A 56,109-nucleotide genomic window follows, 5' to 3' on the forward strand; every position below is an offset into this window, starting at 1 on the left:
GGGTTCGGTGGCGGCAACGGTGGTGGCGGCAACGGTGGTGGCGGCGGTGCCGGTTCCCGGGGTGGCTCGTCCGGTGGTTCCTCCGCCGGCGGTGACGACCCGTGGGGCTCGGCCCCGGCCAGCTCCGGCGGCGGCTCCTTCGGTGGTTCCGGTGGCTCCTCCGACGAGCCGCCGTTCTGAGCCTGGCCCCCAGCCCGGCTCGCACGCACGCAGGACCCCGACCGAGTGCCCCCGGGCACCGGTCGGGTCACAGATCAGGAGAAGTTCCATGGCCAAGGCGCCAGAGAAGCCGATCAAGAAGAAGGTCTGCGCCTTCTGCAAGGACAAGGTCGAGCTCATCGACTACAAGGACACGATGGTGCTGCGCAAGGCCATCAGCGACCGGGGCAAGATCCGGCCGCGCCGCGTCACCGGCAACTGCGTCCAGCACCAGAGCAAGGTCGCCCAGGCGGTCAAGAACTGCCGCGAGGTCGCCCTCATCCCGTACACCACCACCGGTCGCTGACCGAGGAAGGACTGCACACGACATGAAGCTCATCCTCACTGCTGACGTCGCCAACCTCGGTGAGCCCGGGGACAAGGTCGAGGTCAAGGACGGCTACGGCCGCAACTTCCTGCTGCCCCGCGGGCTGGCCATCCAGGCCACCCGCGGAGCCGAGAAGCAGGTCGAGTCCATCCGCCGCGCGCAGGAGACCCGGGCCATCCGCGGTCTCGAGCACGCCAACGAGGTGAAGACCGCGCTCGAGGGTCTCGCCGTGTCGCTGCCGGTCCGTGCGGCCGGCAAGTCGGGCAAGCTGTTCGGCTCGGTCACCCCGGGTGACGTCGCCGGCGCGGTCAAGACCGCGGGCGGTCCGGTCCTCGACCGGCGCACCATCGAGCTGCCGGCGGAGCACATCAAGTCCGCGGGCAAGCACGCGATCACGGTGCGCCTGCACCCCGAGGTCACCGCGCAGTTCACCCTCGAGGTCGTCGCCGCGAGCTGACCCTCGACCACGGCCCCGGCCGTGCCTCGAGACGCGGGTGCAGCCCGCTCCAGGACCCCCGTCGACCCCGGTCGACGGGGGTCCTCGGCGTCCGGGTCTCCGCCCACCAGGGCTGTGGACAGCTGCTGTGCACGACGCGCGGGCCGGTGAGCGGCATCACCGGGAGTTCACCGGACACGCCCGACGTGTCAACCCCAGCGACACGCCGCAACGGGTTTCCATCCCCAGGCCCTGAGCGCCAGAAATACCCTCTGATCTGCAGGGACGTGGATGACGACTCCCGTTGTCCCCAGGTTGTCCCCAGGTGGTGCACACAAGTTGGTCCCGACACGCCGAGTTGTCCCCACGTGCTCCACAGGTCTGCGCACACGGGCGGTTGGACAGCCCCCTCCGGCGCCCTACCGTCACCTGGTCCCGGACCCCGCGCGCACCGCGGGAACTGTCGGGGTTGGTGGGTAGACCGGGCGGGATCCGTTCGGTGAGGTGGAGGAGGTCGCTCGTGGCGCTGGTCGACGATCGTGGACGGTCGCTCGCACCGGCGCAGGGCGCCCCCAGGGCCGAGCCCCCCAGCGAGGACTTCGGCCGCCAGCCGCCGCAGGACATGGCCGCCGAGCAGTCGGTGCTCGGCGGCATGCTGCTGAGCAAGGACGCCATCGCGGACGTGCTCGAGGTGCTCGCCTCGGCCGACTTCTACCGTCCCGCCCACCAGTCCGTCTACGACTGCATCCTGGACCTCTACGGCCGGGGCGAGCCGGCGGACGCCATCACGATCTCCGCCGAGCTCGACCGTCGTGGCGAGCTCCGTCGCGTGGGCGGCGCGCCGTACCTGCACACCCTCATCGCCACCGTCCCCACGGCGGCCAACGCAGGCTTCTACGCCGAGATCGTGGCGGAGAAGGCGATCCTGCGCCGGCTCGTGCAGGCCGGCACGCGGATCGTGCAGTACGGCTACGCGGGGGCGGACGGCCAGGACGTGGCGGAGGTGGTGGACCGGGCGCAGGCCGAGGTCTACGAGGTGACCGAGCGGCGCACCAGCGAGGACTTCGTCGCCCTGGAGGAGCTGCTCCAGCCGACCATGGACGAGATCGACGCCATCGCCAGCCGTGGCGGCATGTCGCTGGGCGTCCCCACGGGCATCGACGACTTCGACGCGATCACCAACGGCCTGCACCCCGGCCAGATGATCATCGTCGCGGCGCGGCCCGGCGTGGGCAAGTCGACCCTGGGACTGGACTGGGTGCGCTCGTGCTCCATCAAGCACGGCATGCCGAGCGTGGTGTTCAGCCTGGAGATGAGCCGCACGGAGATCGTCATGCGGCTGCTCTCGGCCGAGGCGCAGATCCAGCTCGGGGCCATGCGCTCGGGGAAGATGACCGACGACGACTGGACCCGGCTGGCGCGGCGGATGAGCGAGATCAGCGAGGCGCCGCTGTTCATCGACGACTCACCGAACCTGACCATGATGGAGATCCGCGCGAAGGCCCGGCGCCTCAAGCAGCGCCACGGGCTCAAGCTCATCGTTGTGGACTACCTGCAGCTGATGAGCTCGGGCAAGAAGGTGGAGAGCCGCCAGCAGGAGGTCAGCGAGTTCTCCCGGCACCTCAAGCTGCTGGCCAAGGAGCTCGAGGTCCCGGTGGTCGCGATCAGCCAGCTCAACCGTGGCCCTGAGCAGCGCGCGGACAAGAAGCCGATGCTCTCGGACCTCCGTGAGTCGGGCTCGCTGGAGCAGGACGCGGACATGGTGATCCTGATCCACCGCCCCGACGCGAGCGACCGGGACGACCCGCGGGCCGGCGAGGCGGACCTCATCCTGGGCAAGCACCGCAACGGTCCCACGGACACCATCACCGTGGTGCCGCAGCTGCACTACTCACGCTTCGTGAACATGGCCCGCGGCTGAGCGGGGCGCGTCGGACCAGCGGGCACCCGGGGCGGGGGGTCGCAGCGCCCGGGGCACCTCGCACTCGGGACCGGGGGCCACGTCGGCGGTCGGGAGCACCGGACCCCGGGTGCGGTGCTGGCACACGCACCGACGCGCCACCCCGGTGCGTCCGGCGACCGCGTCCACGCACTGCACGGCGCTGTGCGGCTCCCGACAGGGTGTGCAGACGGCCATGGGTTCACCGTAGGCGCCGCTGCTGACCAGCGGGTCCTCCACCGTGCGGCACGGTCGTCCACGCTGGACGGGGGGCCCGGCACGCCCTGAGCCTCCCGCGGCTCCCCGCGGCGTCCCCCCTGCCACGGGCACGCCCGGGTGCGGCCGCCCGGTTTCTCGCTCCCGGGGCGTCGGCCCCGGTACGCTCGGCGCGTGACCGCGACGGAGGACTTCGTGCTCGACGAGCAGCTGTGCTTCGCCCTGAACACCGCCTCGCGAGCGATGACCGGCTGCTACCGCCCCCTGCTCGACGAGATCGGTCTGACGTACACGCAGTACGCGGTGATGCTCGTGCTCTGGGAGCAGGACAGCGTGACGCTGGGGTTGCTCGGTCACCGGCTCCAGCTCGACTCCGGCACGCTGTCCCCGCTGCTCAAGCGCCTCGAGGGGCTGGGCCTGCTGACGCGTCGGCGTCGGGTGGAGGACGAGCGGACGGTGCAGGTGACGGTCACCCCGGCCGGGCTGGCCCTGCGCGACCGGGCAGCGGCCGCCCAGCAGCAGGTGGTGGCCGCCACCGGCTTCGACCGCGAGGCGCTGGCCGAGATGCGTGACGCGCTGCAGGCGCTGACCGGCCGGCTCCGCACCGCCTCCGCGTCCTGACCCCTCAGTCCGCGTCGGTCCCCACCCGCTCGGGCAGGGCCCACCGCTGCTCGACCCCGCCGAGCTTCCAGAACGCGACGGCAGCGGCCCACACCACGACGAACAGCCCGACGACGATGAAGCCGACGTTCGTGAGGTCCACCCGGGCGATGGCGTTGGTGACCGGGTCGTCCAGCGCGAGCTTCGCGTGGAACACCCCCACCAGCTCGATGCCGCCGATGATGATGGCCACGGCCACCGACAGGCCCGTGATGGTGAGGTTGTAGTAGATCTTGCGGATCGGGTTCGCAAAGGCCCACCGGTAGGCGACGTTCATGAACGCGCCGTCCAGGGTGTCGAACAGCGTCATGCCGGCCGTGAACAGCAGCGGCAGCACCATCACCGCGTACCAGGGCAGCCCGCCCGCCGCCCCCGCGCCGGCGAGCACCAGCAGGGTGACCTCCGTGGCGGTGTCGAAGCCGAGGCCGAACAGCAGGCCGATCGGGTACATCTGCGCGGGGTGGCGGATGGATCGCATCAGCGGGCGCAGGAGCCGGGTGATGAACCCGCGGTCGTCGAGCGCGGCGTCGAGGGCGCTCGAGTCGTAGCCCTGCGTGCGGGCGCGGCGGTAGACGCGGACGATGCCGACCATCGCGACGAGGTTGAGCACTCCGATGAGCAGCAGGAAGGTGCCGGACACCGACGTGCCGATGATGCCCAGGGCCTGGTGGGCGGAGGAGTCGGCGTTGGTCAGGGTCCCGACGACCTTGGCCCCCACCGCGACGAGTCCCGCGAGGATGACGACAATCGTCGAGTGGCCCAGGGCGAACCAGAAGCCCACCGAGACCGGTTTCCTCCCGTCGGCGAGCAGCTTGCGGGTGGTGTTGTCGATGGCGGCGATGTGGTCGATGTCGAAGGCGTGCCGGACCCCGAGGGTGAACGCGGTGACCCCCAGGCCGACGCCGAACACCTGCGCCCCCAGCGTCAGGTTCTGGGGGACGACGGCTCCGAGGAGCACCGCCCAGGCCACGACGTTCATGACGAGGACGACGCCGAGCACACCGGCGACGCTGCGCCACTCGGGGCGGCTCAGCCGGGCGGAGGACACGGTGGGGACAGCGGTGAGCGACGAAGGGGTCAGCGACACAGGGAGTTCCTCTTCCAGCACCTCGTGGACGGGATCGAGCGTGCCCCGGCCGGTCTCCTGGCTCGCGGACGTCGGAGGTTCGCTCCGCTGCCCGGACCGCCTTCCCAGGTGCGTGGCACCCAGTGGCGAGATGGTCCGAGCTCGTCTGCTCACAGTGGCGAGGGCCGCTCCGGTGTCTCACCGGATTCCCGAGCACCGAGGCGCGGCGAGCGTAGCCCGGCGGGCGTGGTGCCGGCAAGCCTGAACACTTCTTCAGACGTGCGCAGGTAGGGGCTCACGGCTCCAGGGAGGCCGCGAGCTCGACCGCCAGCGTGCGCAGCTGCGCGACGAGCGCCGCCTGGCCCGGAGTGGTCAGGGCGGTCGCGTCGCAGATGGCGGCGGGGACGTGGGCGGCGCGGGCCTCCAGGCCACGGCCGGCCGCGGTCAGGCCGACGGTCACCGAGCGCTCGTCGCGGCTCGCCCGGGTGCGGGTGACCAGCCCCATCGCCTCGAGCCGCTTGAGCAGGGGGGAGAGCGTGCTGGACTCGAGGTCCAGCCGTGCACCGACCTGGCCCACGGAGGCGTCACCCTCCTCCCACAGCAGGACCATGACGAGGTACTGCGGGTAGGTCAGGCCCAGCTCGCCCAGCAGGGGCCGGTAGCGCGAGGTCATCGCGCGGGAGGCGGTGTAGAGCGCCAGGCAGAGGCGTTCGTCGAGGGTGACGGCGGCGGGCGTGGTCATCCCGCCACGATACGTCCGCGGGCGCGACTGTGTCGTGCGCGACCGGTGTAGGCGGGCGCCCCCCGGGCCGGCCGGACCTGCAGGTCAGCGACGGAAGCATGCGTGGTCGACGACTTTTCGGCCTCCCCCGTAGTGGTTATCGTCGTCAACAAGACCTGTTCCGTCGACCACGCCAGGAGCTCCCACGATGCGCCGCGCCACCCTCGCACTGCCCGCCCTCGCTGCCACCGCGGCCCTCGTCCTCGCCGGCTGCAGCACGGCCTCCTCCAGCCCGGCGGCAGCCGGCGACGGGCCTCTGCGGGTCGTCGCCGCGGAGAACTTCTGGGGCAGCATCGCCGCCCAGCTGGGGGGCGACAAGGTCGACGTCACCAGCATCATCAGCTCGCCGGACGCAGACCCCCACGACTACGAGGCCACCGCCTCCGACGGCCGAACGGTGGCCACGGCGGACATGACCATCGTCAACGGTGTCGGCTACGACGTCTGGGCCGGCGACCTCGCCGCCGCCAACCCCTCCGGCACGCGCACCGACCTCTCCGTGGGGGACCTGGTGGGCGCGAAGGAGGGCGACAACCCGCACCGCTGGTACAACCCGGCCGACGTCAGCAAGGTCGTCGACGCCATCACCGCCGACTACCAGGCCAAGGACCCGGCCAACAGCGGGTACTACGACCAGCAGAAGGCCGCCTTCACCGGCACCGCGCTGAAGGACTACGACGCCGTGATCGCCGACATCAGGGCGAAGTACAGCGGCACCCCGATCGGGGCGTCGGAGAGCATCGTGTCGATGTTCGCGCCGGCGCTGGGCCTGGACGTGCTCACCCCGCCGGACTTCCTCACCGCGATCAGCGAGGGCACCGAGCCCACCGCCGCGGACAAGTCCACCATCGACACCCAGATCAGCACCGGCGCGATCAAGGTCTACGTCTACAACTCCCAGAACGCGACCCCCGACGTGCAGGCCCAGGTCGACGCGGCGAAGGCCAGGGGCATCCCCGTCAGCACCATCACCGAGACGATGACCCCGGCCACCGCGAGCTGGGAGGACTGGCAGACCGCTCAGCTCACCGCGCTGGAGGCGGCACTGGCCCAGGCCGCGGCGTGACACCGGCCGCCCCCACCCACGGGGCGCCGGTGCGGGAGACTGCACCGGTGACCGCCACCGCCCTCCCCGTCCCGGTGGTGGAGCTGTCGGGGGCGGCGGTGAGCGTGGGGGGTCGGACGCTGTGGAGCGGGGTCGACCTCACCGTCGGCGCCGGGGAGTTCGTGGCGGTGCTCGGGCCCAACGGGGTCGGCAAGTCCACCATGGTCAAGGCGCTGCTGGGGCTGCTGCCGCTGGCCCAGGGCGAGGCCCGGGTGCTGGGCCGGCCCGTGGGCACCGGCAACCCCGAGGTGGGCTACCTGCCCCAGCGGCGCAGCTTCGACGCCCAGCTGCGGGTGCGCGGGGTCGACGTGGTCCGCCTGGGCCTGGACGGCACGCGCTGGGGGGTGCCGCTGCCGCTGGCCGGCCGGTTCAGCGCCCGGGCCCGGGCGGCGCAGGCCCGGGTGCGCGAGGTGGTCGAGCTCGTCGGTGCCACCGCGTACGCGCACCGTCCCATCGGGGAGCTCTCCGGCGGCGAGCAGCAGCGCCTGCTCATCGCCCAGGCCCTGGCGTCGCGGCCCCGGCTGCTGCTGCTCGACGAGCCGCTGGACAGCCTGGACCTGCCCAACCAGGCCGCCGTGGCCGCGCTGATCTCCCGGATCTGCGCCACCGACGGCGTGACCGTGCTGATGGTCGCCCACGACGTGAACCCGATCCTCGGCTACCTCGACACGGTGGTGTACCTGGCCCAGGGCGGGGCGGCGACGGGCACCCCGCGCGAGGTGATCACCTCCGAGACGCTCACCCGGCTCTACGGCACCCCGGTGGAGGTGCTGACCACCTCCGACGGCCGGCTCGTGGTGGTCGGTCAGCCGGAGGCGCCGCACACGCACTCCGAGCGCCACCCGTGAGCCCGTTGCTCGCCCAGGCCGCGGACCCGCGGCTCAGCTGGAACGTGGTCGAGCTGGTGCGCCAGGCGCTGCAGTTCCCGTTCATGGTCAACGCGTTCCGCGCCGGGGCCGTGGTCGCCGTGCTCGCCGGGTGCGTCGGGTGGTTCATGGTGCTGCGCCGGCAGAGCTTCGCCGGGCACACCCTGGCGGTGGTCAGCTTCCCCGGCGCCGCGGGTGCCGTGCTGGTGGGCGCGAGCGCGGTGTCCGGGGTGTTCGTGTTCGCGGTGGTCGCGGCCCTGGTCATCGGGCTCGCCCCGGTCGCCTCGGGCCGTGGCTACAGCGAGGAGGCCGCGGTCACCGGGACCGTGCAGGCGCTGGCCCTGGCCGCGGGCTTCCTCTTCGTCACCCTCTACGGCCGCAACGTCAACGGGGTGACGGCGCTGCTGTTCGGCTCCTTCCTCGGCATCACCACCGACGAGGTGCTGACCCTGGTGGTCGCGGCCGTGGCGGTGCTCGCGGTGCTCGCGGTGCTCGCCCGCCCGCTGCTGTTCGCCTCCGTGGACCCGGCCGTGGCCGCCGCCCGGGGCGTGCCCGTGCGCGCGCTGTCGACGGGGTTCCTGGTGCTGCTGGGGGTGGCCGCCGCGGCCGCGAGCCAGATCACCGGCAGCCTGCTCGTCTTCGCCCTGCTCGTGGTGCCGGCCGCCACCGCGCAGGTGCTCACCGCCCGGCCCGCGCTCTCGGTGGCGCTGACCGTGCTGCTGGGGGTGGGGCTGACCTGGGCGTCGCTGCTGGTGGCCTACTACGTGGACTACCCCATCGGCTTCTTCCTCACCTCGGCCGCGTTCGTCATCTACGTGGCGGCCGTGCTCGGCCGGCGTCTCGTGCGGGTGCTCGCGTGAGCGGCGGACCGCCCCTGGCCGACCTGCTGGACATGGCGTTCATGCGGCACGCGCTGCTGGCTGGCATCCCGGTGGCCGCGCTCTCGGGCTTCGTCGGCTGGTTCATGGTGCTGCGCAGCCAGGTGTTCACCGGGGACGCACTGAGCCACGTGGCGTTCACCGGGGCGCTGGGCTCGCTGGCGCTGGGCGTCAGCCCGCAGCTCGGCCTGCTCGTGTGCACCGTCGTGGTCGGGGTGGGGCTGGGGCTGCTGGGCGGCCGCGGCCGGGCCGACGACGTCGTCATCGGCACCGTGTTCGCCTGGGTGCTGGGCCTCGGGGTGCTCGCGCTCTCGGTGTACACGGCGAGCGCGGCCGGCACCACGGCGGGCTCGGCCGGGATCAGCGTGCTGTTCGGCTCGATCTTCGGGCTCAGCGCGAGCGCGGCGTGGACGGCGGCCGGGGTGTCGGCGGGGCTGGTCCTGCTGCTCGCCGTGCTGGCCCGGCCGCTGCTGTTCGCGAGCCTGGACGAGGCCGTGGCCGCCGCGCGCGGGGTGCCGGTGCGCGCGCTGGGGCTGGTCTTCCTGGCTGTGGTCGGGGCGACGGCGGCGCAGGCGACGCAGGCCGTGGGGGCGCTGCTGCTGCTGGGGCTGCTGGCCGCGCCGGCGGGGGCCGCCCGAAGGCTGACCGACCGGCCGTACGTCGGGATGGTCCTGGCCACGGGGATCAGCGTGGCGTCGATGGTGCTCGGGCTGCTGGCCAGCTACGTGCTGCCCCAGGTGCCGCCGAGCTTCGGGATCCTGGCCGTGGCCGCGCTGGCGTACGGGCTCTCCCCGCTGGCCGGGCGGGTGCGGCGTCGGGTGGGGCGCTCGCCGCAGGTGGTCCACGCGGGCAGCTGATGCCGGGCGGGTGATCGCCGGCCACCGGGGGCGGCCAGGTCCACGCCGTGCGGGCGCCGCGGCGCCGTTCAGCGGGCACGCCCTCCACCAGCTCGTCCACGGCGCCGGCACCGCGCTCACCCGCGACCTGCCGCCGCAGCTCCTCCGCGCGAACACGGGCTGACCGGTCGCGTCGGGGGGCTCTGGCAGGCTCGCGCCCGTGAGCGACGGGGTGGTGACGGTGCACGGGCTGTGGTCCCGTGGCACCGGCCTGCTGCTGTGGTTCGAGCGGGCCGGGGCCGGGGCCGGGGCCGGGGCCGGGGCAGCGGGTCTGCACCCGGACGCGGTGGCGGACCCGGCGACGCTGCCCGGGCCCCCGCGCCGCTGGGAGGGACGGCTGGAGAGCGCGCTGACCCCGTCGGCCCTGCGGCGGCGGCCCGAGCTGCTGCTGCCCAGCGCGGGAGGGGTGCCCGTCACCACCGGGGCCACCGAGCTCCGGTCCTGGCGCGTGCCGGCCACCGCGCTCGCCCCACCCGCGGCGGCCGAGCTGCTGCACGAGGTGGCGCACCTGCACAGCACCAGCGAGCAGGGGTGGGTGCTCTCGCCGGAGCTGCTGTTCCTCGGCGAGGTGGCCTCCGGCGTCGCCCGCTGGGTCTACTCGGGGCGCGTGGTGCCCTCCGTGCGCGGCATCGACGACGAGCACTGGGCCCGGTGGGTCCTGGTCGACGACGGGCCGGTGCGCACCTGGCGCACCCAGCTGGCCGCCGCCCTGCCGCCCGTGCTCCGCGCCGAGGTGGTGCAGGGCGGTGCGGTCCCCGCTGCCGAGATCGTGGACGACCTGCTCGACGAGCTCACCGACGCGGTGGTCCGCGGGACCCTCCGGCTCAGCGAGTCCCAGGCCCGCGGCGCCTTCCACCCGCTGGTGCGCTCGCTGGAGACGGGGGACCCGCTGGAGGCGTTCGGGGCCAGCACCACGAGGCTGCGCACGAGCCTGGCGGAGTGGGCGTCGAGCTCCTCGCTGGGCGCGCCGGAGGTGCTGTTCCGGCTGCTGGAGCCCGTCGAGGGCGACCCTGTCGCTGAGCCCGTCGAGGGCGACCCTGTCGCGGAGCCCGTGGCGCCCGACTCCACCTGGATCCTGGAGACCTGCCTGCGCACGGAGGACTCGGCCCCGGTGCCCGTGCGCTCGCTGCCCCGCTCCCCCGAGACGGCGGGTCTCGCCCTGACCGCGCTGGGACGGGCCATGACGGCGTGGCCGCGGCTGCGGCGGATCACCCCCGACGTCCGCGAGCACGTCGTCGCGCTGAGCACGGCCGACACGGTGGACCTCGTCACGCGGGGCGCGCAGCAGCTGCGGGCGGCGGGCATCGAGGTGCTGCTGCCGCGCGCCTGGACGCGGCTGGACCCGTCGGTGGCGCTGAAGGTTAGCTCGCCCGCGGCCGCGGCGGCGGTCACCTCGGGGTCGGTGGGCATGGCCCAGCTGGTGGACTACGAGTGGCGACTGGCCCTGGGCGAGGTGGTGCTGACCCCGAAGGAGCTCGCGGCGCTGGCGACGTCCAAGGCCGAGCTGGTGCGGCTGCGCGGGCAGTGGGTGCGCCTGGACGGGGCCGCGGTGGGCCGGGCCGCCCGGTACGTGGCCGGTCACAGCGCTCGCGGAGCCACCCTCGGTCAGGTGCTCAGCGAGCTGACCAGCACCGACGTCCCTCCCGTGCCCGTGCAGGAGGTGGAGGCCACCGGCTGGCTCGGTGACCTGCTCGCCGCCCAGCCCGGCTCCACCCTGACCACCGTGGGCTCCCCGCCCGGCCTGCGCGCGCTGCTGCGGCCCTACCAGCAGCGCGGGCTCGACTGGCTGGCGTTCATGAGCCGCCTGGGCCTCGGAGTGGTGCTGGCCGACGACATGGGTCTGGGCAAGACCGTCCAGCTGCTGGCCCTGCTGCTGCACGAGCGCCGTGACGCGGCCGCGCCGGGGCCGACCCTGCTGGTCTGCCCGATGAGCGTTGTGGGTAACTGGCAGCGCGAGGCTGCGCAGTTCGCCCCCGACCTGCGGGTGCTCGTCCACCACGGGGTGGGCCGGCTCGCGGGCGAGGCGCTCGCGGCTGCGGCGCCCGCGCACGACCTGGTGCTGACCACCTACCAGACCCTCGCGCGCGACAAGGACTCCCTGGCCCTGGTCGGCTGGGACCGGGTTGCCCTGGACGAGGCACAGCACGTGAAGAACGCCGCCACCACCCAGGCCCGGGCCGTCCGGGCGATGCGGGCGCGGCACCGGGTGGCGCTGACCGGCACCCCGGTGGAGAACCGGCTCGAGGAGCTTCGTGCCGTGCTCGACTTCGTCAACCCGGGGATGCTCGGGTCGGCGCAGAGCTTCCGGGCCCGGTTCGCGGTGCCCATCGAGCGTGAGCACGACGAGGGTGCCGTCACGCGGCTGCGCACCGCCACCCGTCCGTTCCTGCTGCGCCGGCTCAAGACCGACCCCACCGTCATCACCGACCTGCCCGCCAAGAACGAGATGACGGTGCTGGCCAACCTCACCGCCGAGCAGGCCGCGCTGTACAAGGCCGTCGTCGACGAGATGCTGGCCAAGATCGCCGAGGCCAGGGAGCAGGGACAGGAGATGGCCCGCCGAGCCCTGGTGCTCACCACGCTGACCCGGCTCAAGCAGGTGTGCAACCACCCCGCGCACTTCCTGGCCGACGGCTCGGCCGTGCTCCGCCGGGGTGCGCACCGCTCCGGCAAGCTCGACCTGGTGGAGGACGTGCTGACCTCCGTGCTCGCCGACGGGGAGAAGGCGCTGCTGTTCACCCAGTTCCGCCAGTTCGGTGACCTCGTCGGTCCGTGGTTCGCGGAGCGCTTCGGCGTGGAGGTGCCGTTCCTGCACGGGGGGGTGTCCAAGGGGCGGCGCGATGCGATGGTCGAGCGGTTCCAGGGCACCGGTTCGGCCGCCGGCGACGACGGGCCGCCGCTGATGCTGCTGTCCCTCAAGGCCGGCGGCACGGGGCTGAACCTGACGGCGGCCAACCACGTCGTCCACCTGGACCGCTGGTGGAACCCGGCCGTGGAGAACCAGGCGACCGACCGCGCGTTCCGGATCGGTCAGCGCAAGGACGTGGCCGTCCGCAAGCTGGTGTGCGTGGGCACGGTGGAGGAGCGCATCGACAACCTCATCAGCAGCAAGCGCGAGCTGGCCGACCTGGCGGTGGGCTCCGGCGAGGGCTGGGTGACCGAGCTCGGCACCGACGACCTGCGCGAGCTGTTGACGCTGGGCGCGGACGCGGTGGGCGAGTGAGCGCGGGGTGGGACGTGACCGGGTGGGTGGGGTGGGGGACGTGACCGGGTGGGTGGGGTGGGGGACGTGACGTGGTGGGGGCAGCGGCTGTCGGACGCCGTGGAGGAGCTCATCGACGAGGGGCGGCTGCAGCGGGGGCGGACCCTGGCGCGCACCGGCAGCGTGCTGAGCATGAGCGTCGAGCCCGGACGGGTCAGCGGGCAGGTGCAGGGCTCCGAGGTGCGGCCGTACTCGGCGTCGTTCCTGCTCGCACCGTTGCTCGACACCGATGCGGCGGCCGTGCTCGCGCTGCTCGAGCGCGAGCCGGAGCTGGTGGCGGCGATGGTGGCCGGGGAGCTGCCGTCCGTGCTGGGCGAGCCCGAGCACGGGCTGTTCCCGCGCTTCGCCGACGAGCTCGACTTCGAGTGCACCTGCCCGGACTGGGGGTGGCCGTGCAAGCACGCAGCGGCGCTGGTGCACGTGCTGGTGGAGGGCATCGACGCGCAGCCGCAGACGCTGCTGGCCCTGCGCGGCGTCGACGTGCAGCCGCTGCTCGGTCTCCGGTCGGCGGCTGAGCCGGAGGAGGCGCTGAGCGACCACCTCGCCGACTACTTCGCCCCGCGCGGTCCACTCGCTCAGCCGCGGGTGGAGCACCGGCCCGCGCTGGAGGACCTGGACGCCGAGCTGCTGCGCGCGGCTCTGCGGTCGGCCGGCGGGGGCAGCGGGTCGGCCGAGGACGCCGTGGCCTGGCTGCGGGAGGCCTACGGACGGTTGCGCTGAGCGTCCGCGCCGCGTGCGGTCGACGCGTGACGGCCGTTCAGGCGAGGGCGGACATCGACGTCCAGGTCGCCCAGGAGAGCGCCCAGTCGTAGATGTCACCGTCGGCCGCCGAGAGGTCGATGGTGGTGCCCGTGACCTCCACCGGGTCCCCGATCATCGCCGTGCCGAAGTACTGCTGGGCGTCGGAGCTCGACATGTTGACGCAGCCGTTGGAGACGTTCGAGGAACCCTGCACACCGACGGTGCTCGGGTTGGCGTGGATGAACTCGCCGTTGTTGCTGATCCGGACGGCCCAGTGCTCCTCGACGTTCTCGTACCCGCCGGGGATGTTGGTCATGAGCACCATCTCGTCCATGGCGTTGACGACGTGGATGCCCGAGCGCGTGACGTTGCGGGGCAGGTCGGCCTTGCCGTAGCTCACCGGGTAGCTGGACACCGGGGAGCCGTCCCGCTCGATGACGATCGTGTGGCTCGTGGTGTCGGCCTTGACCACCTGGTTGCGGCCGACGGTGAAGGTGGAGCTGACGTCGCTGGCGCCGTAGCGACCACCGCCCAGGTCGAGGCCGTAGAAGGCCCCCGTCACCGTCACGGTGGTGCCGGCCGCGAAGTAGCTCTTGGCGCGCCAGTGGGCCCGGGCGCCGCCGTTGCTGTCCGGGAGCCAGGCCCACGAGCCGACGGTCTCGGGGCTGGTGGTGACGGTGAGCGCCTTCTCCGCGGCGGCCTTGTCGGAGACCTTGCCGTCGAACTGCAGCATCACGGGCATCGCGATCCCGACGGTCGCACCCTCTTTCACCAGCGGGTTCAGGACCGCCCCGGTGGTGGACGGATCGAGCGTCGCGAACGACCCGCTGACGGGTGCGGTGAGGCCGTCGCTGCCGACGGCGGTCCCGCTCCACGTGTAGGTCTTGCCGTAGCCCAGCACCTCCGTCGTCGACCAGGACGCGCCCCCCGGGGCGAGGGCGCCAGCCACCGCCTTGCCGTCGGGATTCGTCAGGGTGAGCGCGGTGATGGTGCCGCGGGTGGTGGTCACGGTGACCGGTGCGACGGGCGAGACCCCGGTCGCGTCGGTGGTGGGGGCGTAGGCGACGGTGACCACCGGCTTGGGCGGGGGCGTCGTCGGTGGTGCCGTGGTCGCGGCGGGCCCCGTACCGCCGCTCAGTGCCGACGGGCCGGCCGTGCAGCCCGTGGCGACCGCGGCCAGCAGGCCGAGGGCCGCTCGTCGGGTGAGCACTGGCGGGGTGGTCGTCATCTCTGCTGGTCCTTCGCGCGTCGCGGGGCGGTGCAGCGGCCGGAGGGCCTGGCACCACGTCGTCCTGGTGGTGAGACGCACGGCGAGGGCGAGAGGTTGGATCGGACGTGCAGCAGGTCCCCCAACCGCGTGCCACGACCATTATGGTCGGCCGGCCGGCCGTGGCGCAGCCGTTCCCCGTCTCGCCGGCCGACGGCCGACCAGCCGGGGGGATAGCGTCGGACGGCGTGAGCTCCCTCGTCGAACGCCGCTGGGCGCGCCTCGCGGTGACCGCGGTGCTGGGCGCGCTGGTCATCACCGTCGTCGCTGCCGTGACTTCGCAGGCCTCCCCCGGCACCCTCGCGATCCTGGCCGGCGCCGCCGTGGCGGTGTTCGCCCTGCTCCTGGGCACGGCCGAGCTCGGCGCGCGCAAGACCCGCGCCCGCGTCACCGGGATCGACGACCCGACCACGGCGTGGCGGCTGACCCACGACGTGGAGCGCGGACGTGTCCCGGTCGACGACGCGTGGTGGCCCGCCGCCCGCCAGTGGGCCACCTACCGCACCCGTCGGCGCATCGACGACCTCCTCGCGCTGGGGGTGCTGGCGGTCCTCGCCGTCGTCCAGCTCGTGGGTGCCGTGGTGAGCGGGGACGTCCGGAACTACGTCATCCCCGTGCTCATCGCGGGGCTGGTGGCCCTGGCCTGGACGGCGCGCCGGCGCACCCAGCGCAACCTGCGGACCGTGCTGGAGGTGGTCGGCGCAGCAGAGGGAGCCCCGGCCGACGCGTGAGCACCGCCGACGTGTTCCTGCTGCTCGCGGCGGGGGTCGGTGCTGGGGCCATCGGCTCCACGGCGGGGCTGGCCTCGCTGGTGTCCTACCCCGCCCTGCTCGCCGTCGGGCTGCCCCCTGTCACGGCGAACGTGACGAACACCGTCGCCCTCGTGGCCAGCGGCGCCGGCTCCGCCCTGAGCTCGCGCACCGAGCTGCGCGGCCAGGCGTCGACGGTGCGCCGGCTCGCCGGGTTCGCCGTGGCCGGTGGGATCACGGGTGCGGCCCTGCTGCTGGTGACCCCGGCCGGTGCGTTCGAGCGGATCGTGCCGTTCCTCGTCGGGCTGGCGTCGCTGCTGCTGCTGGCCCAGCCCCGGGTGCGGCGGCTGCGCCGGGAGACCGTGGGGGACGGCGGCCGGTGGCTGGTCCCGGCGGGCACCTACGTCATCGGGGTGTACGGCGGCTACTTCGGCGCGGCGGCCGGGGTGATGCTGCTGGCCCTGCTTCTCGTGGCGACCGAGGAGACCCTGGTCCGGGCGAACGCGCTGAAGAACATCCTGCTGTGGATGGCCAACGGGGTGGCTGCGATCGGGTTCGCCCTGCTGGCCGACGTGCAGTGGACCGCGGCCGCGCCGCTGGCGCTGGGCTGCCTGCTGGGTGGCTCCCTCGGTCCGGCCGCGGCCCGGCGGATCCCGGAGACCCCGCTGCGCATCGTGGTCGCCGTGGCCGGGCTCGGCCTCGCCGTGCAGCTGTGGGTGACGGCGTAGCGGCGAGCCCGACGACCGTGGTCCCGTCCCGGCGGCCCGTCCTGGTGCGGTCAACGACGTGGCTCACCTGCCGCCGGAGCGGCCGGGCTGATCCGGCGCGCGTGCGCGAGGTCCAGCACGAGCAGCGCGAGGCCCTGCACCACCACCGCCGTGCCGTGCCCGCGGGCCGCCGCCGGCCCGAGCCGTCCGCCGAACCCGGGCCGCCGCACGGCAAGCTGCGTCCCGACGGCCAGGTAGCCGACGTCCAGCGCGGCGTTGACCAGCAGGACGGTGCGCAGCCGCCGCGCCGTCGGTGGGGTGGAGCTGCGGGCGGCGCCCACCCCGGCGATGGCGAGGTCCACCACGCCCCACGCCGCCGTCTGGAGCCCGAACGCGCGCGCCGACGGAGCGGCGGTCAGGCCGAGACCCACCAGCGTGCTGGTGGCGCCGAGCACGGTGAGCCGGCGGGTGAGCTGGGCGGCGACGACGGGAGCGGGGGTCACGTCAGGTCGGTGTCCTCCGCGAGCTCGAAGCCCACGGCGTCGACGTAGAAGGCGATCGCGGCGTCGTAGGAGTGCACCAGCAAGGTCGTCAACGAGAGCATCGGCATGCGTCCACGATGGCAGAGGAGCTCGGTGGACGAGCCCGCGAGGATGGACCCGTGGAGGCCCGACTGCTCACCCCGGCCGACACCGACGCCGCCTGGCAGCTCAGCCGCCTCGCCTTCGGGGGCACCGACGCGGCCCCACCCACGGGGTACAGCGGCGACCGCCCCGGGCGCCGGAGCTGGGGGACCTTCGACGACGGGCGCCTCGTGGCCAAGGCGGTGGACCGCGAGCAGCACCAGCTCTTCGGCTCACCGGGGGCACCGCTGCCGAGTGCGCCCTGCTCGGCGCAGCCACGGCCGGACCCTCAGCGTCGCTGGTCGACTACTTCTGACGACCCCCGCGCGCATCCCCCGTGCGCAGCCCGCGCACGCGACGTCGCCCGGGGCGCGGGCACCGGAGGGCGTAGCGTCGGCGCTCCACCCGCGGCGGAACCCAGCCCGGACCACGTTCGTCTCAGCGTGCGCCGCAGGCCGGCGCCGGAGGAGCTCCCATGGCCGGCAAGAACAAGGGTGGCCGCGAGGCGAAGAAGCCCAAGACGGAGAAGCTCAAGTCGAACGCCTCGCAGCCCAGCACCAAGGGTGCCGCGGGCGACGTCGTCGCGGCCAAGGTTGCCGGGAAGCGTCCCGCCGGGCGCTGACCCGCGAGCAGGACCCTTCTCGCGTAGCGTCGTTCCGGACAGGCTCCCGAGTCCCCGGGGCCGTGCGTGATCGACGTCCGGTGTCCCCACCGTGCGGATACGACCCGTCTCCGACCGAGGGCCCCGCACCTGATGACCGCACCCGCCGCAGCAACCCGGTCCGCGCGAGAGCGGCACACCAGCGTCTACGCAGCACTGTCCCAGCAGGTCAGGGACGCCGGTCTGCTGCGTCGTCGGTACGCGTACTACTGGACGCTCATCGTTGCCACCCTCGTCGCGTTCGCCGGCGTCTGGGTGGGCGTGGTCCTCCTGGGCGACTCGTGGTGGCAGCTGGGGCTGGCCGCCGTGCTGGCCGTGGTCAGCACCCAGCTCGGGTTCCTGGGCCACGACACGGCCCACCGCCAGGTGTTCGCCTCGCACCGCTGGAACGCCTGGACCTCCAGGGTGCTCTCCGGGCTGTTCGCGGGGCTCAGCTACGGGTGGTGGACCGGGAAGCACAACAAGCACCACAACGCCCCCAACCAGGAGGGCAAGGACCCCGACATCGCGCCCGGCACGCTCGCGTTCACCCCGGCGATCGCCGCCGAGCGCACCGGGCTCGCCGCGTGGCTGACGGCGCGGCAGGGCTGGGCCTTCTTCCCGCTGCTGACCCTGGAGGGTCTGGCCCTGCACGTCGCCAGCGTGCAGACCCTGCTCCAGCAGAAGACGATCCCGCACCGCCGCACCGAGTTGACGTTCATCGCGATCCGGCTGTCGACCTACGTCGCCGTCCTGTTCGTGATCCTGCCCCCCGGCAAGGCCGCGGCGTTCGTCGGTGTCCAGCTCGCGGTGTTCGGGGTGCTGCTCGGCGGTTCCTTCGCGCCCAACCACAAGGGCATGCCCCTGGTGCCGGCGAGCATGAAGGTCGACTTCCTGCGCCGGCAGGTGCTGATGAGCCGCAACATCCGCGGTGGTCCGGTCACCGACTACATGATGGGCGGGCTCAACTACCAGATCGAGCACCACCTGTTCCCGTCCATGCCGCGGCCGAACCTCAAGCTGGCCCAGCCGATGGTCCGCGAGCACTGCCGCACCCACGGGGTCGCGTACACCGAGACGAGCCTCGTGCGGTCCTACGGCATCGTCGTGCGCTACCTCAACCGGGTCGGGCTGGCCGAGCGCGATCCGTTCACCTGCCCGCTGGTGCAGCGCTACCGCGCCTGAGTGCCCGTCCCGACGGTGGCACTGCCAGCGGCCGGGCGTCCTGCTCCGGATCGGATCGAGGGGGAACCGTGATCGTCGACGACGCCGTGCGTGCCCGGGTGGTGGAGGCGGAGACCCTCCTCGACGGCCTGGCCGTCCCCGGGTCCGCCTCCCACGCCGCCCTCCGGGTCCTCGCGGACGCACGGCGGGACGGCGTCCCGGGGGTGGTGGTGGTGCTGGACGCGATCGAGGCGGTGCGGGACCAGGCCGAGCTCAGCCTGCGGGCGGGCCAGCACGCCGAGGCGGTCAGCGGCGTGCCCGCCGACGCCGACGGTCCGCACTGGCTGGTCGCGACCGCCCACGAGTGGCAGCGCTACCTGCGGTGGCTGGTGCTGGTGCACGACCGGCTCGCCGCCGACGTCGCGGCCCTGCCGGAGTCGACCCGGTGGGCGGCCGTCCGCGGGTGGGAGCAGGCCGCCGATGCGTGTGCCGCCGCCCGGTGCACGTGGGCGCAGCTGGTGCCCGACGCTGCCCACCAGGGGGTTGCGGTGCAGGAGCTCGTCGAGGGTCAGGACCCGCTGGGCACGGTGCTGGTGCACGGACGGATCCACGTCGACGTCGCGGACCTGGTGGCCTCGCTGCGCACGCGGGCCGAGGCGTTCGCCGTGGCCGCGGGGGCTGCCGGCGTGGCGGGCGACGAGCTGGGTCGGCTGGTGTCCGAGGTGGTCGGTGCCGAGCTCTCGTCCCGCGCGGACGAGCTGGACCTGGCCTCCATCGACCAGGTGTCGAGCCGCGCAGGGCACGCCCCGCCCCGGGGGCTCGGGTAGCCCGGTCGACACAGCACCGTAGGTTTCCCGTCATGCCGTTGTTCAGCTTCGAGGGCCGTTCCCCGCAGGTGCACCCCGACGCGTGGATCGCCCCGACCGCCACGCTCGTGGGCGACGTCGTCGTCGGCGCGCACGCCTCGGTCTGGTACGGCGCCGTGCTGCGCGGGGACTTCGGGCGCATCGTGGTGGAGGACGGTGCGAACGTGCAGGACGGCTCCGTGCTGCACGGCGGGGACGACCCGGTCACGACCATCGGTGCGGGCGCCACGGTCGGCCACCTGTGCGTGGTGCACGGCTGCACCATCGGCCCGGAGGCCCTCGTCGGCAACGGTTCGGTGGTGCAGGACGGGGCCGTGGTCGGTGCCCGCGCCCTGGTCGCGGCGGGGAGCACTGTCACCCCGGGAACGGTGGTGCCGCCGGAGACCGTGGCCGCGGGCACGCCTGCCGTGGTGCGGGGCCCGTTGACCGTCGGGGCGCGGTGGTGGGTGGAGAACAACCCGCAGGCCTACCGCGACCTGGCTGTCCGTCACGCCCGCGGCGTGCGCGAGGTCTGAGTCACGCCCGCGGCGTGCGCGAGGTCTGAGTCACGCCCGCGGCGTGCGCGAGGTCTGAGCCGCGCCCGAACGGTTACGGTCGTCCAGGTCTGTGGGCTTGATCGATGCAGCGCGGGAACCGGAGGCAGTGCCGTGGTCGTGGTCAGCGAGCTCGGGGTGCAGCGGGCCAAGGTCGCGGTGGCGGTCGCGTTCGCGGTGAACGGGCTCGCCATCTCATCGTGGCTGTCCCGGGTCCCGGCCGTGCGCGACCAGCTCGAGCTCTCCACCGCCGAGGTCGGTCTGCTGCTGCTGTGCCTGTCGGCCGGGGCCGTCTCGGCGCTCGTGCTCTCCGGGCCCCTCGTCACCCGGCTCGGACCCGGGCGCGCGGTGCTCACCGGGGCGGTGGTGGTGGCCGTCGGCCTCGCCGGGCTCTCGCTCGGCCTGGCCCTGGGCTCGCCCGTGGTGGCCGGGGTGTTCCTGTTCGCCTTCGGGGCGGGGAGCTCACCGTGGGACGTGGCGATGAACGTCGAGGCCGCGGACGTCGAGCGGCGCCTGGGCCGGCCGGTGATGCCGCGCTTCCACGCCGGGTTCAGCCTCGGCACGGTCGCCGGCGCGGGGATCGGGGCGGCCGCTGCCGCCCTGGACGTCCCGGTGGCTGCACAGCTGGTCGTCACCGCCGCGGTGGTGGTCGTCGCCGTCCTGGTGGCGGTGCGTCGGTTCCTGCCGGTGGCCCCCGGCGAGGTGGAGACCGGCCGACCCCGGGCCCGCGATGCCTGGCGTGACCGTCGGACGGTGCTCATCGGGCTGTTTGTGCTGGCCTTCGCGCTCACCGAGGGCGTGGCCAACGACTGGATCGCCCTCGCGCTGGTCGACGGTCACGGGGCGACGGAGTCCCTGGGCGCCGTGGGCTACGGGGTTTTCGTCGCGGCGATGACCATCGGGCGGCTCACCGGTGGTCCCGCCCTGCAGCGCTGGGGCCGGGTGCCGACCCTGCGGGGCGGGGCGGCCACCGCCCTGGTCGGCCTGCTGCTGGTGGTGTTCGGCGGGCCGGTCGTCCTGGTGCTCGCCGGTGCTGCGCTGTGGGGGATCGGCGCGGCCCTCGGCTTCCCGCTGGGGATGAGCGCCGCCGCGGACGACCCGGTCCGGGCCGCGAGCCGCGTGGCGGTGGTCTCCTCGATCGGCTACACCGCCTTCCTGGCTGGCCCGCCGCTCATCGGGATCGTCGCCCAGGCCAGCGACATCCTGCGGGCGCTGCTCGTGGTCGTCGTGGCCCTCGCGGTCGCCTTCGTCCTGGCCGGATCCACGCGCGAGCCCGGGACGGCCCGGACCGCCTGACCCGTTCGCGCCGCGTCCACCACCGCGGCCTACCGTCTGGGGATGACTGCGGCCTGGGACCTGCTGGTGAGCACCGAGGACATCACGACGACCGAGCTGCGCGAGGCCGCGCTCCCGGAGCCGGGGGACGGCGAGGTGGTGCTGGCCGTGAGCCGGGCCGGCGTCACCGCGAACAACGTCACCTACGCCGTGCTCGGGGACACCCTGCGGTACTGGCGGTTCTTCCCCGCCCCCGACGGCTGGGGCCGGGTGCCGCTGTGGGGCTTCGCCGACGTGGTGGCCTCCCGCGCGGAGGGCGTCACCGAGGGGCAGCGCGTCTACGGCTACCTCCCCACCTCCAGCCACCTCCTCGTGCGCCCGGAGCGGGTGGGCCCGCACGGCTTCCGCGACGCCGCGCCGCACCGCAGCGAGCTGTCCGCGGTGTACAACGCCTACGCCCTGACCACGGGCGACCCCTCCTACGACGCCGCGCTGGAGGACCTCCAGGTGCTGTACCGGCCGTTGTTCACCACCTCGTTCGCCCTGGCCGCGGAGCTCGCCGAGGGTGGTGCTCGGGGCGCGGGAACGGTGGTGCTGAGCTCGGCGTCGAGCAAGACCGCCTACGGCACCGCGTTCCTGCTGCACGGCGGTGCGGCGCGGGTGGTCGGGCTGACCTCGGTGGGCAACCGGGCGTTCGTCGAGGCCCTCGGCTGCTACGACGAGGTGCTGACCTACGATGAGGTGGACCGGCTCCCGCTCGAACCCACCGCCTACGTCGACGCGGCGGGCGACCAGGGGCTGCGCGAGCGCCTGCACGACCACCTCCGTGAGCACCTCGTGCTGGACCTCATCCTCGGCGTGACCCACCAGGACACCGGCCGGGCCGAGGTGGTCCACGGGGCGCGGCCGACGCAGTTCTTCGCCCCGGACGTGATCCGGGACCGCACCGTGGAGTGGGGCCGGGCCGGGTTCGAGCAGCGCCTCGGGGACGCCTGGTCGAGGTTCGTGCCGCGCGCACGGGAGTGGGTGGACGTGGTGTCCGGGCACGGTCCGGCCGAGCTGGCGCAGGTGTGGGCCGAGGTCGCCGCCGGACGGGCCGCCCCGCGGACGGGGCACGTGCTGACCTTCTAGGCCTGCTGGGTCTACACCAGCGGGGTCGCGCTGAGGACCATCACCTGGGCGGGGCCCGCCCGGAGCCCGCCGTTCGCCGCACCGGCCTCGACCATGTGGGGGGAGCGGCCGTGGGCGTCGAGCTCGGCCCTGCTCGCCCACTCCTCCAGGAGCACGAACCGGTCGGGGTCCCCGCCCACGGAGTGCAGGTCGTACTGCAGGCACCCGGCCTCGGCCCGCACCAGCGGGGCCAGGCGCGCGAAGGCCTCGACCTGCTCCTGGCCTCGGCCGGGCTGGGTGGTGATGACGACGACCAGGCGCAGCGACATGGCCCGAGCGTAGGGGCCCCTCGCTACAGGTGGTGCACCGCGCCCAGTGCCGTGTTCCACGGTTCGACGAGGGTGGCCCGGTCGGCCGGGTCCAGGAGGTCCCCGAGGACGAGCGCGGTGACCGCGTCCCACGCCGTGGTCCCGGCCGACGCTGCGGACACGTCCACCACGGCGGCGCCGCCGGCGGCCCGGGTGGCGTCCCACACCGAGGCCTTGGCCGCGGCCAGCTGGGCGACCAGGTCGGCGTGACGGGCGCTTTCCTCTGCGTGCACGGATGCATCAGCTCGCGGCTGCGTCCACGGCCGGCGCAGCGCCACGTGCTGGCCCGGGTCGAGCTGGGCGCACACCCGCACCAGGTGGACGACCTCCGCCCACTGCGGCCCGTAGGTGTCGTGCAGCAGGGGCGGGGTGATCTCGACGCCGCGCAGGGTCGCCGTCACGAGCTCGAGGTCCACGCCCGGGGAGTCGTTCCAGCGCTCGGCCCGCCCCAGGTGCTGGAACACCGCGCGGGCGACGAGCCAGTCACCCGGGTGCTCGGTGACCCGGCGCAGCGCCCCGGTCAGGCAGAGCTCGCCCCGGCTGCTGCACTCGGCGTTGGTGGCCCAGCCGACGCTCTCGATGAGGTCGGCCGCGCGGGCGGGCTGGGTGCGCAGGCTCACCGGACGAGTCCACCACAGGGCGCACGACCGGACCCGGTGCCACTCCGCCGGAGCGCGGAGCTCAGCTCGTGATCTCCGGCGGCAGCGTGTCGAGCATCGTGACCTTGCCGTCGACCCACTGGTAGCGCACCGTCGCGAGCCCGGAGGCCCCGGCGTTGGACTCCCCGGGCTTCGGGTAGCGGTAGCGGACGACCACGGTGTCGTCCGTGCTGGCGGCGACGTCGATGGTGGTCAGCCCGTAGGCCTCGGGGGTGCCGGTGCCCTGGTAGGCGCCGTCGTGGAACATCATCACCTGCTCCGGGGAGCCCCCCGTCGCGCCCTGGACCGTCACCGAGGCCGCGGAGAGCGTCGCGCAGGGGTCGTAGTTCCCGCCGTCCGGGGTGGGGTCCCACGCGACGTCCGCGAGGGCGGGATCGGTGAAGGCCGGGCGGAGCTGTGCCACGGCGGCCGTGACCGCGCTCGCGCCCAGGTCCACCCCGCAGGTCGGCGCGGTGGTCGCGGGGCTGGTCGCGGCCGTGGTGGCGGGGGCCGTGGTGGTGGACGGGGTGGTCGTGGACGGGGTGGTGGACCGGGTGGTCGTGGGTGCCGTGGACGACGCGGCTCCCACCGCGGCGTCGGGCCCGCAACCGGCCACCAGGATCAGCAGGGCGGTTCCGGTGAGCAGTGTGGTCCTCGGTGCGTGCACGGTGCATCCCTCCGTCGTGGTTGCCTCTGGGACGCTCGGGACCCTGGTCCGGTTGGCTCGGCATCCCCGGCGGTGCACCGCTCGGCGCCCCCGGGGCGCAGCATCCCCCGCCGGCGTCGGGCCTCCCGCGCACGCGGGTCGGGACTGCCGCCTGGGCCGCACCTGCTGACCGACTTGTTCCTTTGCCGCGCAGCACGACTCGGTGGCGTTGACTTCCACCCGCCCAGCGGTGAGTGTGGGCCACGCCACTGCACCCGAGCCGGGGCGGTACGTCACGGCGAGGAGGTGCGGGTGCTCTACCGCGGTGGTGATCCCCGGGTGGCCGAGCTCGCGGCCAGGGTGGAGCTCCGCATCGCGGAGATGACCGACGACACGGTGGCGGGGATCGTCGCCGAGATGAAGGTCTACGGCTCGGAGCGCTTCGTCCCGGTGGCGGAGCTCCGTCGCTCCGTCGTGGACAACCTCCAGGTCGCGCTGCGCACGCTGCAGGGCGCGGGCGCCCCCGACCTCACCAGGGCCACCACCACCGGACGCGTCCGGGCGCTGCAGGGCGCACCGCTGCCCGAGCTCGTGCGCGCCTACCGGATCGGGCTGACCGAGGTGTGGCGCCGGGTGGTGGACCTCCTCGACGACGGCCGCCCCGGGGACCTGGCCGCCCTGGTGGCCGCCACCACCGCGATCTGGGCCCTGGCCGACGACTACGCCGAAGCGCTGACCACGGCCTACCGGGGCGCCTCCACGGAGGTCGTGCTCGCCCACCAGGCCCGCCGCTCCGCCCTGGTCGAGGCGCTGTTCGCCGGCGGGGCCTCCACCGAGGGGATGCTCTGGGACATCGCGAGGGTGCTCGGGCTGACGGTGGAGGGCGACTTCGTCGTGGTCGTGGCCGAGACCCCGGCGCTGGGGCAGGAGCCGCTGGACAAGGTGGAGGCGCGGCTGCGCGAACTCCACCACGAGTCGGCCTGGCGGCTGACCCCTGACCTGCAGGCCGGCGTGGTGTCCCTGCGCCGCCCGAACGCGGCGCAGGACGTGCTCGAGCTCGTGGGAGCGGCCACGGAGGCCCGGGTCGGGATGAGCCCGGTCTACTCGGGGCTGGCGAACACGGCGCGGGCGCTGCACTTCGCGCGGGTGGCGCTGTCCAGCCTGACGCCCGGGGTGCCGGGAACCGTGCAGTTCACCGAGTCGCCGCTGGCGGGACTGGTCGCCAGCGCGCCCGAGGCCTCGGTGCAGCTGGCCCACCAGGTGCTGGGACCGGTGCTCGACCTCCCGGGCGAGGAGGGCAACGTGCTGCTGCTGACGCTGCGCGCGTGGTTCGACAGCCAGGGCTCGACCAACCTCACCGCGGAGCGGATGTTCTGCCACCCGAACACGATCCGGTTGCGGCTCAAGCGGATCACCGAGGAGCTGGGCCGCCCGTTGAGCGACCCCGAGCACATCGCGGAGGTGGGCGCCGCCCTGCGCGCGCTCAACCTGTTCCCCGGCACCGACCACCTGCCGACGCCGCCCGCGCGCTGAGGCGCCCGCCGCCCGCGTGCGCAGACCTCCGCTGTGACGGCTCACACACCACAGCCGGACGATCATGACCCCGCCACACAGTTGGTGATCATCCCGGCGCACACCGTGAACCGTGTCGTACCGTCCTGGACATTCCTCGGGGAGATGTATACCGCCCCGTTCCACGACACAGCCCAACGGCGGGCGCCACCTCGGTTCTCGCCGATCCGGACGGGCAGCGGACCCCGCTGACCGCCCGGCCCAGCGAGAGGATCCCCATGGTGCGACCCGCCTCGACCCCGAGCGGAGCGAGCAGCGCGACGACGAGCAGCGTGACCAGCGACGCGACCGGTGCCGACCCCACCGAGGAGGACCGTCCGTCCACCTCGCGCCGCCGCTTCCTGACCTACCTCGTCGCCGCCCCGACCCTCGTGGTCGGCGGCCGCTTCATCACCGACAGCGTCAACCCGGCCACGGCGGAGGCGGCCATCCCCAGCGCCCCGGCGCCCGCCGACCTCGTCGACCTCGGCGACCTCCTCATCGCCGCCGCGCTGCCGACCTCGAACCTCATCTCGCTGCAGTTCACGTCCGACGGCGTGTGCCACTTCGCGCTGCCCCGCATGGAGGTCGGCCAGGGCATCACCACCACGGTGGCGATGATCCTCGCCGAGGAGCTCGACATGTCGCTCGACAAGGTCGACGTGACCCTCGCCGACGCCCGTCCGGAGCTGGTCTTCAACCAGCTCACCGGCAGCTCGAACAGCGTCCGCGGCCTCTGGGGCCCGGTGCGCTCGCTCGCCGCGACGGCGCGTGCGCAGATGGTGGGCACCGCATCGCAGCTCTCCGGCGTGCCGGCCAGCCTCCTGTCGGTCAAGGACGGCGTCATCTCGGCGGCGGACGGCAGGTACACCGGCACCTACGGCGGCCTGGCCGTGCTGGCCTCCGGCTCGCTGCTCAGCATCGCCAGCGGCAACACCGCCGCGCCCAAGGACCCGTCGACCTACACGGTCATCGGGACCCCGCGGACCCGCCAGGACGCCCGCGAGATCGTCACCGGGGCGAAGAAGTACACCCTCGACCTGGTGGTGCCCGGGGCCAAGCCGGTCTACGTTCGCCGACCGCCGACCATCAACGGCACGGTGAGGTCGGTCAACAACGAGGCCGCGGTCCGCGCGCTCGAGGGGATCATCGACCTCTGCGTCATCCCCACCGGGGTCGCCATCATGGCCGAGACCTTCGGCCAGGCCCTCGACGGGCTCAACGCCGTCGACGTCACCTGGGGTGCGGGCACCGTGGACGGCGAGTCCAACGCCACCATCCGCGCCAAGCTCCGCAAGACCGCGCTGCCGCTGGCGGTGCCGGGCCTGCTCGCGCAGTACATCGACGCGGAGTTCGACTGGGCGCCGGTGAGCCACGGCGCGATGGAGACCAACTCCGCCATCGCCGACGTCCGCGCGGACTCGGCCGAGATCTGGTCCGGGTTCAAGACCCCCATCGTCGCGGCGCAGACCATCGCCGGTGAGCTGGGCCTACCGGTGGACAAGGTCGTCTGCCACACGGTGCAGTCCGGCGGGTCCTTCGGGCGCCACCTGTTCTTCGACGCCGCGCTCGAGGCCGCGCAGATCTCCAAGAAGCTCGGCCGCCCCGTCATCCTCAAGTGGACCCGCACCGACGACGTCCGCCACGGCCGGGCCGCCCCCGCCAGCTACCACCGCATGCGGGCGACCTTCCTGCTGGGCAACGTCACGACCTTCGAGCACCGGGTGGCCTCGGTGGAGACCGACTTCCGCCACGGTCTCGGGGAGATCCTCACCGCCACCGCCACGCAGCTGCCCGCCCCGCTGAACGCCGGGAACCTGAGCATCTCGGAGACGCTGTTCGAGACCACCATCAAGTCGCCCTACAACTACGGGGTGGTCACCCAGCTGCTCACCGAGCTGCCGGCCCAGTTCCACACGGCCAGCTTCCGCTCGGTGTACTCCTTCGCCACCCGTGGCTCGGAGGAGATCCTCGCCGACGAGATCGCGGCCCGGCTCCGTCAGGACCCGGTGGCCTACCGGCTCGCCACGCTGAAGACCGCTCGGCAGAAGGCCGTGCTGCAGAGGGCGGCCACCGAGGGCGGCTGGGGCAAGAAGATGCCTCGCGGCACCGCCCAGGGCATCGCCTTCCACGACGAGTACGGCTCCTGCACCGCCTGCCTGGTGGAGCTGGACACCACCAAGAAGTCCACCATCAAGGTCTACAACCCGGACGGCTCGCCCAACGGCACCAAGCAGATCACCGTCCCCCGGGTCACCAAGGCCACGATCGTGGTCGACGTGGGCCGGGCCCTGAACCCCCGCGGGCTCGAGTCGCAGATGCTCGGCGGGCTCACCGACGCCATCTCCATCGTCTTCCGGGCCGGGCTGCACGTGGTCAACGGCTCCGTCCTGGAGGGCAGCTACTCCGAGTTCCACTACGCCCGTCAGGCGGACTCCCCGAGGAACGTGAAGATCGTCGTCATGCCGCCGACCGGTGAGCCCGGTGGTGCCGGCGAGCTCGGCGTGCCGGCCGCGGTGGGGGCGATCGCCAACGCCTACGCCCGGGCGACCGGGACCAAGCCGCGCAGCTTCCCGATCAACTTCGAGATCGACTTCCCGCCGCGGCCGCCGTCACTGAGCCCGCAGCCCCCCTTCCGGACCGCGTGAGAGGACCCGACCCGTGCCCAGCTACAGCTTCCAGCTCAACGGCAAGACCGTGAACGTCGACGCCCCGGCCAACCTGCCGGCGCTGTGGGCGATCCGCGACAAGCTCGGGGTCACCGGCCCCAAGTACGGCTGCGGGATCAACGTGTGCAAGGCGTGCACGAGCCACCTCAACGGGGCGGCCGTCCAGCTCTGCAACACCGCGACCTCCGACCTCGACGGCCAGACCGTGACCACCATCGAGGGCCTGGCCGACACCGTTCCCGGCGACCTGCACCCCGTGCAGGAAGCCTGGATCGAGAACGACGTGGCCCAGTGCGGGTACTGCCAGCCCGGGCAGATCATGTCCGCTGCGGCGATGCTCGCGACGAACCCGAACCCCACCGACGCCGACATCGACGCCATGATCAACGTCTGCCGCTGCGGGTCGTACTTCCGCATCCGGGAGGCCATCAAGGTCGCCGCGGCCAAGATGCGCTGACCCTTCCGCTCGCCCCGCCGGTGGCGGGCTGCCCACGCCCAGGTGACGTCCTGGACCACGGGCAGCCCGCCACCTGTGCGTCCGGGACCGGCGGCGGCCAGCTCTGGCCGGGGCCGTGCGAGCATCACTGGTGTGGCGCCGGACCGGAACGTGCTGGGTGGACCCCTCCAGGAGTGCGGGACGGAGCCGATGACGGGCTTCTACCGGGACGGGTGCTGCAGCTCCGGGCCGGAGGACCGTGGCAGCCACACCGTCTGTGCCGTGGTGTCGACGGAGTTCCTCGCCCACCAGCTGACCGTGGGCAACGACCTGCAGACCCCGCGTCCCGAGCACGGGTTCGGCGGTCTGCGGCCGGGCGATCGGTGGTGCGTGGTGGCGGCGCGGTGGATGCAGGCCTACGAGGCGGGTGCGCCGGCGGGCGTGGTGCTGGCCTCGACCAACCTGCTGGCGCTGGAGATCATCCCCATCGCGGCCCTGCGGGAGCACGCCGTGGACGTGCCGGACGACGCGAGCGGACTGGGCTGAGCGGCACCCGCACCCGACCCGGGCAGCGCTCGTGCTCGACGCGGCGGCACGGCGGCCAGCGCGGCGCGCCCTCGGGTCCGGGACGTACCCGCTGGTCGCAGCGGTGCGCACCCGGCACCCCTCCCGGTCGGTGATCGGCCCTGTTGACGGCCGGCCGATAGGTGGCACAGTCGACTGTGACCCAGGGCACTGGGTGCACCCATCCGAGCCTCACCCGCTCCCCGAGCGCCTCAACCCTGCTCCCGGAGCACCTCACCCTGCCCCTGGAGCACCTGAGCCCGCTCCCGGAGCGCCTACTCGTGGAGGAACCGTGACCGAGACCGCCCAGACCCCGCCGGAGATGACCGACCTGTTGGCGAACGCGCCGAGCAACTGGGGCAAGTGGGGCCCGGACGACGAGGTCGGCTCCCTGAACTACCTCACCGCCGAGGAGGTCCTGCGCGGTGTGCAGCACGTCAAGCAGGGCTCGGTGTTCACCCTGCAGCGCCTCATCGGAGACCCCAACGGTGACCCGGTGTGGCCGGGCCGCACCCCGGCCGAGCGCACCCAGATCCTCGACGAGTCGAACTGGGACGAGGGCAACGGCGGCCCCGCCTTCCCCGGCGGACTGCACTACGCCGACGACAAGATCAACGCCTTCCTGCAGGGCTCCACGCAGTACGACGCGCTGGGCCACGTCTGGTACGGCGGCAAGATCTGGAACGGCTACGACGCCCGCACCACCATCGGCGGCCTGGACAAGGCCAGCATCCAGCCGATCGCCGAGAGGGGCATCGTCGGGCGCGGGATCCTGCTCGACATGGCCCGCTTCCGCGGCAAGTCCACGATGGACACGGCGGAGACGTTCACCCACGAGGACCTGCAGGAGTGCGCCAAGGCCCAGGGCGTCACCATCGAGAAGCACGACGTCATCATCATCCGCACCAACTACCTGCAGCAGTTCTTCGAGAAGGGCGACGCGTTCTACGACGGCTTCTGCGAGCCGGGCCTGACCTACTCCCCCGAGCTGGTGCAGTGGTTCCAGGACATGGAGATCCCCAACCTGGTCACCGACACCATCGCGAACGAGGTCACCACCGACCCCGTCTCCGGCGTGGCCCTGCCGCTGCACTGCGCGCTCATGCGCAACCTGGGGGTCACCCTCACCGAGATCTGCGACCTGGAGAAGCTGGCCGAGGACTGCGCGGCGGACAACCAGTACGTCTTCCTCTACGTTGCGGCGCCGCTCAAGGTGGCGCTCGGCAGCGGGTCCCCGGTGAACCCCGTCGTCATCAAGTGACGGCCGGCCCCGTGACGAGCGTGTACGACGAACGGCCCTGGCTGGCGAGCTACACCTCCGACCAGGCCCCGGACGTCGACGTGGAGTTCGACGACGCCCTGGCCATGGTGCGGGCAACCGTGGCCTCGCGCGGCACCAGCCCGGCGCTGACCTACTTCGACGGCGGGCTGAGCTGGTCCCAGCTCGACGAGCAGTCCACCGCCCTCGCGGCGGGGCTGCTGGAGCACGGCTTCGCCCGGGGCGACCGGCTGGCGGTGTACCTGCAGAACGTGCCGCAGTTCGTCGTCGCCATGGTCGCCACCTGGAAGGCCGGCGGGATCATGGTCAGCGTCAACCCGATGAGCCGGGAGCGCGAGCTGCGCTACCAGCTCACCGACTCGGGCGCGAAGGTCCTGGTGTGCCTGGAGTCGTTGTGGGAGGGCGTCGGGCGCACCGTCGTCGGTTCCGGTGACACCGACGTGACGCTCGTCCTCACCACCTCCGAGCTCGAGCACCAGACCCGCGCGGACGAGCGGTTGTTCGCGGGGATGACCAAGCAGGTCCCGCACGACACCACCGACCTCGCCACGCTCATCACCGCCCACGACGGCGAGACCGTCCCGGAGGTGGCGTACGGGATCGACGACGTCGCGTTCCTGACCTACACCTCCGGCACCACCGGCACGCCGAAGGGGGCGATGAACACCCACGGCAACGTCTGCTTCACCGCCCAGGTGTACCGGGACTTCGTGGGGGTGGGCGGTGCGGGCTCGGTGTGGGGCATCGCGCCGCTGTTCCACATCACCGGGCTCATCGGGCACGTGGGGGTGAGCCTGCTCTCCGGCGCGCCGCTGGTGCTGACCTACCGGTTCGAGCCGCAGGTGGCCCTGGACTCGCTGCGGGAGCACCGGCCGACCTTCACCATCGGCGCGATCACGGTGTTCATCGCGCTGATGAACGCACCCGGGTTCGCGAAGGACGACTTCAGCTCCCTCGAGTGGGTGTACTCCGGCGGGGCGGCGATCGCCCCGAGCACGGCCAACGCGTTCCTGGCCGCCACCGGGATGCCGGTGCACAACGCCTACGGGCTCACCGAGACCACCTCGCCGATGACGGCCACCCCGCGCGGCGCGGACTCCCCGGTGGACCCGGCGTCGGGGGCCTTCTCGGTGGGGGTGCCGGTGAACAACACGATCGTCCGCATCCTCGACGAGGAGGGTGCGCCGGTGCCGCTGGGCGAGATCGGCGAGATCTGTGCGCAGGGCCCGCAGGTGGTGCTCGGCTACTGGGGCAAGCCCGAGGAGACCCGGCACGCGCTGCCGGAGCGGGTGCTGCACTCCGGGGACGTCGGCTTCATGACACCCGAGGGCTGGGTGTTCATCGTCGACCGCAAGAAGGACATGATCAACGCCTCGGGCTACAAGGTGTGGCCGCGCGAGGTGGAGGACGTGCTCTACGAGCACCCGGCGGTGCGCGAGGCCGCGGTGGTGGGCGTGGCAGACGAGTACCGGGGCGAGACGGTGAAGGCGTTCGTCTCCTTCAAGCCCGGGCTCTCGGCCACCGAGGACGAGCTCATCGCGCACTGCAAGGAGCGGATGGCCGCCTACAAGTACCCGCGGTCGGTGGACGTGGTGGACGAGCTGCCCAAGACCGTGACGGGCAAGATCCTGCGCCGCGAGCTCCGGGAGTAGCGCCCCGCCCCCGCAATCCACCCACCACCGCCAAGTGCGGGCTCTTGGTCGTCAATCCGAGGTGGATGACGACCATGAGCCCGCACTTGGCGTGGGGAGGGAGTGGGGGGTCAGGACTGGAGAACGGCCTCGATGTCGAGGGTGATGGTGACCTTCTCGCCCACCACGACGCCGCCGCCCTCGAGCGGCATCTGGAGGCTGATGCCGAAGTCGCCGCGCTCGATGGTGGTCTTCGCCTCGAAGCCTGCGACGGTGCCCGCGCCCATGCCCGGGTTCACGCCGGAGTACTCGAGCTCGAGCTCGACGGCTCTGGTGACGCCGTGCAGGGTCAGCTCGCCCTCGACGACGACGTCGCCACCCTGCGCGCGGAGGCCCGTCGAGGTGAAGGACATGGTGGGGAACGTCGAGACCTCCAGGAAGTCGGCGGAGCGGACGTGGCCGTCGCGCTGCGCGTTCTTGGTGTTGAAGGAGCTGACGTCGATCTCGGCGGTGACGACCTGGGTGCCGTCCTCGCCGACCGTGATCGCGCCGGAGAAGGTGTCGAACGTGCCCTTGACCTTGCTCACCATGAGGTGGCGCACGGAGAACGCCACGCTGGAGTGGGTGGGGTCGATGGCCCAGGTGCCGGTGGTGAGTCCGGGCAGGCTGACGGCGGTGGTCATGGTGGCTCCTCGGTGCGGTTGACTAGTTGAAGTATCAACTGTGACGCTACAGCGAACTAGATGAATGTTCAAGTTGTTCCCGATCGCGCGGGCGGTGCTCGACCAGACGGGCAGCCACCCCCCACCGTGTCCTCCTCACGTGCCCGCCGGCCTGGGGTCCCCGTGAGCGCGCGATGCGGTCACGCGGCCTGGGCGGCTGAGGCGGGAGAGGGCTCAGGCCCGGACGTGCTCGTCGAGGAAGCCGAGGATCCGCTCCCACGCGGGCTCGGCCGCGTCGGCCACGTAGGCGGTCCCCGGGAACGTGACCACCCCGAACAGCTTCGCGTCACCGGTGAGGAACGAGTGCTTGGCTCCCGGGTAGTCCACCACGTCGTGCACCACGCCGGCCTTCTCCAGCCGTGCGGTGAGCTGCGCGGCCCCGTTCTTGATCAGCGTGTCGTCCGCGCCGAACGAGCCCACCACCGGCGGGCAGCGGGTGAGGTCGGTGGTCTCCGGCGGCACGAACCCGTAGTTGTCGCTCACCGCCCGCAGGCCGTCGGGACCGAGCGAGCCCAGCAGCAGCGCGAACGCGCCGCCCATGCAGAACCCGATGCTGGCCGTGCGCGCACCGTCGACGTCCGCCCGCCCGCCCAGCCAGGTGAGCACCGCGCGCAGGTCCTCGGTGACCGCACCAGCCTTGCCGGACTGGACCTCGCGCAGGTTGCGCACCAGGCAGCCGAGCTTGGCCCCGCCCGAGCTGAGCAGGTCCGGCACCACCGCGGCCCAGCCCCGTGCGGCGAACACGTCGGCCACGTCGAGGATCGGCCGGGTCAGCGAGGGCGCCTCGTGCACGACGAGCACACCGGGCCACCCCCCGTCCGGTGCGGTGCCGATGGGCAGGGCGAGCGAGGCGGTGAGGCTGCGGCCGCGCGGAAGTCCGACGGTGTGCTGGGTCTGCATCAGGAGGCTCCGGGGCGCTGGAGGGACGTGCCGGCCACGGGTGTGCCGGCGGGTGGGGTCGCGACGTCGTCGGGGTGGTCGTGGTTGCTGCTGCGGAACATCACCGCGAAGACGATCCAGCCGACGGCGGCCACGAGGAAGAAGCTGACGATGCGGTACACGATGACGCTCGGCAGCGCGGCGCTCGCGGTGAGGCCCCCCGCGACCAGCGTCGCGGTCATGGCGCCGTCCACCACCCCGATGCCGCCCGGGAGCAGGGGGACCGTGGCCACCGCCTTGCCCGCGGCGTAGGCGATGAGCAGCCCGCTGATGCTGGGCTCGGCGCCGGCGGCCAGGCACGCGAAGCCCAGGGTGGCGATGTCGGCGGCCCAGTTCAGCGCCGCCCACGCGATGGTGAGGGCCCCGGAGCGACGGCCCAGCTGCACCGTCTCCAGCTGGCCGAGGATCTCGACCCAGCGCTCGAGCCCCTCGTCCTTCGGCCGGTGGCGCGCACGGTTGACCCGTCGCAGGACCGAGCGGCCGACGGCGAGCAGGCTGTCCGGGTGGCGGACGACGAACCGCACCCCGAACACCAGCAGGAAGGTCAGCAGCACGGCCGTGGCCAGCCCGACGGGGTTGGCGGTGCCCCCGACGGTGAGGGCCGCCCCCACCCCGATGAGGGCGATGACGCCGGTGGAGAGCACCCCGCTCATGGCCAGCTGCCAGGACGCCACGACGCGGCTCGCGCCCCAGTGCCGGCTCTGCCGGAAGGTGAAGGTGGTGGCGAACAGCGGTCCGCCGGGCAGCGAGACGCTCATGGCGTTGGAGGCGTAGACCACCGCGAGGGACTGCTTCTGCCGCACGGGTACCTCGGCCGCGTTGAGCAGGGCCTTCTGCAGCCGGGCGAAGCTGCTCATGGAGACGGCCTCGGCCACCACCGCGGCGACGACCCACTCCCAGCTCACGTCGCCCAGCCGCTTGACGGCCCCGGTGAGCGACGGCCCGACGAGCACCACCTCGACCGCCAGGACGGCCGCGAGCAGGATCCCGACGGCCCAGCGGACCTGCCGGCGCCGGGTGCTGCGGCCCGGAGGGGCCACCGCTGCGGCGGGTTCTCCGTTCTCGGCCACGTGCTGAGGGTAGCGACCCGGGTCTGCGCAGGTGCCGCTGCTCACCGGGCGGATCTCCCGGGGCGTGGAACGCTCAGCCGCACCGGGGTCCGGTACCGATGCCGGATCCCGACCCGAGAAGAGGCTCCCGTGGCTGCTGCCCTGCACGTCCCCGCCTTCGCCAGCTGGGAGGCCGTCCTGGCCGCCTCGTCCGCCCTCGCACCGGGTGCCTTCGACGGCAACCGCCTGCGCAACCTGCACGAGGGTCGCTGGCAGCCCACCGGCACCCCGAGCCCGGTCACCAGCCCCGTCGACGGCACGGTGCTGGCGCGGCTGCCCAAGCTCGACGGCCAGGTGGCGCTCTCCGCCGTGCACTCCGCGGCCCTGGAGCACGCCGAGTGGGGGAAGGTCCCGCTGGCCGAGCGCTCGGTCCGGGTCACGGCGGCGGTGGCGGCCATGACCGAGGCCCGCGACACGCTCGCGCTGCTGCTGGCGTGGGAGATCGGCAAGCCGTGGGCGCTGGCCTGTGCGGACGTGGACCGCGCCCTGGACGGGGTGCGCTGGTACCTCGGCGAGATCGAGGGGATGCTCCACCGCGCTCCGGACGGGTCGAGCGTGGAACGCACCCCGCTGCCCGGCCCGGTGAGCAACATCGCCAGCTGGAACTACCCCATGAGCGTGCTCGTGCACTCCGAGCTGGTGCAGCTGCTGGCCGGCAACGCCGTGATCGCCAAGACGCCGACCCAGGGCGGGGCCGTGTGCCTCACCGTCGCGCACGCGATCATGCGCGAGGCGGGCCTGCCGGTCACCTTGGTCTCCGGGGACGGCGGCGAGCTCTCCGACGCCCTGGTGCGCAGCTCCGAGCTGGGGGCGCTGGCCTTCGTCGGCGGGCGCTCCAACGGCGGCAAGATCGCGGCCAAGCTGGTCGACACGGGCAAGCGGCACATGCTGGAGCAGGAAGGGCTGAACACCTGGGGCATCTGGGAGTTCAGCGACTGGTCCGGGCTCGCCGCACACGTGCGCAAGGGCTTCGAGTACGGCAAGCAGCGGTGCACGGCCTACCCGCGCTTCGTGGTGCAGCGCGAGCTGGTCGACTCCTTCCTCGCCGCCTACCTGCCGGTGGTGGCGAGCCTGCGCGTCGGCCACCCGCTGGCCGTGGCCGCAGACGTCGTCGACCCGACGACGGCCGACCTGCCAGCGCTGGAGTTCGGTCCGCTCATCACGGCGGCCAAGGCGGGTGAGCTGAAGGAGAAGGTGGACTCCGCCCTGCGCTACGGGGCGGTACCGCTGTACCGCGGGCAGCTGGACCCGGCCCGGTTCCTCGACGGCCAGGACACCTCTGCCTACGCCGCGCCGACCACCCTGCTGGCCCCGCCCGGCGCCTCACGGCTGATGCACGAGGAGCCCTTCGGCCCGGTGGACACCATCGTGGTGGTGGACACCGAGGCCGAGCTGCTGGCCCAGATGAACGCCTCGAACGGCGCGCTCGTCGCCTCGATCGCCTGCGACGACGAGGAGAAGGCCACCGAGCTCGCCGAGCACGTGCAGGCCTTCAAGGTCGGGGTGAACAAGCCCCGCTCCCGTGGCGACAAGGCCGAGCCGTTCGGTGGACGCGGCGCCTCCTGGAAGGGCGCGTTCGTCGGGGGCGAGCTCCTGGTTCACGCCGTGACCCAGGGCGCGCCGGGCGAGGAGCTCTACGGCAACTTCCCCGGCCACAACCGCTACCCGGAGGTGTGAGCCCCGGGGGCGCCCCGGGGCGGCCACAGGGTTCCACGTCGCCCCCGGGGGAGCGGCCGGGGCGGCCACACGGTTCCACGTCGCCCTCGAGGGAGCGGCCGCGGGGGCGGCCGGGGCGGCCACAGGGTTCCACGTCGCCCCCGGGGGAGCGCCCGGGGCGGCCACAGGGTTCCACGTCGCCCCGGGGGGCGGCACCCGCGGCGGCTGCGCGACGATGACACGGTGAGCGAGCAGCAGCAGGACCTGGTGGGCGTGATCGGGGGGAGCGGGTTCTACTCGTTCTTCGAGGACGCGGCCGAGCACGTGGTCGACACCCCCTACGGCGCCCCGAGCGGACCCGTGACCGTGGGCGAGGTGGCCGGTCGTACCGTCGCCTTCGTGCCCCGGCACGGCCGCCACCACGAGCACCCGCCGCACCAGGTGCCGTACCGGGCGAACCTCTGGGCGCTGCGCAGCCTGGGTGTGCGGCAGGTGATCGCCCCGTGCGCGGTGGGTGGCCTGCTCCCCGAGCTCGGGCCCGGCACGGTCGTCGTGCCCGACCAGCTCGTGGACCGCACCTCCTCCGGCCGCGCCCAGACGTTCTTCGACACCGGCGGCGTCCACGTGGATTTCGCGGACCCCTACTGCCCCGACCTCCGCGCCGCGGCCCTGCAGCCCGGGACGGTCGACGGCGGGACGATGGTGGTCGTCGAGGGACCGCGGTTCTCCACCCGCGCGGAGAGCCGGTGGTTCGCCGCGCAGGGCTGGAGCCTGGTGAACATGACCGGTCACCCCGAGGCCGTCCTGGCCCGTGAGCTCGAGATGTGTTACGCCGCAGTGGCTCTGGTGACCGACCTGGACGCGGGGGTGGAGGCCGGCGCGGGCGTGCGCGCGGTGGACGTGTTCGCCGAGTTCGGCCGCAACGTGGAGAAGCTCAAGGAGCTGGTGCGCTCGGCCGTGGCCGCCGCCCCCCGCCAGCGGGACTGCACGTGCGTGCACGTGCACGACGGGGTGAGCCTGCCGATCACCCTGCCCTGAGCGGGCCGTGGCCGGCGTCACCCTGCCCTGAGCGGGGTGCCGGGTGGATGGCTCAGGCGCTCCCGGCCACCGCGCGCAGCAGCTCAGCCGCCCGCGCGTCGTCCGGCCCGAGGTCCGGCGCGAACACCCACTCCAGGCCCACCCACGGGTCGTCCAGGGTGCCGTCACCGGCCACGGGCAGTCGCTGCGCGCTCTCGGCCAGCTGCGCCAGGGTGCGGGTGGCGTCACGGCCGAGCAGGTCGTCGCGGTCACCGGTCAGCAGCAGGTGCACCCCGGACGGGGCTCCGGTCCTGGCCAGCACGAGCAGCTGCTCCAGCGTGTGGTCGCCGAGCCCGTGCGGCAGCCCGTGCACCACCAGCAGCCGTCCGGCGGTGTCCTCGAGCCCGCCCCCGGCCCGCCGGGCGAGCTGCACCATCTCCACCCGGTCCACCAGCGCGTCGAGCTCCGCCCCGAGCTCGGCCGCGCCCGCGGTCACCGCCGTCGAGCCCACCGCCCCCGCGAGGCCGCCGACGAGGTCCACCAGGCGCAGGCGCAGCCCCCCGGCGGGGTGCGCGGCGAGCAGCCGGAGCACGAGCGCCCGCACCGCGCGGGCCGTGGTCGGGGGATCGGCTCCAGCGGTGTCCACCCAGAGCGGAGCGCGCAGCGGGAGCCCGGTCAGCAGGGGGATCCGGAGCTGGGGGGCGAGGTCGGCGTGCACCGTCCCCAGCCGCACCGCGGAGCCCAGCCGCGGCGGTGCGGACCACCCGCCCCACGCCGGGCTCGCCCAGTCCGCGACGGCCGCGGGCAGCACCGCCTGCAGCGCCGCCAGCTCGCCGGTGAGGGTGTCCACGTCCCGGTCGTGCTCCGCGTCCGCCCGGGCCACCAGCTCGTCGTGCCTGCTCTCGGCCCGGGCCCGGGCGGCGTCGGTGGCCGGGCTGGTCCGCCGGGCGGGGTCGGCGAGGGCGGCGGAGACCTCGGCGTCGCGGCGGTGCTCGGCGTAGGTGCACGCGGAGACGTAGGCGACGGTGCTGCGCGCCGCGTCCTCCCACACGGCGCGGACCCGCTGCGGCACCCGCTCGTCGTCGAGGTCGGTCGGCGGCGGGGCGGCGGGTGCGCTCGTCGTGATCCCGTGGTCGGCGGCCGCGGCCACGAGCCCGCCGTCGTAGCCCTGGCCGACCGCGCGCAGGCGCCACCCGCCGGCGCGGCGGTAGAGCTCGACGACGACCACGGCCCGCTCGGTGGTGAGGTCGTCCGCGGTGAACGTCGCGAGCTCGGCGCCCCGGGCGTCGCGGACCGTGGTGACGGGGGACTGGTCGGGGTCGACGGTGACCACGCAGAGCACGGCGTGCACCGCCGGGGCGACGGCCCGGGTGTCCACCTCCAGCGCGAACGGTGACCAGCGCACCCCGTCGGCGTCCTGGTGGTCGACGGTGAGCAGGTGCGCCGAGGTGCGGGCCCGGCCGTCGGCGTCCACGAGCAGGGCCGCGAGCGCGAGCCGAGGGGCCACGGTGACGACCACGCGCAGTGCGTCGACCGCGATGTTCTGCCCCTTGACCAGCACGGCGCCGGTCACCGGACCACGTCGCCGAGCTGGTCAAGGGCCTGGACGGGGTTGCGGGCCTGGATGGACTGCCCGACGGCCTCGAGCTTCCAGTCGCGACCCTCCCGGTAGACGCGCGCCATGATCATCCCGGTGGCCGCCTCGCCCCCGGTGAGGGTGTAGCGGGCCAGCTCCGCGCCGGTGGTGTGGTCGACGAGGCGGCAGAACGCGTTGTCGACCTGCTGGAAGGTCTGACCCTCGTAGGAGGTCACCAGGAACACGATGCTGGTGACGTGGACGGGGACGCGGGTGAGGTCGACCACGAGCACCTCGTCGTCACCGTCCCCGGCGCCGGTGCGGTTGTCGCCCTGGTGGACGACGGAGCCGTCCTTGCTGGAGAGCTGGTTGAAGAAGGCGATGTCGACGGCGGTCCGGTCGGCGAACAGGACGGCCGAGGCGTCGAGGTCGATCTCCGCCTCGCGGTTGCCGAACAGGCTGCGCTTGCGCAGCGGGTCCCAGCCCAGACCCATCTGCACCAGGGTCAGCGCGGTGCCGCCGTCCTTGCGCAGCGTCACCTTCTGACCCTTGCTGAGGCTGACCGGCCGGGCCTTGGTCAGCTGCACCTCGGGCGGGGCGAACGGGGCGCCGGGGGGCGCGGGCAGCGGGGAGGCCGGCGGACGCGCGGGCGGGGTGGGTGGCACGGGGGCCGGCGGCGGCGGGGTGCTGGCCAGGGGGGTGGCGGTCGGCGCGTCGGGGGGGTCGACGCTGACGCCGTGGTCGGTGACGAGGTCGGCGAAACCGCCCGCGTAGCCCTGACCCACGGCGCGGATCTTCCAGGCCCCGGCGCGGCGGTACAGCTCGAGGACGATGACGACGGACTCGGTGCTGAGCCCCTCGACGGCGTAGCGGAACAGCTCGGTGCCCGTGCCGTCGAGCACCCGGGCCAGCGGGGGCAGCAGCGCGCCGAACCGGGCGGTCGCGTCGTCGAGGGTGACCACGGCCCGGATCTGCTCGATGTCGGTGGGGACGTCCGCGAGGTCCACCTCCAGGCGCCAGGGACCGTGGAGCAGGCGCACCCCGGGACCGGTGGGCTGGTTGTAGAAGACGAAGTCGGCGTCGGACCGGACGGTGCCGGCGCTCGTCACGAGCAGGGCGGAGAGGTCGGCGGGGGCCGCGACCTCGACGGTCAGCACCACCGACGGCGTCGTCAGGGGCGCGTTCTGGCCCTTGCCCAGGGTCTGCGGTGCGGACACCGTGGTGCTCCTGCCTCTCGATCGTCGTGCTGGAGGTCGAACCTACGGGTGGGACCAGTGCGCGGCGGCGTGCTCGGCGAGGGCGACCACCGTGGCGTGCGGCCCACGGGTGGGAACCACGGGGACGACAGCGGCGTCGACCACCCGCAGTCCCTCCACGCCCTGCACCCGGAACCCTGCGTCGACCACCGTCCCGAGCGCACAGGTGCCCACCAGGTGCTGGGAGGTGCCCAGGTTCTCCCGCACCCAGCGGTCGACGTCGGCGGGCGGGGGCTGGGCGAGCAGGTGGTGCGCGAGCCGGACGCCGTCGGCGAGCAGGTCGCGGTCGTGCGCGGTGGCGAGGTAGTGGTGGGCGATGTCGGGGGCGGCGTCCGGGTCGGTGCTGCGCAGCCGCAGGGTGCCGCGGGAGTCCGGCACGACCAGGGCCACCCCGAGGCACGGCTGCGGCCCGGCGCCGCTGCCGGGCACGAGCTGGTCGAAGCCGGCGGTGTACGGGCGGAGCTCCACGGTGGGGGTGTTGAGGGTGACCTCGAGGGCGGGGGTGCCGGGGGTGCGCATCCTCTCCTCTGCGTGCACGTCAGCAACGGCCACGTCCGGGTGGTCGGAGAACCCGCGGCCCACGGGCAGGTCGGCGTGCACGGTGAGCCCGACGGTGCGGAGGTCCTGCGCCGGTCCGATGCCCGAGCGCAGCAGCACCGCCGCGGAGGCGATCGCGCCGGCGCACAGCACCACCTGCTCTGCGTGCACGCGTGCACCGGTCGTGAGCTCCACCCCGGTGGCCCGTCCGTCGACCACGAGCACCCGGGCGACCCGGACCCCGGTGCGCACCTGCAGGTTCGGCCGTCCGAGCGCGGGCACCAGGTAGGCCAGCGCGGTGTTCACCCGCACCCCGTCGCGCACGTTGCGCGGGAGCGGCCCCACCCCGGGGGCGGCGCCGGCGTTCTTGTCCGGCTCGTCGGCGAACCCGGCTGCGCGGGCGGCCTGGACGAGCTGCGCGCTGCGCGGGTGCAGATCGGTGGACCTGGTGACGGGGACCGGTCCGTCGGTGCCGTGCCGGGGGCCGCCCAGCGGGTCGGACTCCGAGCGGAGGAACGACGGCAGCAGCTCGTCGAAGGTGAGCCCGGGCCAGGCGTCCACGTCGGCCGGAGTGGCGCGGACGAAGTACGCCCCGTTGACCGCGCCCGACCCGCCGACGACGCGACCGCGGTGCAGGAGCCCGGTGCGGTCGGGCGTGAGGGCGGTCGCGTAATGCCAGGTCTCGGCGTGCCCGGCGGGGACGAGCCCGGCATCGAGGAGCTCGGGGGGCCAGCTCGTGGTGTGCAGCGCCCCGGGCTCGAGCACCAGGACGGTGCGCGCGGGGTCCTCGCTGAGGCGTGCGGCGAGCACGCAGCCCGCCGAGCCGGCGCCGACCACCAGCACGTCCGGACGGTCGGCGGTCACGGCTCCATCGTGCACCCCGCCGGCCTGATCCCGACGACCGTGCCGACCCCGGGCCGCCGACCGAGCAGCAGCCGGTCACGGTGGCAGACCCCTGCGGCGGGTGCCGGTGGTGCGTGCAGACGCCCCACCTGCGCACGGGCCGCACACGGAGGACGATGGGGCCATGACCACAGCAACCTGGAACGGCACCGTCATCGCGCAGAGCGACACCACCGAGATCGTCGAGGGCAACCACTACTTCCCCGCCTCGTCGGTCAGCTCCGAGCTGCTCACCCCGTCGGCCACCACCTCCGTCTGCCCGTGGAAGGGCACCTCGAGCTACTACACGATCACCGTGGACGGCCAGGAGAACGTCGACGCGGCCTGGTACTACCCGACACCCAAGGACGCCGCCTCGAACATCAAGGACCACGTCGCGTTCTGGAAGGGCGTGCAGATCACTGAATAGGACCACCCGCCCCGGCTGAGGAGTCGGGCGGATCCCCGGGCGCGGCGGACCGGCTGTCGTCGACCCGTGAACGGTCTGTACGCGCTGAAGCCTTGGTGCACTGTGCGACTGCACGGCGTGGTGGCCACGGTCGACGGCGCGGTACCGGGTCACGAGCTCGGCGGGGAGCCGGACAACCGGATAGTCGACTTCGGTTGCCATGTCGGGTCGTGGCACAGCGGTAGTCGCGTGCGCGGGCTACAGACGTCGAGTGCGGTGATCGCGGTGACTGTCGGCGGTCGGGCTTGTCGGGTTTGGGCAAGTGCTGGCAGGATCGAGCTTCCAGCAAGCGGTGGCACATTCGGTCGGTTGTGAAAAACCGCGGGGGGCTTCCACGGGACCCCTTGGGCTGCGGCTCGCTGAACCGCAGCTGGTGCACCGTGCAGGCGGGGCTCTGGGCGTTATCGACTGGTGCTTGGGGGCGTGGTGAGCCGCTTGCGGAGGTGGACGTCGGCGCTGCCGGCGCGGGGGATCCCGTCGGTGCGGCCGGTCTCGATGTAGCCGTGTCGCTCGTAAAACCCGGGACCCGCAGGCCATGCTCGCCGCCGCCGGGCCCTACGCGACCGCGCGCGCGAGCTTTGGGTAGGGCTTGTAGTAGTCATACCCGACAGCAATGCCAAGATTGAATTCGCCCGCGTCGCTGGCATTACCTGGCTCTTCGTACTTGCGGTGGGGTGGGCGACACGCCGGGGGTGGTGGGTTGAGGTTGGGGTCGAGGTCCTGAGGATCAGGAGCGACCAAGCACCCTGCTCCAGCAAGGACCTCGACCGTGAATGACTCTATGTCGTGTTCCCGGGCGTCCGGTGAGGATGTCTCGGGGTTGTACTGCTCGTGTTGTGACCTGCTCGTCGGGCTTCCCGGGTTGCACGTGGTGGCCGTCGAGCTGGCCCGGTCGCGGTTGACGGTGACGGTGGAGTCCGCCCCGGGGCCGGTGGGGTGCCCGGAGGGCGGGGCGGTGGCGACCAGTCACGGCCGCAGGGCGCACCCTCATCGATGCCCCGTCCTTCGGGCGCCCGGTGCGCGTGGTGTGGCGCAAGCGCAGCTGGTGCAGCCCGGTGCCGGCGTGTCCTGTGGGGGTGTTCACCGAGCAGGACGCACGCCTCGCCCCACCACGGGGGTTGCTCAGTGTCCGGGCTCGGTGGTGGGCGGTGGGCCAGCTGCGACGGGAGCACGCCAGCATCGCGGGACTGGCCCGCCAGCTCGGCACGAGCTGGCGCACCCTGTGGAGCGCGGTGGCCCCGCTGCTGGAGGCCCAGTTGTTGGAGGGTGTGGCCGCCGAGAAGGCCCGCTTCACCGGGGTCCGCGACCTCGGGGTCGATGAACACATCTTCCCACCACGTGTCGTCCAAGCCCGTCGAGGCCGGTGGGCGCGGACCCACCGAGCTCACCGGGATGGTGGACCTCACCCGCGACGCCCAGGGCAAGGTCCACGCCCGGTTGCTCGACCTGGTGCCCGGCCGTTCGGGCCGGGCCTCCGCCGACTGGCTCGCCGCCCGAACGACGGCGTTCCGCACCGGCATCAAGGTCGCGACCCTGCACCCGTTCCACGGCTACAACAACGCCATCGGCGACCAGCTCGAGGACGCCACCGCCGTCCTGGACGCCTTTCACGTCGTCACGCTCGGGACCACAGCCCTGGACGACGTCCGCCGCCGGGTCCAGCAGGACACCACCGGGCACCGCGGCCGCAGCGGTGACCCCCTCTACGGCATCCGCACCCTGCTGCGAGCCGCAGCCGAGAACCTCACCGACCGCCAACACACCCGACTGCAGGCCGCGATCAACGCCCACGACGCCCACGAGGCGGTGTTCGTGGCCTGGCAGCGCGCCCAACAGCTCCGGGCGGTCTACCACCAGGACACCCCCGCCCAGGGCCGGGCCCTCGCCGAGAAGGTCCTCGCCTCCTTCCCCACCTGCCCGATCCCCGAGATCGCCCGCCTCGGACGCACCGTGGGCCAGTGGTCCACCCAGCTGCTGGCCTACTTCGACACCGGCGGCGCGAACAACGGCGGCACCGAAGCCGTCAACGGACTCATCGAGCTCCACCGCCGCATCGCCCGCGGCTTCCGCAACCGCGACAACTACCGACTCCGCATGCTCCTCATCGGCGGCGGTCTCACCCACCCCAACCTCGCATGACCCACCGCAAGTACGAAGAGCCTTTTTTCGCGTAGAAGGCTGCGATCAGGGCGGTGGTGAGCAAACTGGCGGTGATCAAGGTGTAGATCGCGGTCCACCCCGTCGCCGTGAGCTCAAAAAGGTATCCATGGTCCAAGGGTCTCAGGTTGACGAATGTCCCCGCACTCGGTCCGGCCGACTGGTGCGTCCCTCCTGGGCTCCGAGCTATTTACCCCGATCGCCGCGCACGTTCGCGCATCACGCTGCCAGAGTACAAAATCGCTCGGTTGTGAAACACCGCCCTCGCCGTTGGACGCCGCGGGCGCACACCGGCTCCTCGCCTTCGGCAGCAGCGGGTCGGTGGTCGCGGCCGCCCACGGCGGGGCCCTGCGCGTCGCCGACGCGGTGGCCTACGCCAAGGAATCCCTCCTGCACGCCGGCTGACCCGCCCACCCGGTGCGTGAGCGGCCGGTGCAACCCAGATGCAACAGCCTCCCCAGACGATGGCAGTCCTCACAGCGCCCACCAACGAGAGGACCGGTCATGCCGTTCATCAACGTGAAGATCATCAAGGGGGTCTTCGACTCCGACCAGAAGCAGCAGATCGTGCGCACCCTGACCGATGCCTTGGTCAGCATCGAGGGCGAGAACATGCGCGGCGTGACCTGGTGCGTGGTCGAGGAAGTGGCCAGCGGTGACTGGGGGATCGGCGGGCAGCCGCTCACCACCACCGACGTCAAGGCCCTCGCCGCCGGGGTCGGTGTCGGGTGACCACCCGCACCGCGGCCACTGCCGACCCCACACACGGGGATCCGTCCCGGCCCGGACGGAGGAGGTCGTGACCGTCGATTACGCCGCTATCACCACGAAGCAGCAGAAGGTCTGGGGCCTCGGCGACTACGGCCGGGTCGGGAGCCTGCTCAGCTGGATCGGCGAGGCGCTCGTGCGTGACCTCGACATCCACTCCGGCGAGCGGGTCCTCGACGTTGCCGCGGGAAACGGTAACGCCGCCCTGCCCGCCGCCCGCCGCTTCGCCGACGTGCTCGCCACCGACTACGTGCCGGAGCTGTTGGAGCAGGCGGCCGCCCGGGCCCGGGCCGAAGGGGTGTCCCTGCGGACGGAGGTAGCTGACGCCCAGTCGCTGCCCTACCCGGATGCGTCCTACGACGTCGTGATGTCGACGATCGGGGCCATGTTCGCACCCGACCAGGAGGCAGTGGCCGGTGAGCTGGTGCGGGTGTGTCGCCGGGGCGGCCGCATCGGTATGGCGAACTGGACGCCGGACAGCATGGTCGGTGACATGTTCCGGGCGGTGGGCAAGCGGGTGCCGCCCCCACAGGGCGTACCGCCGGCAGCCGCCTGGGGATCGGAGCAGCGGGTTGGCGAGCTGCTCCGGCCCGGGTGCAGCGACCTGCGCCTGGACCGCCGCACCTGCTCGTGGCGCTTCCCCTCGACCCGGGCCTGCCTGGAGTACTTCCGCACCTGGTACGGCCCGACCGTGGCGGCCTTCGCCGCGGTCGGCGATGAGGGCCGCGAGGGACTGGAGACCGACCTCGTGGCGGTCTTCGACGAGCACAACACCACCGACGACGGGACCTTCGCCGCCGAGGTGACCTACCTTCAGGTGCTAGGCACCCGCGCCTGACCGACCGGTTGATCGGGGCGTTGGTCGACGGTTCGTCAGGGCAGCAGTACTGCGGCGAGGGTTGCCCTGCGCCAAGCCGGGCACTGCGGGGTGGTTGGTGACCCGGCCGCCGAGGGCATCTCGATGCGGCTGACCTACGGGATGCGCGCCACTCGACTCAGGCCTACTACGCCTGGGTGCGGCAACCCCTGAGCCGGGGCGACCTGGGACGTCGACCTGACGAACGCGGTGATCAACGCCCATGCCGACACCCCGGAGTGTGGCCACCGACTGCTCGCCGACGAGGTCGCCCGCCCCGGCGAGACCGTTGGGGCGCGGCGGGTGTGGCGGCTGTGCTCGCAGCAGCAGATGTGGTCGGCGACCGTGCGCCCCGGCCCGACACGACTGGGCGACTGCTAGCTGAGCCAACCGTTGAGCAAGCGGGGGCGTATTCGCTCGGTTGTGGAACGTCATGCGAGCCCCGACGGCACCCCCGCGCCGCTGAGCCCGTGGCCGGCCGCGCACCTCGCCGTGGATGCGCCGCTCAGGGTCGGTTGTGGAACGTCGTGGTGGGGGTTGCGCGCGTGGCCTGGTTCGCGGTGGTGGTCAGGCGGGTGTGGCGAGCTGTTGTGCGCGTTGGTAGGAGACGCCGAGGAGGCTGCCGACGTCGCGGACGGGCACGTTCGCCTTGACGAGGCTTTGCGCGAGGGCGGCTTTGCGGGCTTGCAGGTCTTTGCGTTCTTGTTCGGCTGCTGCTGCTCGGGTGGTGAGCTCGGTGACGGTGTCGTCGAGGTTGGGGATGCCGTCGACGTCGCGGAGGTGGATGTGGACGGTGACGTGGGAGAGGGGTTCGTCGGTCACGACGGCGACGAGCTCGCGGGCGGTGGTCCCGATGTCGGCGTAGCGGCGGGCCTGGGTGATGACGTCGAGTGCGGGGACCGCGACCATCCACCACTTTCCCTCGCGGGTCACCTCAACCTGGTAGGTGGTGTTCATCGTTGGCCGTCCTTGTCGCAGCTGCAGGTGTTCATGATCTTGTTGACCTGTCCGTGCACGCCCGGTGAGATCATGCGGTGCCCGTCGGGTACGGGCATCTGGTGCCGGCCGGTGGAGCACTTCCAGAGGGTGTGGCTGCCGACTGTCCGTGCTTGCAGCCATCCGGCGGCCCGGAGTCGTTTCAGCAGAACGCGCGTCGCTACCTCACCGACCACCAGAGTAGTCTATCTATGTAGACGATTTCCAGTCCAGTCTGGTAGGCACTTGAACCTGGTCTTGCCTGTGCGGGCGAACTCGTACGCACGTGCCGACGCCGGTGTCGTCGTGGTGCGGTCCCGTCTGGACGGAACCGGTTGCATGTTCATGCAGCCGGCCGGGTGGGGTCGTATTCGCTCGGTTGTGAAACATGGGCGTGGTGTGTCTTAGCTTTGGTGGCGTTCTTCGGCGACGCGGTGTTGGACCCGGAGGAGTCGGATGCCGGTGACGAGGATGAGCCCGCCCATGATGTTGCCGGTGGCTGACCATCCGAGGGCGCTGGCCCAGTTGGCCCAGCTGTAGGGGGCGCGGCCGGTGAGCAGGCCGGCGAACATGAGGATGGAGTCGAGCACGCAGTGGAACAGCTTCGCCGCGACGAGCACGAACGACAGCATGATGGCGGGGACGATCTTGATACCGAGGTTGTCGGTGGCGTTCTGCATGCGGGTGAGCAGGGTGATGACGGCACCTGCGAGGACGGCGAGCAGGAACGAGCGGACGGTGATTCCGAGCTCGGCGTAGTGGGTGCCGGCGGCGATCGCGGTGTCCTGCACGTCGGGCAGGGCGTAGACGATCATCGCGGCCATCCCGAGGCCGGTGAGCAGGTTCGCGGCCAGGCTGACTACCCATAGCCGTAGCAGCTGGCTGATCGTGCCGTCTTTGGCGACCACGGCGACGACCGGGACGAGGAAGTTCTCGGTGAACAGCTCGCTGCCTGCCATGAGGAGGGCCACGAACCCCACGGTGAAGGCGAGCGCACCCAGCAGTGCGCTGCCGGTGTCGTGCTCGACGACGAGGTAGGCGAGTACTCCGACGCCGACGTCGATCCCGCCGAGCATCCCGGTGGCGACCAGGGGCAGCAGCGGGCGTGCGAGCCGCTCGCGGCCTTGTCCGACGAGCCGGTCGAAGGCATCTTCCACCTCCGGTTCGGGACGCTCACCGGGGTCGGCGCTAAGCCTGTTCGTGTGCGCCGCTCCCGGCTTGCTCATCCTGACTCCCTCTCGCTTGTTGCGTGTCAGCGTGCCCGCGGTTTGGCTCCTTGCGCCGAAGGATGCAGGGAACGCATCGGGCGGGTAGCGCCTGTCCACCACGTTTGCGGCTCTCGCTCGCTGAGGTGGTGCCCTGTCGGTGGGTGAACCGGGCCAGGTGCGCGTGGCCCCTGCCCTCGGCCGGCCGCGGTCTACCGGGCGGGGGAGGGGTCAGTGGGCGGTGTTGTAGGCCTGTCTTACCGCGGTGGGGAAGTCTTCCAGGCCCCAGTGGAGGTGACCGCTCGCTGGTCGTCGCCGGCCGAGGTCAGTTTGGGAGAGCCTGCGGCCTCAATTGTTGTCGCTGCATCTTCATGCACAAAATTGCATGAGTTCACATTCGACCGGTTGTGAAACACCCGCCGGACCCCGGCGACGTCCTCCGGCGTCGGACCCGATTGCTCGAGCTCCGTGCGTGGCCGACGGTGCTGTTACGAGCGGGTGTGGAACATGATGCGGCCCTCAGCGGAGGGCATCGCACGGGGGGTGCCGCCCGGTGTGCCTTCATCCGCCGATGGGCCTACGACTTGCCCTGACTGGATCAAGACGTGACCGTCGGAGAACGTTCAGCTGGGGAGGGCGATGAGTCCGATGACCCCAATGACGTAGAGGGTCAGGACGGCGATGCTGTCGATGCCCAGGCGGGCGTGTTCCTTCTTGGGCCGGAACAGCAGCCCGCCGATGTAGACGATGGTGAGCAGGCCACCGAGCCCGGTGAGGTAGAGGTCGGCCGGGTGGGCGTTAGGGAGCACGGGCTTTCCGGAGACCAGCACGGCGAGCAGGAACAGCACCGGCAGGAACGCGTTGCCTCCGAAGATGTCACCGAAGGCGAGCTTGTAGTCGCCCTGGCGGGTGGCGGTGAGCCCGGTGCTGAGCTCGGGCAGCGAGGTGGCGGCGGCGAGGACGGTGGCCCCGAACAGGGCCCCGGACAGCCCGATGTGGGTGGCGGCGGCGGTGCCACTCTCCTCGGCGAGGGCACCGGCGACGAGGGTGGCCAGGGCGGCGGCACCGAAGACCGCGGCGGCCTTCAGCGTGCTGACGTGGTGGCGGGTGGCGTCCTGCTCACGGCTGGTGCGGGAGTGTCCTCGTGGCTTCGACTGGCTGTCAGGGGCTTCGCCGCTGTTGGCCCAGGGCAGGGCCCGTACCGCCCGTTGGGTGAGGACGAGCCCGACGACCCAGATGAGGGTGATGAGCAGGACGTCGGGGGTGAGACGGAACGCGACCAGGGTGGCCGGGAGCTGGGTGCCCATGATCACGGCGACCAGGACGGCGACGACGACGGCCCCTTCGATGACCAGGGTGAGGCTGGCGGCCTGGTAGGTCAGGGGTCGGCGCTCCCGGACCCCGAAGGCGTCCAGGGCCACCAGCACCACCGTCTGGATGGCGATCCCACCGAGGACGTTGCTCACCGCGACGTCGAGCTGTCCGCTGGCCGCGGCGCTGTAGGTGATGGCGATCTCGGGGAGGTTCGTGGCCACCGCGAGCAGGATGAGACCGCCCAGGGCCTGCCCGAGGTGCAGCCGCTCGGAGAGGATGTCGGTGTTGTTGGACAGGAAGATCCCGGCCACCCAGATGGTGGCCGCGCACCCGACGAACACGAGCAGGTCCGCCCAGAACGGCAGGGCCGGCAGGATGTTCACCGGTCGTACCGTCCGTCGTCACCGTGGCTCATGGCGTCAGCTCCTTCTGGTCAGGAGGGGTGTTGGGTGGGTGTCGGGATGGTCGGTCAGGCGCTGCGCACGGGCGTGCCGCGGTGCCGGTCACCCACCAGGCGTGCCGTCCTGATGCGCCCGGTACCACGGGGGTGCGGTGCAGTACGGAGATGCGGCACGACAACTACTACCTTCCAGTGGTCGCCGTTGCGAAACGAAGCAGCTCGAACGTCAGCCTGCCGAGACCAGCGGCGCACCGACTCGACGCTGATACCGAGTCGGCGGCTACTCGGCGAGGGCCAAGTTGCACGGCGGGCGACCCGCACGACGTCACGCTCGAACTCCTCAGGAACACTTCCGGTACGAGAGACATCCTTTCTGCGGGAACACATCCCACGGATCGAACGTCAACCGAACCTGCAGTGGACCCGGGCGTGTCGGGGAGATCTTCCCGGGGCCCGTACCGCGGCCACCGTCTGGCGGCAGTCAGTCACCCGAGAGGCCACGTCGGCCGGTGCTTGACCGGCCGCATGTTCATGCGGTCGGCTTCATGCGCACGAATACGAGCGTATGAGACACCTGCTTGGTAATGACGTGGCAGCTAACACCAGCGGCCCGAGCACGTCGGCGCCTTTCGTCGTGGCCGCTGCTGCCTGTGGCGACTGCGTCGCAGCTAACCGGTGAGTAGCCGAAGCCAGGCGTCGATGAGCCAGGTGCGGAATCGGTCGGGTGTCCACCCGCGGTCCAGGACCAACAGCGCGTAGTACTCCGAGCTGTTCATCGACCAGATGACGTCAGCGACATCCTCGAGGCTGAGGTCGGCTCTGAGTGTCCCGGTCGTCGCGAGGTCCCCCGCCAGCTCCCGCATATTGCGGGCCCGCCGTTCGGACACCTCCCGCCAGAGCACCGCCAAGTCCTCCTCGCCGGCCGCCGCTTCCCGAAGCACCAGAAACAAGGGGGCGAGCCGCGCCTGGATCGCGGTCACCGCCGCCGCGTACACCGCCAGCTTCGCCGCCAGCGTCGGGGCAGCCCGCATCGTGACGGCATAGTCGCGGTCCCGACCCGGGACCGGCGAGGGACCGCCCGACAGCGCGGTCTCGACCAGCTCACGGAACAGCTCCGGCTTCCTTCCGACCGCCGCGTAGACGGTGTCAGAGGACACCGCCGCGCGGCGGGCGATCGCCGCGACGGTCGTGGCCCGGTAGCCCCGGGCCAGGAACAGCTCCCGGGCCGCGACCAGAATCCGCTGCCGGTTCGCCGCCGCAGCGCCACGACGCGTCGAGCTGTCGTAGCGACGCCTGTCCCCCGACGGGGCGTTGACCTGCTCCGACACGAGGCCTACCTTCACCAGTATTCGTCCGACAGTGTGCCGGGCCGATCATAGGTGGTGGCGGCAATGTCCGAACCCAAGGTGATGAAGCCCGACGACGGTGGGGTCGGCCGGGTCGTCTTCCGCGAGCCCGGGACAGCCCGGGCGACCTGGGCAATGCAGTCCCTCTTCGAGCACCTCCTCGAACCCGAGGAAGGCGTGCACGTCGGGGTCGCCCTCGTCACGCAGCCACCGGGCGTCGCCACCCCCCTGCACCGCCACACCCAGGAGACCGAAGCGTTCTACCTCCTCGACGGCCGAATGGACTACCTCGCCGGGGACGACCTCTACACCCTCACCGCCGGCTGCTTCCTGCACCTGCCCCGCGGGCTCCCCCACGCGTTCCGCATCCGCGGCGACACCCCCGCCCGGTTCCTCGCCCTCACCGCCCCCGCCGGCCTCCTCCACCTCTACGACGAGGTCGGGATCCCCGCTACCGAACGTCGGCTGCCCGGCGCCGACGCGCAGACCCCCGAGCAGGAGATACCCAAGTGGGTCGAAGTCGGACCCCGCTACGGCCTCGAGGTCGTGGGACCCCCCATCCCCGCTTGAGACCAGCCGACCCGCAGCAGCCCGCCGCTACCCGGTGAACGCACCGCGTTCCCGAACCCGCCGCAGCTCCAATACACACTCGCGCCTGTGCCATAAGAGACCCTGAGCGGCGCATCCGGCACGGGCCGCCGGCTGCGATGTGGTCGGCTCGCGACGGAGCAGCTGCTCGCGACGGCGCCCTGATTTTTGACGCACTGCTGCGGGTGTGTCACTGCGGCGGTGGGTCGGGAAACTGGCAGCAGACCCTGCTGTTGGAGCTTGACCCGTAGGAGCGGGTGTCGAGCTTGGTGGTGGTTTGGGCGACGGCGGGGTCGTGGCGGTGGTTGGGCTTGGTTCTAGTGTCGTGAGATGCCTGGTGATGGCGTTGGCTCGTTGGTGGGTTCCTATGCCTCGTATTTGCTTCGCCATGAGCTCGTCGCGTTGACCGAGGAACTGGTGAGCTTGATCGGCGCCGCGGTCCCGGACTACGCGGATTTGAGTGCGGTCAGCGAGGCGGAGCTGCGTTTGTCGTGTCAGCTGAACTTGGGGGTGGCGCTGGCGGAGTTGGCTGGCACTGCGCCGCTGGTTGATTCCTTGGCCACTCCTCAGCATGAGACGGGGCAACGTCGGGCTCGTCAGCGGTTGCCGTTGGAGTCGTTGCTGCACAGCTATCGGCTCGGTGGTCGGGTGCTGTGGCAGGGACTTGTGCGCCGGGCTGCTCAGGGTGGTTCACCGCGTGAGCACCGGCAGCTTCTTGATGAGGCGTGGATCTTGTGGGAGGTCATCGACCGGCACTCCTTCATCGTGGCCCGTGCCTACCGTGAGGAGCAGGGCCGGTTGCAGCAGCGGACCCAACGCCGCCGCTCCGCGCTGCTGATCGCCCTGCTCGAGGGGCACGGTGTCGACGCTGAACTGGCGCAGGACGCGGCCTCGGTGCTGGACATGCCGCTGCGCGGGCCGAGGTTTGTGGTCGTGGCCGCCATGGACCAGGCACAGACGGACCCGGCGCCCTCAGCGGACCGGGTCCTGGACGCGGCGGGCTTCTCCGCGGCGTGGGCCGTTCAGGCCCGGCAGGAGTCGGGCCTCGTGTGTTTGACCCCTGAGCAGAGCCTCGACGACGCCGTCGCGGTCCTGACTGGCGCCGCGGTGGGGGCGGTCGCGGTCTCCGGGGTGGTCGACCGGTTCGATGAGGTCGCCGCCGCCTACCGGCTGGCGGAGCTGACGCTGCAGACCTTGCCTGCGGGATACGTCGGGGTTGCCCTCGTCACCGAACACCTGCCGCAGGCCTTGCTGGCCGCGGCCAGCGACGTGACCACGGTGCTGGTCCAGCAGACCCTCGGCGCGGTCCTGGAGCTGGGCGAGGTAGAGCAGAGGACCTACCTCAACACCTTGCAGGTGTTGCTCGACTGCGACGGGTCCTACGTCGCTGCGGCACGTGAGCTGTTTTGTCACCGCAACACCGTGTTGCAGCGGGCCAAGCGACTGCAGTCACTGACCGGGTATAGCTTGTCCTCTCCCACCGACCGGCTGCACCTGCACCTAGCCCTGCTCGCTGTCCGCAGCGGGCACCACACCCCGCCACCGGTGGGCAAGCACCCCGGGCACTGACCAGCCACGAGCAGCGCTCGGATGTGCGCGGCGCACACCCGCCGACGCGTTGTGCGGTGCTGTGGTGACCCAGATCACGTGTTCGGGGGTGCAGGGTGACGGTCCCCGGGCATGCTCGGGCTTAACGCGGGCCATCCGGTTCCCGCTTCCCTCCCTGGAGTTGTCATGCGCCGAATCGCTTCCATCGTTGCCTGTGCCGCCCTCGCCGGCGCGGGCATGGTCAGCGCCACGACCCCCGCGGTCGCGAAGTCTTTCGTGACGTCGCCGTACGTGGCGCTCGGGGACAGCTACTCCTCCGGTGCCGGGATCCTCCCGCAGGTTCTCGGGTCCCCCCCGGCGTGCAGCCGCTCCCAGGTGAACTACCCCCATGACGTCGCGGCGGTCACCCAGCCGGCGGCGTTCACCGATGTGACGTGCAGTGGCGCCAAGACCTCGGACTTCTTCACCTCGCAGAGCGCCGGGGTGCCGCCGCAGCTCGACGCGGTGAACGCGGACACCCGCCTGATCACCATGACCATCAGCGGCAACGACGGAGGTGTCTTCGTGAACTCCTTCTTCGGCTGCGTCACGGTTGATGCCGGCCAGGTCTATGGCAACCCGTGCCAGCAGAAGTACGGCACGACGTTCGTCGACACCATCAACAACCAGACCTACCCCGCCCTGGTCAACACGTTGTCCGCGGTCCGCGCGAAGGCCCCGCACGCGAAGGTGGTCATCCTGGGCTACCCGCAGATCCTGCCGCCCGTCGGAGACCCGTCGTGCTACCCGTCCATGCCCTACTCGATGGGTGACGTGCCCTGGCTGGTCAACCAGCAGCAGGTCGCCAACGACGCGGTGCGCCGCGCCGCCGAGGCGACCGGCGCCCACTACGTGGACACCTCCACCCCCTCCGCCGGACACGACGCCTGCGCCGCGCCCGGGACCCGGTGGATGGAGCCCGTGACCAACCCGGTCAACGCTGACCCGGTGCACCCCAACGCCGACGGCGAAGCCGCCATGGCACGAGCGACCCTCACCGCCATCAGCTGACCCCCGGGCAACGCAACACCACGTGCGCCGCCCACACCAGTGGTCATCCACGTCCGTGCACACCGAGACGACCCCCAGGTTCATGACCTGGGGGCCGTCTTCGTCTCCGCCGTCGTGCGCCGCGACCCCACGCCCCCGCCCCAGCGCTGCCTTCGCCACCCCATCACCTGCGGGTGCTAACAAGATTCGGCGTCGAGCAAGCCCGCGATGTGGTGGACGGGCCCGGGTGGAGCCGTTACCTTGACGTGACCTGGCGGGAGTCAGTTGTCCTGGACGGGACGACGACGCGAGGTACCGCCGAGTCGGGCCCTGCGGGGTGCCGAACCGGGGACCCAGGTATGTGGGGTGAATCGACTGCTGCCCTGAGCGGGGCTGTGGTGGTAGGGCCGCGCTTCCCGGCCCGAACCCGTCAGCTGACCCGGTAGGCGGAGGTTGAGGAAGAAGGAGAACACCTCTCATTCCGTCACTGTTGCGTGCCCGCGTCCTGCGCCGCTGCCTCGCGGTGGGCCTCGTCGTCGCTGGCACGACCCTGCTGGGGACGTCACCGGCGGCGTTGGCCGACCCCACGGTCCCGCCCCCCTCCTCCACCTCCGATGCCGAGCAGCAGCTTCGGGAGATCAGCCACCAGGCGGAGGCTGTGAACGAGCAGGTGCTCGTGGCCCAGGAGGACCTCGCCGCCAAGCACGGTGCTGAACGCGCCGCCCAGGACCAGGTCACCGTCGCCGGTGTGGCCCTGGATCACGCTCGCGCCACCCAGTCGGAGTTTCAGGGCACCGTGGACAGCCTCACCGCCGCCCGCTACCGGGGTGCCCGGCTGGACTCGATGACCGCACTGATGCTGAGCAGGTCCCCGCAGGAGCTGCTCGACCAGATGGCGGCCCTGGACATGCTGGCTGCGGACACCACCATTCGGGTCGCCGCGTACAACGCCGCCGCGCAGCAGGCCACCCAGGCCCAGTCCGACGCGGCGACCGCTGCGCGGGCCGCCTCGGACGCCTCCGCCGCAGCGCAGGTCACCACACGGGACCTGGCCGCCAAGAAGGTCGACCTGGACCGGGAAGCCACCCAGGTGCGCGTCACGCTGGCGTCGTTGACCGCGGCGCAGCGCGTCAGCTATTTCGGCCCCACAGCCCCCGCCGGCTATGTCGCCCCTGCGGCCCCCACCGGTCACGTCGCCCCTGCGGTCCCCGCTGGCCAGGTCGCCGTCGCGGTTTCCGGCGTCGGTGCCCTCACCCCCGCGGGTTCGGGCGTCGGTGGCGCCGCTCTGCAGGCGGCGTTGAGCAAGGTTGGCAGCCCCTACGCCTACGGTGCCAACGGCCCGAGCGCGTTCGACTGCTCCGGGCTGGTGCAGTGGTCCTACGCGCAGGCCGGGATGAGCTTGCCGCGCACCACCGGCGGCCAGGCTGGGGTCGGCACCGCCGTCTCGCAGGCCGACCTGCAGCCCGGTGACATCGTGATCTTCTACAACGGTGGGCATGACGGCCTCTACGTGGGCAACGGCATGGTCGTCCACGCTCCCACCGAGGGCGACGTCGTCAAGGTCGCCCCGATGCAGTACATGCCCTTCGCGGGCGCCCGCCGCCCCTAAACCGCCCCATGCCCTTGCCGCCCCGCGGACCCCGGCAGCGCACGTGCGCCTACGTCCCGACCG

Annotated in this window: 54 protein-coding genes and 2 riboswitches (1 of these 56 only partly in view); of the genes, 36 read left to right on the top strand and 18 right to left on the bottom strand. The window is 72.6% G+C overall.

Annotation, left to right across the window (positions count from 1 at the left end):
- From RHODO2019_RS16685 to RHODO2019_RS16705, 5 genes are all read left to right on the top strand, one after another.
- Positions 1–180, top strand: partial view of a single-stranded DNA-binding protein gene (locus tag RHODO2019_RS16685; RefSeq protein ID WP_265382832.1) — the 3' portion only. It extends 384 nt beyond the left edge of the window; 180 of the gene's 564 nt are visible here — the last part of the coding sequence; its start codon lies beyond the left edge, outside the window; the stop codon is at positions 178–180.
- An 88-nt stretch (positions 181–268) separates the two neighbouring features.
- A complete protein-coding gene (gene rpsR / locus RHODO2019_RS16690) occupies positions 269–505 on the top strand; it encodes a 30S ribosomal protein S18 (RefSeq protein ID WP_265382833.1) in 237 nt (78 codons plus the stop codon).
- Between the two features lie 22 nt (positions 506–527).
- Complete coding sequence (gene rplI / locus RHODO2019_RS16695) at positions 528–983, top strand: 50S ribosomal protein L9 (protein ID WP_265382834.1); 456 nt, start codon at positions 528–530, stop codon at positions 981–983.
- A gap of 499 nt (positions 984–1,482) precedes the next feature.
- Positions 1,483–2,883 carry a replicative DNA helicase gene (dnaB, locus tag RHODO2019_RS16700; RefSeq protein WP_435532143.1) on the top strand — a complete coding sequence of 467 codons (1,401 nt, stop codon included), beginning with the start codon at positions 1,483–1,485 and terminating at the stop codon, positions 2,881–2,883.
- A 477-nt stretch (positions 2,884–3,360) separates the two neighbouring features.
- Entirely contained in the window at positions 3,361–3,738 is a 378-nt protein-coding gene (locus RHODO2019_RS16705; protein ID WP_265384835.1) for a MarR family winged helix-turn-helix transcriptional regulator, read from the top strand.
- A gap of 4 nt (positions 3,739–3,742) precedes the next feature.
- Here the strand turns inward: RHODO2019_RS16705 and nicT are convergent, their stop codons facing one another.
- Complete coding sequence (nicT, locus tag RHODO2019_RS16710) at positions 3,743–4,756, bottom strand: Nickel transporter NicT (RefSeq protein ID WP_435532238.1); 1,014 nt, start codon at positions 4,754–4,756, stop codon at positions 3,743–3,745.
- 138 nt (positions 4,757–4,894) lie between these two features.
- Positions 4,895–5,079: riboswitch (cobalamin riboswitch) on the bottom strand.
- A gap of 59 nt (positions 5,080–5,138) precedes the next feature.
- A complete protein-coding gene (locus RHODO2019_RS16715; protein ID WP_290428880.1) occupies positions 5,139–5,585 on the bottom strand; it encodes a MarR family winged helix-turn-helix transcriptional regulator in 447 nt (148 codons plus the stop codon).
- A gap of 187 nt (positions 5,586–5,772) precedes the next feature.
- Here RHODO2019_RS16715 and RHODO2019_RS16720 point away from each other — a divergent pair, with 187 nt between their 5' ends.
- From RHODO2019_RS16720 to RHODO2019_RS16745, 6 genes are all read left to right on the top strand, one after another.
- Positions 5,773–6,690 (top strand): metal ABC transporter solute-binding protein, Zn/Mn family, encoded by a 918-nt coding sequence (locus tag RHODO2019_RS16720; RefSeq protein ID WP_265382835.1) that lies wholly within the window; start codon positions 5,773–5,775, stop codon positions 6,688–6,690.
- A 47-nt stretch (positions 6,691–6,737) separates the two neighbouring features.
- The gene (locus tag RHODO2019_RS16725; protein WP_265382836.1) at positions 6,738–7,577 is read left to right on the top strand and encodes a metal ABC transporter ATP-binding protein; all 840 of its coding nucleotides are present in this window, start codon (positions 6,738–6,740) and stop codon (positions 7,575–7,577) included.
- The gene (locus tag RHODO2019_RS16730; protein WP_265382837.1) at positions 7,574–8,455 is read left to right on the top strand and encodes a metal ABC transporter permease; all 882 of its coding nucleotides are present in this window, start codon (positions 7,574–7,576) and stop codon (positions 8,453–8,455) included. The genes RHODO2019_RS16725 and RHODO2019_RS16730 overlap by 4 nt, the downstream gene beginning before the upstream one ends.
- A complete protein-coding gene (locus RHODO2019_RS16735; RefSeq protein WP_265382838.1) occupies positions 8,452–9,330 on the top strand; it encodes a metal ABC transporter permease in 879 nt (292 codons plus the stop codon). The genes RHODO2019_RS16730 and RHODO2019_RS16735 overlap by 4 nt, the downstream gene beginning before the upstream one ends.
- Before the next feature lie 199 nt (positions 9,331–9,529).
- A complete protein-coding gene (locus tag RHODO2019_RS16740) occupies positions 9,530–12,592 on the top strand; it encodes a DEAD/DEAH box helicase (protein ID WP_265382839.1) in 3,063 nt (1,020 codons plus the stop codon).
- Between the two features lie 66 nt (positions 12,593–12,658).
- A complete protein-coding gene (locus RHODO2019_RS16745; RefSeq protein WP_265382840.1) occupies positions 12,659–13,351 on the top strand; it encodes an SWIM zinc finger family protein in 693 nt (230 codons plus the stop codon).
- Between the two features lie 37 nt (positions 13,352–13,388).
- On the opposite strand, the gene RHODO2019_RS16750 is transcribed toward RHODO2019_RS16745, so the two are convergent.
- Complete coding sequence (locus RHODO2019_RS16750) at positions 13,389–14,600, bottom strand: L,D-transpeptidase (protein ID WP_265382841.1); 1,212 nt, start codon at positions 14,598–14,600, stop codon at positions 13,389–13,391.
- Positions 14,601–14,827: 227 nt separating this feature from the next.
- Between RHODO2019_RS16750 and RHODO2019_RS16755 the strand changes: the two genes are divergently transcribed.
- Positions 14,828–15,370 (top strand): hypothetical protein, encoded by a 543-nt coding sequence (locus RHODO2019_RS16755; protein ID WP_265382842.1) that lies wholly within the window; start codon positions 14,828–14,830, stop codon positions 15,368–15,370.
- Positions 15,367–16,116 carry a sulfite exporter TauE/SafE family protein gene (locus RHODO2019_RS16760; RefSeq protein ID WP_265382843.1) on the top strand — a complete coding sequence of 250 codons (750 nt, stop codon included), beginning with the start codon at positions 15,367–15,369 and terminating at the stop codon, positions 16,114–16,116. The genes RHODO2019_RS16755 and RHODO2019_RS16760 overlap by 4 nt, the downstream gene beginning before the upstream one ends.
- Before the next feature lie 50 nt (positions 16,117–16,166).
- Here the strand turns inward: RHODO2019_RS16760 and RHODO2019_RS16765 are convergent, their stop codons facing one another.
- Both RHODO2019_RS16765 and RHODO2019_RS19400 read right to left on the bottom strand, forming a co-directional pair.
- A complete protein-coding gene (locus RHODO2019_RS16765) occupies positions 16,167–16,598 on the bottom strand; it encodes a DUF6992 family protein (protein ID WP_265382844.1) in 432 nt (143 codons plus the stop codon).
- The gene (locus RHODO2019_RS19400) at positions 16,595–16,705 is read right to left on the bottom strand and encodes a VOC family protein (protein ID WP_354005548.1); all 111 of its coding nucleotides are present in this window, start codon (positions 16,703–16,705) and stop codon (positions 16,595–16,597) included. Before RHODO2019_RS19400 ends, RHODO2019_RS16765 begins: the two co-directional genes overlap by 4 nt.
- Before the next feature lie 488 nt (positions 16,706–17,193).
- Between RHODO2019_RS19400 and RHODO2019_RS16770 the strand changes: the two genes are divergently transcribed.
- From RHODO2019_RS16770 to RHODO2019_RS16795, 6 genes are all read left to right on the top strand, one after another.
- Positions 17,194–17,340: a hypothetical protein gene (locus RHODO2019_RS16770; RefSeq protein ID WP_265382845.1), complete on the top strand. Its 147-nt coding sequence runs from the start codon at positions 17,194–17,196 to the stop codon at positions 17,338–17,340.
- Positions 17,341–17,472: 132 nt separating this feature from the next.
- Positions 17,473–18,543 carry a fatty acid desaturase family protein gene (locus RHODO2019_RS16775; protein WP_265382846.1) on the top strand — a complete coding sequence of 357 codons (1,071 nt, stop codon included), beginning with the start codon at positions 17,473–17,475 and terminating at the stop codon, positions 18,541–18,543.
- A gap of 68 nt (positions 18,544–18,611) precedes the next feature.
- Positions 18,612–19,349 (top strand): hypothetical protein, encoded by a 738-nt coding sequence (locus RHODO2019_RS16780; RefSeq protein WP_265382847.1) that lies wholly within the window; start codon positions 18,612–18,614, stop codon positions 19,347–19,349.
- Positions 19,350–19,381: 32 nt separating this feature from the next.
- Complete coding sequence (locus RHODO2019_RS16785; protein WP_265382848.1) at positions 19,382–19,903, top strand: gamma carbonic anhydrase family protein; 522 nt, start codon at positions 19,382–19,384, stop codon at positions 19,901–19,903.
- Between the two features lie 132 nt (positions 19,904–20,035).
- Entirely contained in the window at positions 20,036–21,217 is a 1,182-nt protein-coding gene (locus tag RHODO2019_RS16790; RefSeq protein WP_265382849.1) for an MFS transporter, read from the top strand.
- Positions 21,218–21,259: 42 nt separating this feature from the next.
- Positions 21,260–22,327, top strand: coding sequence for a DUF2855 family protein (locus RHODO2019_RS16795; RefSeq protein ID WP_265382850.1), 1,068 nt, complete (start codon positions 21,260–21,262; stop codon positions 22,325–22,327).
- Between the two features lie 11 nt (positions 22,328–22,338).
- Here RHODO2019_RS16795 and RHODO2019_RS16800 read toward each other — a convergent pair whose 3' ends face one another.
- From RHODO2019_RS16800 to RHODO2019_RS16810, 3 genes are all read right to left on the bottom strand, one after another.
- A complete protein-coding gene (locus RHODO2019_RS16800; RefSeq protein WP_265382851.1) occupies positions 22,339–22,635 on the bottom strand; it encodes a putative quinol monooxygenase in 297 nt (98 codons plus the stop codon).
- A 23-nt stretch (positions 22,636–22,658) separates the two neighbouring features.
- Positions 22,659–23,294, bottom strand: coding sequence for a DUF6197 family protein (locus RHODO2019_RS16805; RefSeq protein WP_265382852.1), 636 nt, complete (start codon positions 23,292–23,294; stop codon positions 22,659–22,661).
- A gap of 61 nt (positions 23,295–23,355) precedes the next feature.
- A complete protein-coding gene (locus RHODO2019_RS16810; protein ID WP_265382853.1) occupies positions 23,356–23,979 on the bottom strand; it encodes an LppP/LprE family lipoprotein in 624 nt (207 codons plus the stop codon).
- Between the two features lie 291 nt (positions 23,980–24,270).
- Between RHODO2019_RS16810 and RHODO2019_RS16815 the strand changes: the two genes are divergently transcribed.
- The 6 genes from RHODO2019_RS16815 to RHODO2019_RS16840 all read left to right on the top strand — a co-directional run bounded on the left by RHODO2019_RS16815 (position 24,271) and on the right by RHODO2019_RS16840 (position 32,109).
- On the top strand, positions 24,271–25,491 hold the full coding sequence (locus RHODO2019_RS16815) for a PucR family transcriptional regulator (RefSeq protein ID WP_265382854.1): 1,221 nt from the start codon (positions 24,271–24,273) through the stop codon (positions 25,489–25,491).
- Positions 25,492–25,802: 311 nt separating this feature from the next.
- Complete coding sequence (locus RHODO2019_RS16820) at positions 25,803–28,157, top strand: xanthine dehydrogenase family protein molybdopterin-binding subunit (protein WP_265382855.1); 2,355 nt, start codon at positions 25,803–25,805, stop codon at positions 28,155–28,157.
- A gap of 13 nt (positions 28,158–28,170) precedes the next feature.
- Complete coding sequence (locus RHODO2019_RS16825) at positions 28,171–28,635, top strand: (2Fe-2S)-binding protein (protein WP_265382856.1); 465 nt, start codon at positions 28,171–28,173, stop codon at positions 28,633–28,635.
- Positions 28,636–28,824: 189 nt separating this feature from the next.
- Positions 28,825–29,160: a DUF2237 domain-containing protein gene (locus tag RHODO2019_RS16830; protein ID WP_265384837.1), complete on the top strand. Its 336-nt coding sequence runs from the start codon at positions 28,825–28,827 to the stop codon at positions 29,158–29,160.
- Positions 29,161–29,500: 340 nt separating this feature from the next.
- Positions 29,501–30,439: a cyclase family protein gene (locus RHODO2019_RS16835; protein ID WP_265384838.1), complete on the top strand. Its 939-nt coding sequence runs from the start codon at positions 29,501–29,503 to the stop codon at positions 30,437–30,439.
- Positions 30,440–30,450: 11 nt separating this feature from the next.
- A complete protein-coding gene (locus RHODO2019_RS16840; RefSeq protein ID WP_265382857.1) occupies positions 30,451–32,109 on the top strand; it encodes a class I adenylate-forming enzyme family protein in 1,659 nt (552 codons plus the stop codon).
- Positions 32,110–32,219: 110 nt separating this feature from the next.
- On the opposite strand, the gene RHODO2019_RS16845 is transcribed toward RHODO2019_RS16840, so the two are convergent.
- The 3 genes from RHODO2019_RS16845 to RHODO2019_RS16855 form a co-directional block, all read right to left on the bottom strand.
- Positions 32,220–32,771: a YceI family protein gene (locus RHODO2019_RS16845; protein WP_265382858.1), complete on the bottom strand. Its 552-nt coding sequence runs from the start codon at positions 32,769–32,771 to the stop codon at positions 32,220–32,222.
- A 213-nt stretch (positions 32,772–32,984) separates the two neighbouring features.
- The gene (locus RHODO2019_RS16850) at positions 32,985–33,710 is read right to left on the bottom strand and encodes a dienelactone hydrolase family protein (protein ID WP_265382859.1); all 726 of its coding nucleotides are present in this window, start codon (positions 33,708–33,710) and stop codon (positions 32,985–32,987) included.
- A complete protein-coding gene (locus RHODO2019_RS16855) occupies positions 33,710–34,819 on the bottom strand; it encodes a lysylphosphatidylglycerol synthase transmembrane domain-containing protein (RefSeq protein WP_265382860.1) in 1,110 nt (369 codons plus the stop codon). Before RHODO2019_RS16855 ends, RHODO2019_RS16850 begins: the two co-directional genes overlap by 1 nt.
- Positions 34,820–34,948: 129 nt before the next feature.
- On the opposite strand from RHODO2019_RS16855, the gene RHODO2019_RS16860 reads away from it, so the two are divergent.
- A complete protein-coding gene (locus RHODO2019_RS16860; RefSeq protein WP_265382861.1) occupies positions 34,949–36,535 on the top strand; it encodes an aldehyde dehydrogenase family protein in 1,587 nt (528 codons plus the stop codon).
- A 243-nt stretch (positions 36,536–36,778) separates the two neighbouring features.
- Positions 36,779–37,552, top strand: coding sequence for an S-methyl-5'-thioadenosine phosphorylase (locus tag RHODO2019_RS16865; protein WP_265384839.1), 774 nt, complete (start codon positions 36,779–36,781; stop codon positions 37,550–37,552).
- 52 nt (positions 37,553–37,604) lie between these two features.
- Here the strand turns inward: RHODO2019_RS16865 and RHODO2019_RS16870 are convergent, their stop codons facing one another.
- Genes RHODO2019_RS16870 through mftG form a run of 3 tightly spaced genes read right to left on the bottom strand, consistent with a single transcriptional unit; the run spans position 37,605 to position 41,764 of the window.
- A complete protein-coding gene (locus tag RHODO2019_RS16870) occupies positions 37,605–39,104 on the bottom strand; it encodes a TerD family protein (protein ID WP_265382862.1) in 1,500 nt (499 codons plus the stop codon).
- A complete protein-coding gene (locus RHODO2019_RS16875; protein WP_265382863.1) occupies positions 39,101–40,324 on the bottom strand; it encodes a TerD family protein in 1,224 nt (407 codons plus the stop codon). Before RHODO2019_RS16875 ends, RHODO2019_RS16870 begins: the two co-directional genes overlap by 4 nt.
- A gap of 42 nt (positions 40,325–40,366) precedes the next feature.
- Positions 40,367–41,764, bottom strand: coding sequence for a mycofactocin dehydrogenase MftG (gene mftG, locus RHODO2019_RS16880; protein WP_265382864.1), 1,398 nt, complete (start codon positions 41,762–41,764; stop codon positions 40,367–40,369).
- 163 nt (positions 41,765–41,927) lie between these two features.
- On the opposite strand from mftG, the gene RHODO2019_RS16885 reads away from it, so the two are divergent.
- The 5 genes from RHODO2019_RS16885 (at position 41,928) to RHODO2019_RS16905 (ending at position 46,014) form a co-directional block, all read left to right on the top strand.
- Entirely contained in the window at positions 41,928–42,212 is a 285-nt protein-coding gene (locus tag RHODO2019_RS16885; protein ID WP_265382865.1) for a DUF427 domain-containing protein, read from the top strand.
- A 1,377-nt stretch (positions 42,213–43,589) separates the two neighbouring features.
- Positions 43,590–44,390 (top strand): transposase, encoded by an 801-nt coding sequence (locus tag RHODO2019_RS16890; RefSeq protein WP_265382866.1) that lies wholly within the window; start codon positions 43,590–43,592, stop codon positions 44,388–44,390.
- Between the two features lie 288 nt (positions 44,391–44,678).
- Positions 44,679–44,813 carry a hypothetical protein gene (locus RHODO2019_RS16895; RefSeq protein WP_265382867.1) on the top strand — a complete coding sequence of 45 codons (135 nt, stop codon included), beginning with the start codon at positions 44,679–44,681 and terminating at the stop codon, positions 44,811–44,813.
- Between the two features lie 99 nt (positions 44,814–44,912).
- Positions 44,913–45,140, top strand: a complete 228-nt coding sequence (locus RHODO2019_RS16900; protein ID WP_265382868.1) for a tautomerase family protein — start codon at positions 44,913–44,915, stop codon at positions 45,138–45,140.
- Between the two features lie 67 nt (positions 45,141–45,207).
- Positions 45,208–46,014, top strand: coding sequence for a class I SAM-dependent methyltransferase (locus tag RHODO2019_RS16905; protein WP_265382869.1), 807 nt, complete (start codon positions 45,208–45,210; stop codon positions 46,012–46,014).
- Between the two features lie 585 nt (positions 46,015–46,599).
- Here the strand turns inward: RHODO2019_RS16905 and RHODO2019_RS16910 are convergent.
- From RHODO2019_RS16910 to RHODO2019_RS16925, 4 genes are all read right to left on the bottom strand, one after another.
- Positions 46,600–46,989, bottom strand: coding sequence for a HicB family toxin-antitoxin system (locus RHODO2019_RS16910; RefSeq protein ID WP_265382870.1), 390 nt, complete (start codon positions 46,987–46,989; stop codon positions 46,600–46,602).
- Positions 46,990–47,411: 422 nt separating this feature from the next.
- Positions 47,412–48,233, bottom strand: coding sequence for a formate/nitrite transporter family protein (locus RHODO2019_RS16915; protein WP_265382871.1), 822 nt, complete (start codon positions 48,231–48,233; stop codon positions 47,412–47,414).
- A gap of 602 nt (positions 48,234–48,835) precedes the next feature.
- The gene (locus tag RHODO2019_RS16920) at positions 48,836–49,909 is read right to left on the bottom strand and encodes a sodium:calcium antiporter (protein WP_265382872.1); all 1,074 of its coding nucleotides are present in this window, start codon (positions 49,907–49,909) and stop codon (positions 48,836–48,838) included.
- A 685-nt stretch (positions 49,910–50,594) separates the two neighbouring features.
- On the bottom strand, positions 50,595–51,254 hold the full coding sequence (locus RHODO2019_RS16925) for a TetR/AcrR family transcriptional regulator (protein ID WP_265382873.1): 660 nt from the start codon (positions 51,252–51,254) through the stop codon (positions 50,595–50,597).
- A gap of 63 nt (positions 51,255–51,317) precedes the next feature.
- Here RHODO2019_RS16925 and RHODO2019_RS16930 point away from each other — a divergent pair, with 63 nt between their 5' ends.
- From RHODO2019_RS16930 to RHODO2019_RS16945, 4 genes are all read left to right on the top strand, one after another.
- Positions 51,318–51,842 carry a cupin domain-containing protein gene (locus RHODO2019_RS16930; RefSeq protein WP_265382874.1) on the top strand — a complete coding sequence of 175 codons (525 nt, stop codon included), beginning with the start codon at positions 51,318–51,320 and terminating at the stop codon, positions 51,840–51,842.
- A gap of 348 nt (positions 51,843–52,190) precedes the next feature.
- Positions 52,191–53,429, top strand: a complete 1,239-nt coding sequence (locus RHODO2019_RS16935; RefSeq protein WP_265382875.1) for a PucR family transcriptional regulator — start codon at positions 52,191–52,193, stop codon at positions 53,427–53,429.
- A 165-nt stretch (positions 53,430–53,594) separates the two neighbouring features.
- Positions 53,595–54,458, top strand: a complete 864-nt coding sequence (locus tag RHODO2019_RS16940; protein ID WP_265382876.1) for an SGNH/GDSL hydrolase family protein — start codon at positions 53,595–53,597, stop codon at positions 54,456–54,458.
- A 285-nt stretch (positions 54,459–54,743) separates the two neighbouring features.
- Positions 54,744–54,901, top strand: a riboswitch (cyclic di-AMP (ydaO/yuaA leader).
- 26 nt (positions 54,902–54,927) lie between these two features.
- Entirely contained in the window at positions 54,928–56,046 is a 1,119-nt protein-coding gene (locus RHODO2019_RS16945; protein WP_265382877.1) for a C40 family peptidase, read from the top strand.
- Positions 56,047–56,109: the final 63 nt, after the last annotated feature.

The sequence above is a fragment of the Rhodococcus antarcticus genome, assembly GCF_026153295.1.
GTDB classification, from domain to species: Bacteria; Actinomycetota; Actinomycetes; order Mycobacteriales; family Mycobacteriaceae; genus Rhodococcus_D; species Rhodococcus_D antarcticus.

Excerpts from the sequence above, each read along its gene's own strand:
- rpsR (WP_265382833.1), top strand. The coding sequence starts at position 269 with ATGGCCAAGGCGCCAGAGAAGCCGATCAAGAAGAAGGTCTGCGCCTTC.
- rplI (WP_265382834.1), top strand. The coding sequence starts at position 528 with ATGAAGCTCATCCTCACTGCTGACGTCGCCAACCTCGGTGAGCCCGGG.
- RHODO2019_RS16705 (WP_265384835.1), top strand. The coding sequence starts at position 3,361 with ATGACCGGCTGCTACCGCCCCCTGCTCGACGAGATCGGTCTGACGTAC.
- nicT (WP_435532238.1), bottom strand. The coding sequence starts at position 4,756 with ATGAACGTCGTGGCCTGGGCGGTGCTCCTCGGAGCCGTCGTCCCCCAG.
- RHODO2019_RS16715 (WP_290428880.1), bottom strand. The coding sequence starts at position 5,585 with ATGACCACGCCCGCCGCCGTCACCCTCGACGAACGCCTCTGCCTGGCG.
- RHODO2019_RS16720 (WP_265382835.1), top strand. The coding sequence starts at position 5,773 with ATGCGCCGCGCCACCCTCGCACTGCCCGCCCTCGCTGCCACCGCGGCC.
- RHODO2019_RS16750 (WP_265382841.1), bottom strand. The coding sequence starts at position 14,600 with ATGACGACCACCCCGCCAGTGCTCACCCGACGAGCGGCCCTCGGCCTG.
- RHODO2019_RS19400 (WP_354005548.1), bottom strand. The coding sequence starts at position 16,705 with ATGCCGATGCTCTCGTTGACGACCTTGCTGGTGCACTCCTACGACGCC.
- RHODO2019_RS16770 (WP_265382845.1), top strand. The coding sequence starts at position 17,194 with ATGGCCGGCAAGAACAAGGGTGGCCGCGAGGCGAAGAAGCCCAAGACG.
- RHODO2019_RS16775 (WP_265382846.1), top strand. The coding sequence starts at position 17,473 with ATGACCGCACCCGCCGCAGCAACCCGGTCCGCGCGAGAGCGGCACACC.
- RHODO2019_RS16785 (WP_265382848.1), top strand. The coding sequence starts at position 19,382 with ATGCCGTTGTTCAGCTTCGAGGGCCGTTCCCCGCAGGTGCACCCCGAC.
- RHODO2019_RS16795 (WP_265382850.1), top strand. The coding sequence starts at position 21,260 with ATGACTGCGGCCTGGGACCTGCTGGTGAGCACCGAGGACATCACGACG.
- RHODO2019_RS16800 (WP_265382851.1), bottom strand. The coding sequence starts at position 22,635 with ATGTCGCTGCGCCTGGTCGTCGTCATCACCACCCAGCCCGGCCGAGGC.
- RHODO2019_RS16830 (WP_265384837.1), top strand. The coding sequence starts at position 28,825 with ATGACGGGCTTCTACCGGGACGGGTGCTGCAGCTCCGGGCCGGAGGAC.
- RHODO2019_RS16835 (WP_265384838.1), top strand. The coding sequence starts at position 29,501 with ATGACCGACCTGTTGGCGAACGCGCCGAGCAACTGGGGCAAGTGGGGC.
- RHODO2019_RS16845 (WP_265382858.1), bottom strand. The coding sequence starts at position 32,771 with ATGACCACCGCCGTCAGCCTGCCCGGACTCACCACCGGCACCTGGGCC.
- RHODO2019_RS16850 (WP_265382859.1), bottom strand. The coding sequence starts at position 33,710 with ATGCAGACCCAGCACACCGTCGGACTTCCGCGCGGCCGCAGCCTCACC.
- RHODO2019_RS16885 (WP_265382865.1), top strand. The coding sequence starts at position 41,928 with ATGACCACAGCAACCTGGAACGGCACCGTCATCGCGCAGAGCGACACC.
- RHODO2019_RS16900 (WP_265382868.1), top strand. The coding sequence starts at position 44,913 with ATGCCGTTCATCAACGTGAAGATCATCAAGGGGGTCTTCGACTCCGAC.
- RHODO2019_RS16910 (WP_265382870.1), bottom strand. The coding sequence starts at position 46,989 with ATGAACACCACCTACCAGGTTGAGGTGACCCGCGAGGGAAAGTGGTGG.
- RHODO2019_RS16915 (WP_265382871.1), bottom strand. The coding sequence starts at position 48,233 with ATGAGCAAGCCGGGAGCGGCGCACACGAACAGGCTTAGCGCCGACCCC.
- RHODO2019_RS16930 (WP_265382874.1), top strand. The coding sequence starts at position 51,318 with ATGTCCGAACCCAAGGTGATGAAGCCCGACGACGGTGGGGTCGGCCGG.
- RHODO2019_RS16935 (WP_265382875.1), top strand. The coding sequence starts at position 52,191 with ATGCCTGGTGATGGCGTTGGCTCGTTGGTGGGTTCCTATGCCTCGTAT.
- RHODO2019_RS16940 (WP_265382876.1), top strand. The coding sequence starts at position 53,595 with ATGCGCCGAATCGCTTCCATCGTTGCCTGTGCCGCCCTCGCCGGCGCG.